Below are 56877 nucleotides of genomic sequence, written 5' to 3'. Positions count from 1 at the left end.
CCGGTGCGGCCTGCGCGGCCGCAGTGGTCGACGACTTCTTCCCGGCAGCTGGCGCAACGCTGACAGCAGACGTTTTTCTGGCGGATGCAGTCAGCCTGGCTTCGGTAACTTTTCCGGTGCGCTCTTTAGCGCGTGAGCCAGTTGTCTGATTTCCGCCTGTCGTCTTTGCCATCGCATCGCCTTTCGCCTTTGCTAGGAAAACCCTTGAAAAAACAAACCGCTAGAAACTTTTGATTATAGCACCCGAGGTTTTCGCCTCTCCGCTACAGGCCGAGTTGACGCTTCATGTCGGCCCGCTTCCGGTTGAGCTCCGAAAACTCGGCAAACTCTTCCGGCGTATGTCGTGACTGTCGCGAAAGCTGATCGAGACGATCGCAATAAGCGTCGTATCGCATCTTCAAAATCGCGGCCTTCAACTCCTCGCCGACGATTCGTTCCTGCTCGCGCCGTTCCTCGATGACGGCCGCGTCCTGCGGGTCTTTCAGCAGCAAATCCCGGACGTTTTCATCATAGTCTAGAATTTTGCGAAAGATTTCCTCGAAAGTTGGGGCGTTCGCACCATTTCGCAAGAGATCTGACAACAACTGGAACGCCGCCGAATCGCCGAGGGCGCGCGCGTGCGTCGTCACTTCCGCGAACAGTTCGCCGTGCCGGGTCACGGTGAGCAGCGCCTCTTCGGCCTCTTCGTCGAGCATCGCGACCGTGCGCGGATACATCACGAGATTGCGCAGCGTCTTTTCCTCGATGCCGGTCACGCTGCGGCGATCCTTGCGGGCCGGCGCCTCGCGCGCCGCGGCCGCGATCCGCGCATCGACTTCGCAAAGCGCCGCGACTTCGCTGAACGGCACATCGAGCCGGTCCGCAAACATATGCATGATCTGCGCGCGCAGCGCATTCGCCGGCAATGCCTGCAGCAGCGGCTTTGCGTCGAACAGCGCGCGGGCTTTGCCCTCGGGCTGATCGAGCTCCTTGCCGGTCAGCACCTCGTTGAGCATGAACTGCGACAAGGGCATCGCCCGTTCGACCTGCTCGGCGAAAGCCTCGCTGCCGAACTCGCGCACGTAGCTGTCGGGATCGTGCTCGCTCGGCAGGAACAGGAAACGGATCGTCCGGTTGTCGGCGGCATGCGGCAGGCACGCATCGAGCGCGCGGCGTGCTGCACGCCGGCCGGCCGCGTCGCCGTCGAAACTGAAAATGACCGTATCGGTCTGGCGCATCAGTTTCTGCACATGAATCGGTGTGCAAGCGGTGCCGAGCGTCGCGACCGCGTTCTGGAAGCCCAATTGGGCCAGCGCGACCACGTCCATATAACCTTCGACGACCAGCACGTAGTGCTGCTCTCGAATCGCCAGACGCGCCTCGAACAGCCCGTACAGCTCGCTGCCCTTGTTAAATAGCGGCGTTTCCGGCGAATTCAAATACTTTGGCTCGCCGCCGTCGAGCACGCGGCCGCCGAAGCCAATCACCTGCCCTTTGACATTGCGGATCGGGAACATGATCCGCTCGCGGAAGCGGTCGTAGCGGCGGTTCTGACCCTGCGCGTCGGACTTTTCGCTGACGATCACGAGACCCGCTTCGACTAGCGCGTCGTCGCGGTAGTTCGGGAACGCCGCCTCGAGGTTTTGCCAGCCTTCGGGCGCGTAGCCGAGACCGAAGCGCGCGGCGATTTCGCCGGTCAGACCGCGCTTTTTCAAATATTGGATCGCGCCCGGCGCACCGCGCAGCTGCTTACGGTAGTAGTCGCAGGCGGTCTGCATGAGATCGGACAGCGCCGTGGTGACCGCCTTCGACGGCGCCGGCGCGTAGCCGCCGCCAGCTCCGCCACCACCGCCATATCCGGGCGAAGGCTCGTTCGGCACAGTTAGACCCACCGATTGCGCGAGCTCGTTCACCGCTTCGGGAAACGACGCGCCCACGTGTTCCATCAGGAACCCGATGGCCGTGCCATGCGCACCGCAGCCGAAGCAGTGATAAAACTGCTTAGTCGGACTAACCGTAAACGAGGGGCTCTTCTCGTTGTGAAACGGGCACAGCCCCATGAAGTTCGCGCCGCCCTTTTTCAGCTGCACATACCGGCCGACCACGTCGACGATATCGACGCGGTTGAGCAGGTCCTGCAGGAATGACGGTGGGATCACAGTAATTAACGCTGCCTGGAAAGCTTCAAAATCCAAGCCCGGAGTCCGGGCCCGACACCGCGACCGGGCCCCGCGCCCCGTCTTTACGAGGCGCGCGACCCGGACAAATCGACAGGGTTACTTCGCGAGCGCGGCCTTGACCTGCGCGGAGACGGCGGTCATGTCGGCGCGGCCGGCCAGCTTCGGCTTCAGCACGCCCATCACTTTGCCCATGTCCTGCGGGCCGGCAGCACCGGTTTGCGCGACCGCCGCCTGCACTTCGGCAACGATTTCCGCTTCGGACATCTGCTCAGGCATATAGGCGGAAAGAATGGCCAGCTCGGCCTTTTCCTTGTCCGCGAGATCCGTGCGTCCGGCGGCCTCGAACTGGCTGATCGAATCCTTGCGCTGCTTGATCATCTTGTCGACCACGGCGGTTATGCCGGCATCGTCGAGCGTGACCCGCTCATCGACTTCACGCTGCTTGACCGCGGCGAGGAGCAGGCGGATCGTGCCGAGACGCTCGGTCTCGCGCGCCCGCATGGCAGCTTTCATATCGTCGTTGATCCGGTCCTTGAGACTCATCACTCACCTGAATTGCGTTGAAAAGTTGAAAAACCGGCCGGTCGATGACGGCGATACCGCCGCATCAGCACGAAAACCCGCTTGGGACTTCTTCCTCAAGCGGGTTGGCGCAATATGCGTAGTGGATGCGACCCTGCCGGCTGGCCCGATGGGCCGGGTTTGCCGTGATGGCACTGTGGTGCCGCCATCGGCTGGGATGCTGCCGCGCCGCGTACAGCGGGGCAACGCCAGAATCAGTAGAGCTTTTTTGGCAGCATCTGGCCACGCAGACGCTTGAAATGACGCTTCACCGCCGCCGCTTTCTTGCGCTTGCGTTCGGCTGTGGGTTTCTCGTAAAACTCGCGAGCGCGAAGTTCCGTCAGTAAGCCGTTTTTCTCCATGGTGCGCTTGAAACGGCGCATGGCGACTTCGAACGGCTCATTGTCTTTTACGCGGATGGTCGTCATTTTTCAATAACGGAACTTTGTAAAGGTTCAGGAGTATAGCAGAGCTTTCTCACAAAGCCATTGCGCCGTCAAGCCCTCCGGGCATATTCGGCGGCCGCCTCCCCCGCCGCCACACCCGACGCCCACGCCCACTGGAAGTTGTAGCCGCCGAGCCAGCCGGTCACGTCGACCGCCTCGCCGATGAAGTAGAGACCCGGCACCCGAGCGCTCATCATCGTCGTCGATGACAAACCGCGCGTATCGACGCCGCCGCGCGTCACTTCGGCCTTGCGATAACCCTCGGTGCCGTTCGGCGTGAGCGTCCAGCGCGACAGCGCCTCGCCGATGCGGCGCAGCGACTTGTCCGGCAGATCGGCGACTCGAGCCTCGGCCGCCACCTGATGAGTGTCGAGCCACACGTGTGCGAGCCGTTGCGGCACCCATTCCGATAGCAGATTGGCGATCTGCCGCTTCGTGCCGTTTTTCGCGTCGATGAGCGCGGCCGCGGCGTCGCGCTCCGGCAGCAGATTGATGTGAATCGGCTCGCCGGGCTGCCAGAAGCTCGATATCTGCAGCACCCCCGGGCCCGACAGGCCGCGGTGCGTGAGCAGCAGATCTTCGGTGAACTCGGCGCCGGTCTTCTTGTTGCCAGTCGACAACTGGACTTCGAGGGACACGCCCGACAGCGCCGCAAACGGCTCCCAGTCGGCCGGCGCGAAGGTCAGCGGCACCAGCGCGGGGCGGGTGTCGATCAGCTTATGGCCGAACTGCTTGGCGATGCGGTACGCGAAATCGGTCGCGCCGATCTTCGGGATCGACAGTCCGCCCGTCGCGATCACGAGCGCACGGGCGGCGATCGTGTCCGCCGTCGTGCCGAGGAGGAATCGCCCTTCGGCGTCCTGGCGAACTTCTTCGACCGACAGCGGCGTGCGCCATGCAACGCCCCCAACGTCGCACTCGCTTTTAAGCACGTCGATGACCGCGTCGCTCGACTGATCGCAAAACAGCTGGCCCTTGTGCTTCTCGTGCCATGTCACGCGATGTTGCTTGAGCAGCGCCATGAAGTCGCGCGGGGTATAGCGTGCAAGCGCCGAGCGGCAAAAATGCGGATTCGCCGACAGATAATTGGCCGGCCCCGCATACAGATTCGTGAAGTTGCAGCGGCCACCGCCGGATATGCGGATTTTTTCCGCGAGACGCTGCGAGTGGTCGATCAGCGCCACACGCCGACCAAGTTGACCGGCAACTGCAGCGCACATCATGCCGGCCGCGCCCGCGCCGATCACCGCGATATCGAAGGATTCCATGGGGCCGCATTGTACCTGCCGGGCCCACGCGCCCGTGCCCGTGCGCTGCCGGCCCCCAGCGGCTGCTGGTCCGCGCTGGTATACTTTCAGGCTTACCTTTTACTTTCGGACGCGCATTGCGCGCGCCCGTCTCAAGCGATTCATCATGCTCGTTCTCGGCATCGAAAGCTCCTGCGACGAAACCGGTCTCGCGCTCTACGACACGGAGCGCGGCCTGCTCGCGCACGCGCTGCATTCGCAGATTGCGATGCATTGCGAGTACGGCGGCGTCGTGCCGGAGCTTGCATCGCGCGACCACATCCGCCGTGCGCTGCCGCTGCTCGAAGAGGTGATGGAGCGCGCCAGCGTCGCGCGCGGTGACATCGACGCGATCGCCTACACACAAGGCCCTGGGCTCGCGGGCGCGCTGCTGGTCGGCGCGAGCGTCGCCAATTCGCTGGCGATGGCGTGGAACAAGCCGACCGTCGGCATTCACCATCTCGAAGGGCATTTGCTGTCGCCGCTGCTCGTCGACGAACCGCCGCCGTTTCCGTTCGTCGCGCTGCTGGTGTCGGGCGGCCATACGCAACTGATGCGCGTGACGGATGTCGGCGTCTACGAGACGCTCGGCGAGACGCTCGACGACGCCGCCGGCGAAGCCTTCGACAAAACCGCCAAGCTGCTGGGCCTCGGCTATCCGGGCGGCCCGGAAGTCTCGCGCATGGCCGAGTTCGGCACCCCCGGCGCAGTCGTGCTGCCGCGCCCGATGCTGCATTCCGGCGACCTCGATTTCAGCTTCAGCGGCCTGAAGACCGCCGTACTCACGCACGCAAACCGGCTGGGCGGCGCGAACATTTGCGAACAGGCCAAGGCCGATCTCGCGCGCGGTTTCGTCGATGCCGCCGTCGAAGTGCTGGCCGCGAAATCGCTCGCGGCGCTCAAGCGCACGAAGCTGAACCGGCTGGTGGTGGCGGGCGGCGTCGGCGCGAACCGGCAGTTGCGCGAAGCGCTGTCGGCCGCCGCGCAGAAGCGCAATTTTTACGTGCACTATCCCGACCTGTCGCTGTGCACGGACAATGGGGCGATGATCGCGCTGGCCGGCGCGCTGCGTCTGCAACGCTGGCCCGAACAGGCCGTCAACGACTATGCGTTCACCGTGAAGCCGCGGTGGGATCTGACGTCGCTCGCGCACTAAACCGGCACCCCAAGACGATAAAAAGCCGCTTTAAAGGCGGCTTTTTTATGGGTTCAATGCTTTTGCAACGAAACGGCGTAGACCGATGCAGAACGTATCAGGCGAGGCGCTTGTCCTGCTCGATCACCGCATAAGCGCTGTGATTGTGAATCGACTCGAAGTTTTCGGCTTCGAGCACATACGCGACGATGCGCTCGTCGGCATTCAGACGCTGGGCAACGTCGCGCACGAGGTCTTCGACGAACTTCGGATTTTCGTACGCGCGCTCGGTAACGAACTTCTCGTCCGGACGCTTGAGCAGACCCCACAGTTCGCACGACGCTTCTTCCTCGGCGATGCGGATCAACTCTTCGACAGCGACGTCGCCGATCAGCTCGGCATCGATCGTCACGTGCGAGCGCTGGTTGTGCGCGCCGTACTGCGAGATTTTCTTCGAGCACGGGCACAGGCTCGTGACCGGCACCAGCACCTTCAGAAACAGCCGCGTCGCGCCATGGCGGGTCTCGCCGGTCAGCGTAACTTCGTAGTCGAGCAGGCTCTGCACGCCCGACACCGGCGCGGTCTTGTTCACGAAGTACGGGAATGACACTTCGATGCGGCCCGCCTCGGCCTCGAGCTTGTCGAGCATGGCCGCGAGCATCGTGCGGAACGTGGCCGGTTCGAGCGGCGCCTTGTTCTCTTCGAGCAACGCGACGAAGCGCGACATGTGCGTGCCCTTCTGCTCGGCCGGCAGATGCACGTCGAGATTCCACGTGCCGACCGTCGGCTGCACTTCATCGGCTTGCGTGCGAACCGTCAACGGATGACGCACGCCCTTCACGCCGACTCGCTGGATCGGAATCTGGCGCGTGTCGGGGGTGCTTTGCACGTCGGGCATCACGAAGGCGGGATTCATCTGATTCATTCTTTTGTCCTTTCTGGAAAGCGCCGGGCTGCGTCAAGGTCTCGCTGCATCGGCGACGATCGCGCAGCGAGCTCGAAGCGCCCAGCGGCCGTGCAGATCAGCGCGCGCAACGGCGAACGCCGGCTGCCGCCGGCGTTGGGTGACGGGCCGCAGGACCCGTCGGTTCAAACTGGAGATTGCCGAAGCCGCCGTCGCATGACGGCGGCATGAGTCGTACCCACGGCGGCACGACAGGCGACAGCGCTTTAAGCGACGCGCTTCACCGACGACTGACCGCCGACCGCGCCGCTTGCGAGGAAGCGTTCGCGGATCGACCGGGCAATACCCGCGGCGTCGAGACCACACGCGGCGAGCAGCTTGGCCGGATCCCCATGATCGATGAACCGATCGGGGAGGCCCAATTGTAGTACGGGGCGCATAACCCCACTTGCGAGCAGGGCTTCGACGCAGGCCGAACCCGCGCCACCCATGATGCAGCCTTCCTCGACGGTGACGATCGCGTCGTGCGTCTCGGCGAGCTTGCGCACGAGTTCGGTGTCGAGCGGCTTCACGAAGCGCATGTTCGCCACGGTGGCGTCGAATTGCTCGGCCGCCGCGAGCGACGGCGCGACCATCGTGCCGAACGCAAGAATTGCGATGCGCTTGCCGGACGGCGCCGACGTCTCGCGACGCACTTCGCCCTTGCCGAGCGGCAACGCGGCCATCTGCTTGACGGTCGCGACACCGGTACCCGCGCCGCGCGGGTAGCGCACAGCGGTGGGATGCGACTGCTGCAACGCGGTGTAGAGCATTTGACGGCACTCGTTTTCGTCCGACGGCGCCATCACGGTCATGTTCGGGATACAACGCATGAACGCGAGGTCGTACGCGCCCGCATGCGTCGCGCCGTCCGCACCGACGAGACCCGCGCGATCGATGGCGAAAACCACCGGCAGGTTTTGCAGCGCGATGTCGTGAATCAATTGGTCATACGCGCGTTGCAGGAAGGTCGAATAGATTGCGACGACCGGCTTCATGCCGTCCGCGGCGAGGCCGCCCGCGAACGTCACCGCGTGCTGCTCGGCGATACCGACGTCGAAGTAACGATCCGGGAAGCGCTTTTCGAACTCGACCATGCCCGAGCCTTCACGCATCGCCGGTGTAATGCCGACCACGCGCGAGTCGAGCTCGGCCGCATCGCACAGCCATTCGCCGAACACCTGCGTGTAGGTCTTCTTCGACGGCGTCGCGGCCGGCTTGATGCCCTCGGCCGGATTGAACTTGCCCGGGCCGTGGTAAAGCACCGGATCGGCCTCGGCCAGCTTGTAGCCCTGGCCTTTCTTCGTGACCACGTGCAGGAATTGCGGCCCGCGCAGTTCCTTGATGTTTTGCAGCGTCGGAATCAGCGAATCGAGATCGTGACCGTCGATCGGCCCGATGTAGTTGAAGCCGAACTCCTCGAACAGCGTGGCCGGCACGATCATGCCCTTCGCGTGCTCCTCGAGCTTGCGCGCGAGATCGAGCACCGGCGGCGCGACGCGCAGCACGCGCTCGACGCCCGCGCGCGCGGCCGCATAGAAGCGCCCCGACATCAGACGCGCAAGATGGCGATTGAGCGCGCCGACCGGCGGCGAGATCGACATGTCGTTGTCGTTGAGGATCACGAGCAGCGGCACGTCGTCTTCGACGCCCGCGTTGTTCATGGCCTCGAAGGCCATGCCGGCCGTCATCGCGCCGTCGCCGATCACGGCGATACCCATGCGGTTGTCGCCCTGCAGCTTGCTCGCGATCGCCATGCCGAGCGCTGCCGAAATCGACGTGCTCGAGTGCGCCGTGCCGAAAGTGTCGTATTCCGATTCGTCGCGTTTCGGGAAGCCCGAGATGCCGCCCAACTGACGCAGCGTGTGCATCTGGTCGCGACGACCGGTCAGGATCTTGTGCGGATAGGTCTGATGGCCTACGTCCCAGACGATCCGGTCGTGCGGCGTATCGAACACGTAATGCAGCGCGATGGTCAACTCGACCGTGCCGAGGTTGGACGAGAGATGGCCGCCCGTCTGCGATACGCTGTCGAGCACAAAGGCGCGCAACTCGTCGGCAAGCGGCTGCAATTGACGGCGATCGAGGCGGCGCAGGGCTGCCGGGTCGTCGATGGTTTTCAGCAAGTCGTACATCGTCGTTCCATTGTAGGAAAACTTACGCGCCCGCACTTCATACATGCACCCCGGGGGATGGAGGGTGCGCGGCGGCGGGCTTTCGCGTTCAGCTGACCCGGTTCACCACCAGGTCGGCCAGTTCGGCAAGACGCTGTGCGCGAGCGCCGAACGGTGCAAGCGCGGCGTGAGCGTCGCTGCGCAGTTGCGCCGCGAGCGCGCGCGACGCGTCGAGCCCGATAATCGACACGTAGGTCGGCTTGCCGTCCTTCGCGTCCTTGCCGGCGGTCTTGCCGAGCGTTGCGGAGTCGGTCGTGACGTCGAGAATGTCGTCGACGACCTGAAACGCGAGACCGACCGCGGCGGCGTAGGCGTCGAGCGAAGCCAGAGCCTGCGCGTCCGGCGTCTCGCCGGCCAGTGCGCCCATGCGCACGGCCGCGCGCAGCAGCGCGCCGGTCTTCATGCGATGCATGGTCTCGAGCTGCAGGCGGGTCAGCATGTGACCGACGCTCGCCAGATCGATGGCCTGACCGCCGCACATGCCGATCGAGCCGCTGGCGAGCGCGAGTTCGCGCACCAGCGAGGCCTGCTGCGGCTGGCCCAATACGTCGGACGTGAGCACGACGAATGCCTGCGATTGCAAAGCGTCGCCGACCAAAAGCGCGGTCGCTTCGTCATACTTGACGTGGACCGTCGGCTTGCCGCGGCGCAGTTCGTCGTCGTCCATGCAGGGCATGTCGTCGTGCACGAGCGAGTAGACGTGGATCATTTCCAGCGCCGCCGCCGCCGCATCGAGGCATTCGGCGCGCGCGCCGGTCAGCTCGCCGGCCGCGTGGCACAGGAGCGGCCGCACCCGCTTGCCGCCACCGAGCACCGCATAGCGCATCGCCTCGTGCAGCTTGGCGGGTTCGGTCGTCTCGGCCGGCAGATAGTTTTCCAGAGCCGTTTCGACGCGTTCGAGCACCGAGCGCGTCCATTGTTCGAATGTCATAGGTCGTCCCCGCTCTCAGTCGCGGCTGTGCCTGCGGTATTCATGGGCAGAGGCTTGAGGGTCTCGCCATCGAGGACTCGCACCTGCTGCTCGACCTTTTCGAGCTGCTGTTGACAGAATGCGACAAGTGCCGCCCCGCGACGGTACGCGGCCAGCGATTCCTCGAGGCTCAGGCTGCCGCCTTCCATGCGCGCGACGAGCTCTTCCAGCTCCGTCTGCGCTGCCTCGTAATTCTCCGGCAGCGTCGCGCTATCGCCGCTTTCGGCTGACGCGGCGGCGGAATCGTTCGATGCGGTCTTCGCCATGAATAGTCGCAAAATTAAAACAAGTCGGACATTCTACGGCAAAAGCGACATTTTCGATCCGCTCGAAGGCCTGCGCCCCGCCTTGCCACGTTGCTTCGAGCCTGTCCGATGCTCACCTTTGCCCCGCTTCGACCCTGAAGTCTCGCAGAAAAAAAGCTCGAGGTCTGCGGCGAAAATGCCGAACTTTCTTGACATTTTTAACCCAAATCAGGGACTTAAGTGTCCCTGTCACAGGGAAACGGGTATAATCGCGGGCTCCCTAAATCGAATCTTCGATGGTTGGGTTGTTCACTGCTTTCACGTCTTCATCGGGAGTGGGAATGTCCAATCTGAGCAATGCATTGCAGTTGCGGTCTGTTCACAGCCAGCTGCCAGTCACGGCTTACTTTGACGAAGCGCTTCTTACGCGCGAAATCGACACCCTTTTCAAGAAAGGTCCTCGCTACATCGGCCACGATCTCATGGTGCCCGAAGCGGGGGATTATTTTGCCTTGCCCAGCGAACGCGAGGGGCGGGTACTCGTCCGGAACCAGCAGTCGCAAGTCCAGTTGCTGTCGAACGTGTGCCGCCACCGGCAAGCCATCATGCTCAACGGCCGCGGGCAGACGCAGAACATCGTCTGTCCGCTGCATCGCTGGACGTACGACCTGAAGGGCGAGCTGCTCGGCGCGCCCCATTTCGCCGACAACCCGTGCCTGAATCTCGGCGCCACGCCGCTGCAGAACTGGCAGGGTCTGTTGTTCGAGGCACAAGGTCGCAACGTCGCGAAAGATCTCGCACGCCTCGGCACCAAGCGCCACTTCGACTTCTCGGGCTTCATGTTCGATCACGTGGAAGTCCACGAGTGCAACTACAACTGGAAGACCTTCATCGAGGTCTATCTGGAGGACTATCACGTCGCGCCGTTCCATCCGGGCCTCGGCAGCTTCGTCAATTGCGATGATCTGACGTGGGAGTTCGGCGACTGGTACAGCGTGCAGACGGTCGGCGTGCACAAGGCGCTTGAGCAACCGGGAAGCCCGACGTATCGCAAGTGGCACGATGAAGTGCTGCGCTTTCGCGACGGCAATCCGCCCGAGTTCGGCGCGATCTGGATGGTGTACTACCCGGGCATCATGATCGAGTGGTATCCGCACGTGCTGGTGGTGTCATGGCTGATTCCGCGCGGTCCGCAGAAGACCACCAACGTGGTGGAGTTCTATTACCCCGAGGAAATCGCGCTGTTCGAGCGCGATTTCGTCGAAGCCGAGCGCGCCGCCTATATGGAGACGGCCCGTGAAGACGACGAGATCGCCGAGCGCATGGACGCTGGCCGTCTCGCGCTGATGGAGCGAGGCGAATCGCAGGTCGGTCCGTATCAGAGCCCGATGGAAGACGGCATGCAGCACTTCCACGAGTTTCTGCGGCGCGAACTCGGCACGATCTGATCCGCGCCGCGTGGCGCATTCATCGACTCAAGGAAAGACGGGCTTCGACCCGTCTTTTTTTGTTTAGACTAACAACATAGACCGGCGATTGCGCCAGCCGCGTGAACGACGCGGCCCGCAGCCGCCATCGCCCGTATCGAGGAGACGCTCATGCCCCACACTCATTACACCACCCTGATCTCCGCGACCAATCTTGCCGAGCTGCTCACGGCCGCGCCGGGCAGCGTGTTCGTGATCGACTGCCGGTTCGACCTCGCCGATACCGACGCCGGGGAGAAAGCCTGGCTGGCCGGCCATCTGCCGGGCGCGCACTATCTGCATCTCGATCGCGATCTATCCGGGCCGAAGAACGGCTCGAACGGCCGGCATCCGCTGCCCGATCGCGCGCGGCTCGTCGAAACGCTCGAGTCGCGAGGGCTGAAGCAAGGTCAACAGGTCGTCGCATACGACGCGCAAGGCGGCATGTACGCGGCGCGCGTCTGGTGGCTGTTGCGCTGGCTCGGCCACGACGCGGTCGCGCTGCTCGACGGCGGCCTGCAGGCATGGGAAGCGGCCGGCCAGCCGCTGACGCAGGCCGTGCCCCCCCAGAACACCGGCGACTTCAAGGCGGCCGCGCCGCTCGCGGTGACCATCGATAGCCAGGCGGTCGAGCGCAACCTCGTCTCGAAGGAGCGGGTCGTCGTCGATGCGCGCGCGCCCGATCGCTATCGCGGCGAAAACGAGACGCTCGACCGCGTCGGCGGCCATATCCCGGGCGCGCTGAACCGCTTCTTCAAGGACAACCTGACCGCCGACGGCCGCTTCAAGCCGGCACACACTCTGCGCGAGGAATTCCATGCGCTGCTCGGCGACACGTCGCCGGAGCACGTGGTGCTGCAATGCGGCTCGGGCGTAACCGCCTGCGTGAATTCGCTCGCGATGGAGGTTGCCGGCCTGCATGGCTCGGCGTTGTACCCGGGCTCATGGAGCGAGTGGAGTTCCGATCCGAAACGGCCGGTGGCGACCGGGGCGAACCCCTGAGCACTTGCCGCGGCGAGTCGTAATCCGACAAAAAGGCCGTTGCCGCTTCAAGGCGGCAACGGCCATTTTCATCGGATTTATCGCTAGCCAAACAGACACATGAGGATTTCAAGCAACCCCATGTTGCTTGAACCACACGAGCGTGCGACGCCAGCCATCCTCGGCATCGGCCTTCTTGTAGCTTGGACGGTAATCTGCGAAAAACGCGTGACCCGCGTCGTCATAAACGACGAACTGCGAGCCACGTCCCGCCTGCGGCCCTTGCGCGATCGCCTGCTTCATCTGTTCGAGCGTGTCCTGCGGAATGCTTTGATCCTGGCGCCCATACAAGCCGAGTACGGGCGCATGCAGGTCGGCGACGAGATCGAGCGGATTGGCAGGCGTCATCGCATTCTTCGCGCCGGTCACGCGACCATACCAGGCAACGCCCGCCTTCACGCGCGGATTGTGCTCGGCATACAGCCACGAGATGCGCCCGCCCCAGCAAAAGCCGTTGACGCCGAGCCGGTTCAGGTCGCCGCCGTTCTCGCCGGCCCACGCGGCGGCCGCGTCGAGGTCGGCCAGCACCTGCTCGTCGGGCACTTTGCTGACCAACTGCTCGTTGAGTTGCTGCATGCTCGGGTAAGCGGTCGGGTCGCCCTCGCGCTCGTACAGGTTCGGCGCGATCGCCAGATAGCCCTGCTTCGCGAAGCGCCGGCACACGTCGGCGATATGCTCGTGGACGCCGAAGATTTCATGCACGACGAGGATCACCGGCAGATGCGTCTTGCCCTTCGGCTGCGCGCGATAGGCCGGTATCAGCGTACTGCCCGAATGGAACGCCACTTCCCCTGCTTCGAGGCCGTCGCTGTCGGTATGGATGGTCTGCGCCGAGACGGGCAGCACCGCTGCCGCGAAACCAGTGCCGAGCGCCGCCTTCATGAAGGTGCGCCGATCGAAGGGAACGTGCGGAATCAGACAATCAACTTCAGGCTTCAGCATGGGGCGCTCCTCGAAGAATTGTTAGAGGCAACAGGATACGCCTTGCGCGCATCCCGTTGCAGATTCAACTGAGGAGATTGTCCGCATGCGCCGATGCAGTCAGTGCAGCTTGACGCGCGGCAGCGTGGTACGGCGCAACCAATGCGCAAAGGTGTCCAGTACCATGCGCGGATAGCCGTGCAGCGCCGCGATATGCAGCCGGTACAGCGACATGTACATGAAGCGCGCGAACAGCCCTTCGATCAGCATATTGCCGCCGATCACCCCGCCCATCAGATTGCCGACCGCGCTGAAGTGTCCGAGCGAGACCAGCGAGCCGAAGTCGCGATAAGTGAACTCCGGTAGCGGCCTGTTCTCGAGGCGCGCCGCCAGTCCCTTCATCAGAAAGCTCGCCTGCTGATGCGCGGCCTGCGCGCGCGGGGGCACGTTGCGCTCGTTGCCCGGCCACTCGCAGGCCGCGCAGTCGCCGAGCGCGAAGATGTTGTCGTCGATCTCGGTTTGCAGCGTACGGCGCACGATCAGCTGACCGAGCCGGTTGACCGGCAAGCCGTCGAGTTGAGTGAGCACCGCCGGCGCCTTGATGCCCGCCGCCCACACGGTCAGATCGGCTCGCACCGTGTGACCGCTGGCGGTGCGGATGTAGCCCGGCGCAACCTCGGCCACGGTCTCGCCGATCATCAGCTTCACGCCGAGCTTGGTCAGCAATTCGGCGGTGGCCGTGGAAACGCGTTCCTGCAACGCGGGCAGGATGCGTGGGCCCGCCTCGATCAGCACGATGCCGACGTCATGCCGCGGATCGAGCTTGTGCAAGCCGTACGCGGACAACACCTGGGCGGTATTGCGCAATTCCGCCGATAACTCGACCCCCGTCGCGCCGCCGCCGACGATCGCCACCTGAATGCGCGGCTCGCTGGACGTCCAAGTGCCGGGTCCCGGTCGCGACTCGACGGGCTCGTGCGCCTGATGTTCGGCGCGCATGCACGCCGCGATCAGGCGCTTGCGGAAACGCTCCGCCTCGCTAACCGTATCCAGTGCAATCGAGAATTCGGCCGCTCCCTTGACGCCGAAGAAGGCCGTGGTACTGCCGATCGCGATGACCAGCGTGTCGTACTCGAGCACGCGTGCGGGCAGCAGTTCAGCGCCGTCGTCGTCGAGCACGATGCCGAGCGTAATGCGCCGGTTCGCGCGGTCGAGTGCGGTCAGATCGCCTTGCTGGAACTCGAAGCCATGCCAGCGCGCCTGCGCCGCGTAAGGGAGCTCCTGTGTGAACGGGTCCATGCTGCCCGCCGCCACCTCGTGCAGCAGCGGCTTCCAGATATGCGTCGGAAAGCGATCGACCAGCGTGACCTGGGCCTGCGCGCTGCGCCCTTTCTTGCCGGCCCCATAGCGATCGCCAAGACGCGTCGCCAGTTCCAGCCCTCCCGCACCTCCGCCAACGACGATAAATCGATGCATTGCACTTCTCCGTGTTGCCGATGAATTATCTGTCGCGACGCGGCGCATGAATGCGCCGTCCTGAATCGATTGTCCTCGACCCGGCTGGGAAGTCACAAGTGGCCAATACTCATGTGTGACATGCGCACGACGTTATCGTGCGGGTGTCACGGACATGTCAATGCGCCTCCTCCCAGTTCAGCCCCGCGCCGACTTCGGCGACCAGCGGCACCTTCAGCGCGGCGACGCCGCACATCAGTTCTGGCAGACGCTTGCGGACGTCGGACAACTCGGCGTCGGGCACTTCGAGAATCAGTTCGTCGTGCACCTGCATGATCATGCGCGTGCCGATCTTCGAGTCTTCGATCCAGTTCTGCACGGCGATCATCGACATCTTGATCAGGTCGGCAGCGGTGCCCTGCATCGGCGCGTTGATCGCGGCCCGCTCCGCGGCCTGGCGGCGCGGACCGTTGCCGCCGTTGATCTCGGGCAGCCACAGACGGCGGCCGAACACCGTTTCGACGTAGCCCTTCGCCTTCGCGCTCAAGCGCGTCTCGTCCATATAGCGAGCGACACCGGGATAGCGCGCGAAATAGCGGTCGATATACATCTTCGCCGCATCGCGCGTGATGCCGAGATTCGACGCGAGGCCGAACGCGCTCATGCCGTAGATGAGACCAAAATTGATGACCTTCGCGACGCGCCGCTGATCGCTCGACACTTCGAGCGGCGTCACGTTGAAGATTTCCGATGCCGTGGCGCGGTGAATGTCTTCGCCCTGCGAGAAAGCGCGCATCAGCGATTCGTCGCCGGAGATGTGCGCCATGATGCGCAATTCGATCTGCGAGTAATCGGCGGATACGAGCTTGTGACCCGGCGGCGCGATGAACGCCTCGCGGATGCGCCGGCCTTCGCCGGTACGCACCGGAATGTTCTGGAGGTTCGGATCGTTCGACGCGAGCCGCCCCGTCACCGCGACGGCCTGCGCGTAGTTCGTATGCACACGGCCGGTTTGCGGATTGACCATGCGCGGCAGCTTGTCGGTATAGGTCGACTTCAGCTTCGACAAGCCGCGATGTTCGAGCAGGATCTTCGGCAGCGGGTAGTCTTCGGCGAGCTTCTGGAGCACTTCTTCGTCGGTGGACGGCGCGCCGCTCGGCGTCTTCTTGATGACCGGCAGTTCGAGCTTCTCGAAGAAAATCTGCCCGATCTGCTTCGGCGAGCCGAGGTTGAATTCACCGCCGGCCAGTTCGTATGCCTTGCCTTCGAGCTCGATCAGACGCGTGGCGATCTCGCTGCTCTGCTGACGCAGCTTCTCCGCGTCGATCAGCACGCCGGTGCGCTCCATCTTGCGCAGCACGCGCGAAGTCGGTACTTCGATCTCGCGATACACGTGGTCGAGCGACTTCTCCGCGGCGATTTGCGGATACAAGGCCTGATGCAAACGCAGCGTGATGTCTGCGTCTTCGGCCGCATATTCGGCGGCTTTGTCGAGCGCGACTTCGTCGAAGCCGATCTGCTGCGCGCCCTTGCCCGCGACATCTTCATACTTGATCGTCTTCACGCCGAGATGACGCAGCGCGAGGCTGTCCATGTCGTGCGTGCGATGCGATTCGAGCACGTACGATTCGAGCAGCGTGTCATGCTCGACGCCGCGCATTTCGATGCCGTAATTCGCGAGCACCTGTTCGTCGTACTTCAGATGCTGGCCGACCTTCTTGTGGTCCGCGCTTTCGAGCCACGGCTTGAGCTTCGCGAGCACTTCGTCGAGCGGCAGCTGCACCGGCGCGTCGGGGCCGCGATGCGCGAGCGGCACATACGCCGCGCGGCCTGCTTCCACCGACAGCGACAAGCCGACGATCCGCGCGATCATCGGGTCGAGCGACGTGGTTTCGGAATCGAACGAAGTCATTTCGGCCGCATTGATCTTGTCCAGCCACGCGTCGAGCTGCTCCCATGTTTGCACGGTCTCGTAGTGGCGCTCGTGATCGACGGACAACGCGGGCGGCACGTCGGTTTCCGGACCTTCGACCGCGTCGGCAATCTCGACTTCGCGCAGCCACGTCTTGAAGCCGTGGCGCGTGAACAAATCTCGCAACTCTTCGCGCGACTCGGGTAGGCTCGGCAAGCTTTCTTCGATCGACACGATGTGCCCGGTCAGATCGCAATGACGCTCGACTGTGACGAGCTTGCGCGCCATCGGCAAGAAGTCCAACGCGCGGCGCAGATTATCGCCGACCGCGCCCTTGATCTCGCTCGCATGCTCGACGATGCCATCCAGCGACTCATACTGCGTCAGCCATTTGACCGCGGTTTTCGGACCGCATTTCTCGACGCCCGGCACGTTGTCGACGGTATCGCCGATCAGCGACAGATAGTCGATGATGCGCTCCGGCGGCACACCGAACTTCGCGACCACGCCGTCGCGGTCGAGCGTTTCGTTGGTCATCGTATTGACAAGCGTAACGCGGTTCGACACGAGCTGCGCGAGGTCTTTATCACCGGTCGACACGACCACGTTCATGCCGAGCTTTTCCGCCTCGGTGCACAGCGTGCCGATCACGTCGTCCGCTTCGACACGATCGATCATCAGCAGCGGCCAGCCGAGCGCACGCACCGCGACGTGAATCGGCTCGATCTGACGGGCAAGATCTTCCGGCATCGATGGACGGTTCGCCTTGTACTCCGGATACCAGTCGTCGCGAAACGTTTTGCCCTTGGCGTCGAACACGCACGCGCTATACTCTGCTGTGACTTCCTTGCGCATGCGCCGCAGCATGTTGATCATCCCGTAGAGCGCACCCGTCGGGCCACCCTCGGGGCCGCGCAGATCAGGCATCGCATGGTAGGCCCGGTACAGATAACTCGAACCGTCGACCAACAGCAGGGTCTTACCTTCAAGGCTTCGTTCTTCAGGCATTATGACTAAGAGAAAAGTGATTCCGAGTCTGCGATCGCTCGCAGATCAAGAGCGCGCAACGGCCAAAAAAGCCCGCGCATCGTGGCAAATGTTCACGATTATGGCAGAGTTTATCGAGGCGACCGAGTACCTGTCGGAGATTCGCCCGGCGGTCAGCATCTACGGTTCGGCGCGCCTGAAACCGAACTCGCCGTACTACAAACTCGCCACGCAGATCGCACGCAAATTGTCGGATGCCGGCTTCGCGGTGATCTCCGGCGGCGGCCCCGGCATTATGGAAGCGGCCAACAAGGGCGCGCATGCGGGCAAGGCTCCCTCGGTCGGTCTGAACATCGAGTTGCCGCATGAGCAGTCGGGCAACCAGTGGCAGGACATCTCTTTGCGCTTCCGCCATTTCTTCACGCGCAAGGTCACGTTCGTGAAGAATTCGGATGCGGTGATCGTGATGCCCGGCGGCTTCGGCACGCTCGACGAACTCGCCGAAGTGCTCACGCTGATCCAGACCAAGAAGTCGCGCCACGTGCCGATCATTCTGGTAGGCGCCGAGTTCTGGGAGGGTCTGCTCGCGTGGTTCAAGAGCTCGCTGATCCCGATGGGTTTGATCAATCCGACCGATATCGATCTGATGCAGGTGATCGACAATCCGGACCAGGTGCTCGAAGCGGTGCTCAAGTTCTACGAAGACCGCGAGGAAGGCGAAGCGCATCCAGTCAAGTCGGACGAAGACCGGATGTTCTACCTGTGATCGCATGACGCTGCGCGCCTCGCATTACGCGTAGCACGATGCACTGCGCACACATCAGGGCGCGCACATGGCGGGCGCGTTGCCGCCGGGCCTTCGGTGGTGGTGAGCACCTCGACACCTAACGAAACCGATTGATAAGGAAGACTACCCTCCTCTCGGCTGTTATCAGCACCTCGGCCCGAGTCACTGAAACGCGACTTCCGCGAAACTCCGCAGCTTGCGGCTATGCAACCGATGCAGCCCGTTCATGCGCAGCAGTTCCATCGCCTTCACGCCGATCTGCAGATGCTGATCGACCTGCGCGCGATAGAACTGATCGGCCATGCCCGGTAACTTCAACTCGCCGTGCAGCGGCTTGTCCGACACGCACAGCAGCGTGCCGTAAGGCACGCGGAAGCGAAAGCCGTTCGCCGCGATCGTCGCGCTTTCCATATCGAGCGCGATCGCGCGGCTCTGCGACAGCCGCTGGACCGGCTCGCGATGATCGCGCAGCTCCCAGTTGCGATTGTCGACGCTCGCCACGGTGCCCGTGCGCATCACGCGCTTCAGTTCGACGCCATCGAGCTGCGTGACCTGCGCGACCGCGCGCTCGAGCGCGACCTGCACTTCGGCGAGCGCCGGGATCGGCACCCACAGCGGCAGATCGGCATCGAGCACATGATCTTCGCGCACATAGCCGTGCGCGAGCACGTAGTCGCCGAGACGCTGGGTGTTGCGCAGCCCCGCGCAGTGGCCGAGCATGATCCACGCATGCGGGCGCAGCACCGCGATGTGATCGGTGATGGTCTTCGCATTCGACGGCCCGACCCCGATGTTGACCATCGTGATGCCACTGCCGTCCGCGCGTTTCAGGTGATACGCGGGCATCTGCGGCAAACGCGGCGGCGGCGTGCCCTCCTGCGCCTGCTCGCCGAGATTCTCGTTGTAGGTGACGACGTCGCCGGGCTCGACGAACGACGTGTATTCGCTGCGATAGGCGCGCAACTCCGCGTCGTCGGTACGGGCCATCATGGCGCGGCCGAGCTTTACGAATTCGTCGATATAGAACTGATAGTTCGTGTACAGCACGTAGTTCTGCACATGCGTCGGCGAGGTCGCCGTGTAGTGCTTCAGCCGATGCAGCGAAAAATCGACGCGCGCCGCCGTGAACAATGCGAGCGGATGCGGCTCGCCCGGCAGCGGCTCGTACGTGCCGTTGACGATGCGGTCGTCGAGCAGCGCGAGGTCCGGCGTATCGAAGATGTCGCGCATCAGGAACAGGCGCTCGCGGTCCAGATCGCCTTCGAGGTGGATGCCCTCCGCGAATGCGAAATGAATCGGAATCGGCTGGTCCGACACGCCGACCTCGATCTGCACGTGATGGTTCTTCGCCAGCAGCCGCAGCTGCTCGCGATAGTAGTTGCCGAACAGGTCGGGCCGCGTGACGGTCGTCTCGAACACGCCCGGCCCCGCGACGAACCCGTACGAGCGGCGCGAATCGATGTGCGTGTTGACCTCGGTACGCACGCGCACGAACGGATAGCAGGCGCGCACGCGATGGTCGAACTGCTCGTTGCGGCGATAGCGAGCGAACGCATCGCGCAGGAATGACGTGTTCGCCTCGTAGATCGCGGCGAGGCGGGTGACGGCTTCGGCCGCGTCGTCGAAGCCCTCGGTCGGGAAGCTGCTGGCGGGAGTCTGCACCGTGCGCTGATTGATATCATTGTTCATCATCATCGTTCACCCTTTTTGATGAGACGACATTACCACGGAACCCGCTGTTGCCAAATGTCGGCGGCGACGCTTGCGACAGCGCTGGCGAGAACGCGCGCGTGTTGTGCGAAAGCGGCGCAAAATAAGGCTTAGCGCCCGTACGCCAGGCCGGATTTGCTAGAATCCGGGCACCCAATTGGAGAATCACCATGAAGCCGCTCCTTCCCATCGCTGTTGCGCTGGCTCTCGCCTTCGGCAACGCCGCGATGGCTGCCCAGCCCGTCGACGAACCGCCGCCCGCCGGCGTGCCCCAGTCCGCCAACGAACGGGCCGGTCTGCCGGATCTCGCCAAGATCAATCGTCCAGCCGCAGAGGTCAGCTCGAAGGTCGACATCAACAACGTTCCGCGCACGCCGAGTTTTCACGAAGTCAGCCCGAACGGCACCGAAATCACTGAATTCCGCGACAAGGGCAAGCCGGTCGAAATCAACGTGCAATCGAATTTCGGTACCCGCTACCAGATGAGCGCGTCGCCCGACACGTCGCCCACCGTCCACGACAGCGGCAAGCCCAGCACGCGCCTGCCGTCGGTGAATCTCCACTATTGATCGTTATGAAAGCGGCACGCCGGCAACGGCGGCCGCGGCGCGGTCGTGCCCCGGTTCCACCCGATCGCGGCCGCTGCGCGATGAACTTGCGCTGAATGCGGCGACGCGTACACTTCGCCGGTCCGCACTCGTCGCCCGCTGCACCCCATTCGCTTGTCTCACCTCGCACTGGCCGCACCGCGCCAGCCCCAACAACCTGATCCGACGTTTCCGCATGGCCGTCTTCACCGCTGTCAACGAATCCCAACTCGCAGAATGGATGAGTCACTACGATCTCGGCGATGTCGTCGAGTTTCGCGGCATTTCGTCCGGCATTGAAAACAGCAACTTCTTTCTGACGACGACGCGCGGCGAATACGTGCTGACCATTTTCGAGAAGCTGACAGCTGAACAACTGCCGTTCTATCTGGACCTGATGCGTCATCTTGCCGCGCATCGCGTGCCGGTACCGGATCCGATGCCGCGCCTCGACGGCGCGCTGTTCGGTATGCTGCTCGGCAAACCCGCGACCATCGTGACGAAGCTCGAAGGCGCGCCCGAACTCGCGCCCGGCGTCGAGCACTGCGCCGAGGTTGGCCACATGCTCGCGCGCATGCACCTGGCGGGCCGCGACTATCCGCGTTATCAGCCGAACCTGCGCAGCCTCCCGTGGTGGCGGGAAACCGTGCCGACGATCCTGCCGTATCTGGAAGGCGAGCAGCGCGATCTGCTGGCGTCCGAGCTTGCGCATCAGGAGGCGTTCTTCGCCTCCGCCGATTATGCGGCAATGCCCTCGGGTCCGTGCCACGCCGACCTGTTCCGCGACAACGCGATGTTCGCGCACGCGGCGCCCGAGACCGGCCACGAAGTGCGTCTCGGCGGTTTCTTCGATTTCTATTTCGCCGGCTGCGACAAGTGGCTATTCGACGTCGCGGTCACGGTCAACGACTGGTGCGTCGACCTCGCGACCGGCAAGCTCGACTCCGAACGCACCGAGGCGCTATTGCGCGCGTATCAGACGGTGCGGCCGTTCACCGTCGAGGAAAACCATCACTGGGGCGACATGCTGCGTGCGGGTGCATACCGTTTCTGGGTCTCGCGCCTGTATGATTTTCATTTGCCGCGCGCGGCGGAATTGCTGAAGCCGCACGACCCCGGTCATTTCGAACGCATTCTGCGCGAGCGCCTGCTGGGCGTCGCGAATCCAGGCATCCATACCCCATGCAACTGATCGAAGTCCCCGCGAAAACCGGCTACGTGTGGTTCCGCCAGGGCATCTGGCTGTTCCGCAAGAATCCGCTCGCCTTCCTGACGCTGTTCTTCACCTATTTGCTGGTGATGACGCTCGTGTCGCAGATTCCGTTGGTCGGCGGCGTGTTGCCGCTGTTGTTCATTCCGGGTGTCGCGGTCGGCTTCATGGCCGCTTGCCGCAACACGATCGCGGGCAAACCGGTGTTTCCGACCATTCTCGTCGACGGCTTTCATTCGTATGGCTCGGTGGTTGCGCGGCGGCTGCTCGTGCTCGGCGCGCTGTATGTGATCGCGATGGCGCTCGTGCTGGCCGGCTCGGCGCTCGCCGACGGCGGCATGCTGCTGAAGGTGATGCTCGGCAACGCGTCGATGGATGAAAACGCAATCGCCAACAGCAATATCCCGCTCGCGGTGGTCACCGCGCTCGCGTTCTATGTGCCGGTCGCGATGCTGTTCTGGTTCTCGCCGATCCTCGCCGCCTGGCACGACGTGCCGCCCGTCAAGGCGATGTTCTTCAGCGTCGTCAGTTGCTGGCGCAATCGCGGCGCTTTCATCGTGTTCGCGGCGCTGTGGTTCGCAGTCGCAACGGTCGTGTCGATCGGGCTGTCCGCGCTGATGCAGGCGCTCGGCGCGGCGGACTTCGCGTTCGCGATCCTGATGCCCGCGACGATGATCGTCACGACCATGCTGTACTGCTCGTTCTACGCGACCTATCGCGGCTGCTTCGGCGTGCAGACGCCGCAAACGCCGGATCTGCCGACCACGCCGGCGGCCTGATCCTTCGCTCCCGCGCGGATGCCGTTCTGGCGCCCGCGCGTTGCGTGTTCCGCACGCATCTTCCCGACCTCTCTGTCGAAACACCGGCTCGACGCCCGGCATCCCGAATCGATTTGCGGCACAATAATTTGCGTGCAATCGATTTGCACGCTCCTTTTTTGCCGAGGTGGACCATGAACCAGCGCCCCGCGCTCCCCTTCACGCTCGACGAGCAACTGTGCTTCGCGCTCTACTCGACCTCGCTCGCGATGACGAAAGCGTACAAGCCGCTGCTCGAAAGGCTCGGACTCACGTATCCACAGTATCTGGCAATGCTCGTGCTGTGGGAAACCGACGACGTCACCGTCAAGGACATGGCCACGCGTCTGAATCTCGATCCGGCGACGGTCACGCCGCTGCTCAAGCGCCTCGAAGTGCAGGGACTCGTCGAGCGCGCGCGCGGCACTGACGATGAGCGCCTCGTCTACATTCGCTTGACGGGCGCGGGCAAGGCGCTCAAGCGTCAGGCGCGCGACGTGCCCGGCGAGATCCTCTGCGCGACGCAGCAGTCGCCGGACTTCCTGCTGCGTCTGCGCGACGACCTCACACGCCTGCGCACGACGCTCAACGACTTCATGGACCAGTAGGGCGATAACTGAAACGGACTAGTTCCGGCTTCGCCGCAAAATTCATTTGTACACAAATGATTTGTGTACTATCTTACTCACATGCCGCTTCGCTAGCACTTCGCCAGACCGGCGAACCGGCAGCCAGCGGCAAACATGCCAACCCCGACACCCAAGACCAGGAGCTGCACCATGAACATCCTCTACAAGGCAAGCGCAACGAGCACCGGTGGCCGCGACGGCCGCGCCATATCGTCGGACAATGCATTGGACGTGAAGCTGGCCGCGCCGCGTGAGCTCGGTGGCAATGGCGCGGTGGGCACGAATCCCGAACAGCTGTTTGCGGCCGGCTACTCGGCCTGTTTCCTGAGCGCCATGAAGTTCGTCGCCGGCCAGCGCAAGCAGGCCCTGCCGGCCGACACACAGGTTTCCGCCGACGTCGGCATCGGCCCGAACGACAAGGGCGGCTTCGCGCTCGACATCGATCTGCGTATCTCGCTGCCGGGGCTCGCTGCGCAAGCAGCGAAGGAACTGGTGGACGCAGCACACCAGGTCTGCCCGTACTCGAACGCCACGCGTAACAACGTCGCGGTTCGTCTGCATGTCGCTTGAGGTCAGGTCGGCCGTCGCGCCGATCAGCAATGCCCAGGCAGAACCGCTGACGGCGCATTACCCGGCGCCGTCGCGACCAGCGCCCGCACTCTGGACAATAGGGTCGGGCGCTGATCATTTTGGCGCGTGCGGCACGCTATGTGCGATGCCGGTCGTCAACTACCTTCATCCCGACTGCCCCTCCGATGACACGCGCCCGCCGCCTGCACGACAGTTTCGACGCCGGCCTCGTCTGGTTCCGCCGCGATCTGCGCAGCACCGATCATGCCGCGCTGTACTACGCGCTCAAGCATTGCGAGCGCGTCTGGTGCGTGTTCGTGTTCGACACTACGATCCTGCAGCCGATCGTCGATGCCTGGCAGACGCGCCACCCAGGCGAGCCGGTGCCGGATCGCCGCATCGACTTCATTCTCGCGTCACTGGCTGAACTCGACGGCGCGTTGCGCGCGCTCGGCGGCGGCCTCGTCGTGCTATACGGCGATGCGGCCGGGCTGGTGCCGAAACTCGCGGCGGAGTTGCGCGTCGATGCGGTGTTCGCGAATCACGACTATGAGCCGGTTGCGATCGAACGCGACGCGACAGTCGGCGAGCGTCTTAAGGATGCGGGCCGGCAGTGGCTAACGTTCAAGGACCAGACGATTTTCGAGCGCGACGAACTGCTGAACGGCCAGGGCAAGCCGTTCATGGTCTTCACGCCGTACAGGAACGCGTGGCTCAAGCAATTGAGCGCGTTCGACGTGAAGCCCTACCCGGTGGAGACCTACGCGAAGCATCTGGCGGCGCTGCCGCGCAAGCTCGACCGACGGTTGCCCACACTCGATCAGCTAGGCTTCGCGCCGAGCAACCTGACGGACTTGCAGTTGCCCGCCGGAATGAACGGCGCGCAACAGTTGCTCGATGATTTCCTGACGCGCATCGATAGCTACGCGGAGCGGCGCGATTTCCCCGCCACGAAGGCGCCGAGCTATCTGTCGGTGCATTTGCGCTTCGGCACGGTATCGATCCGCACGCTCGCACGGCTCGCGTACGAGATGTCGCTGCAACCCGACGGCAAAGGCGCGGCAACGTGGTTGTCGGAACTGATCTGGCGGGACTTCTACTTCATGGTCCTCGCGCACCATCCGCGCATCGCGAAAGGCGCGCCGTTCAAACCGGAATACGAGCATTTGCGCTGGGAAAAAGGCCCCTCGGCCGACGCAGCGTTCGCCGCCTGGTGCGACGGCCGCACCGGCTATCCGCTCGTCGATGCCGCGATGCTGCAGTTGAACCGGACCGGCTATATGCACAACCGCCTGCGCATGGTCACGGCGAGCTTCCTCGCGAAGGATCTCGGCATTGACTGGCGGCTCGGTGAACGCTACTTCGCCGATCTGCTGAACGACTTCGATTTCTCGGCCAACAACGGCGGCTGGCAGTGGGCCGCCTCGACCGGCTGCGACGCGCAGCCTTACTTCCGCATTTTCAATCCAGTCACGCAATCCGAAAAATTCGACCCCGACGGACGCTTTATCAAACGATATCTACCCCAGCTCGCCAGGTTGCCGGCAAAATGGATTCACGCGCCGTGGCTGGCGGGCGCGGAGCGGCTCGCGGAGTTCGGCGTGGTGCTAGGCGGGAATTATCCGGAGCCGATCGTCGATCACGCACAGGCCCGCGAGCGCACACTGGCCAGATACGGAAAGTGAGTGCCCGCTAACATCATTGAATAAAAAGGTCTGGAGGGATGGAGATGCGCCGTCTGCCGTCGCTGCTCGTGTTTCTGATTCTGACGCTGGCCGCCGGCTGGGCCGCGAGTCTGTCGCTGCCGGACGCGTGGTACACGAGCCTGCAAAAGCCCGCGTTCAATCTGCCGAACTGGGTTTTCCCGCCGGTGTGGATCGTGCTCTACGTGCTGATGGCGTTTTCCGCGTGGCGCGTGTGGAAGCGCGACGGCCCTAGTGCGGCGATCGTACTGTGGGTTGTGCAGCTTCTATTCAACGCTGCGTGGATGTGGCTGTTTTTCGGCCTGCATCGGCCGGAAATGGCGCTGATCGACATCTTGATCTTGCTGCTGCTGATCGTGATGCTGACGTATGTGTTCTGGCGGCGCGATCGCCTCGCGGGCGTTCTGCTCGCGCCGTACGTCGTGTGGGTCGCGTATGCAGCGCTATTGAACTACGCGTTGTGGCAGCTGAATCCGACTGCTTAGCCGTAGTGCTGGCTCATCCACGACGGCGCGCGCACGTTCGATTCCTGATCGAGCTTGCGCATGCGGAATTCGAGGTCGTAGAGATCGGTCGCTTCAGCCAGATAAGCGTCAGCGCGCTCTTTTGCGAGCTGGTCAGGCGACTTGGTCAAAAACAGGAACAGGCGGCTGAGCAGATACATGGTTCACCTCGGCAATGATAGCTAGGCGTTTAAGCCTAAGGGATTACCCGTATTATAGGGAAAACCCTGAGTTCATGCCACTATTCATTTTCGAGGTGTTGCTCGGGCGTCACCGGCCGGCCGACGATGCCGCCAATCCTTCCGCGATGCGGCCCGCGTCCGGGCGACGCTGATGCCGGAAAAACTCCCACAGCATGGCGCTCGCGTCCGGACCCTTGGACGAGTGAAACGGCAGCGCATCGTCGCCGCCGGCCCATGCGTGGCCGAGCCCCTGCACGCGACATACCCGCACCACACGCCGGCCGCCGCGCAGATAATCGCGCACCACGACGCCATTTTTGCGATCTTCGCGCGTCTCGCCGGCTTTGCGCGCGCCGTTTACGTCGATGAGCCGGTTCAGGCGCACGAACTGTGCCGCCAACTGGTCCGCGTTGACCGGCGCGACCACATGGTCGGCATCGCCGTGGATGATCAATGCCGGCATGCCCGGGTACTGCGCGACGTTCGTCGTTTCATCGACGAGTTCGACCGGCTCGCGACGCGCGCCACGCCGCATCACGTCCATCGCGGTAACGCCGGAGCGGGCCTCGCCGAAAGCGGGGCCGGAGTGCAGCGCGACAGCGGCGAAATGCTGCGGATACTTGACGGCCAACAGCGCCGTCAGCCCCGCGCCTGCCGAAATTCCCGCCACGTACACACGCTCGCGGTCAAAGCCGTGCTGCTCGACCAGCGCATCCACTAGCGATACGACCGCACGCGCTTCCGCGCCACCCGCGTTGTCGCCGGCGTCGTACCAATGCCAGCAGCGGTGCGAGTGCGCGTGCTTAGATTGCTCGGGGTAGACGACCGCGAAGCCGTAGCGGTCGGCGAGCAGGTTCATGCGCGTGCCTTCGGCGAACTCGTCGATCGACTGCGTGCAGCCGTGCAGCATCACGACGAGCGGCATCGCCTCGTGCGCGTGCCCGGACGGTATATAGAGCCCGTACTGCAGATGATTGACCAGCCGGCCCGGTGCGGCCGGCGCGGAATGGAACGAGCGCGTCCACGCCCCGCTCGCCCATGCGGCCGCGCGTGGACGCACGCGCGACTCGCGCGGCGCTTCGCGTTTCGCGGGCGCGCGCAGCGCGGCAGTCGGCTTTAGTGGATGAGCCTTGCTCGACGGTTTGGCGGTAGCGGCGCGAGCCGGTCGCGCCTGTGCTCGCTTGGCGGTTTTTTGCGCGTGTTCGGTTTGGATCGCGAGCAGGCGCTTGAAACCTCGCAGCCAGATTTTCGACAGGCTTTTTGCCATCGGCGATAACCTCGCAAAAGAGACAAATGCGGACCGCAGATACTGCGGAAAGAATGGAGTTGTGCAATGCACAATAACATCATTCCTCCTGCGTTGCTGAACACCGGGGCCGCTCTTCGCGCCGATTTCAGCCACCGCGAACCCTGCCGGCGGCCCGTCGTCAAACTACGTCGTTAGCTGTTCGGCAGCCCACACTTCGGCGTGCAAAAGCGCTCCGCGCCGCGAGACCGTTCACGCGACACCCGACTATACTGGCGGTTGATCTCCCGACGTGTCGATCCGGGCCGCATCGGCGTTTCATGCCGGCTGCGCGCCGATTTCCACCAACCCGATTTCACGCGACCCGGTCGCGCTTCGCCCATGCCCGATTTACCGATCCACCTGTGGTATTCGATCACCAGCCTCGGCGGCGCCGGCTTGACGCTGCCGCTCGCGTTCGCCATAGCGCTGTGGTTGGCAGTCGGCTACTCGTGGCGGCTCGCGGCCTGCTGGCTCGCGCTGCTGGGTACGGCGATCGGCGTCGTGACCGTGACCAAGCTCGCCTTCCTCGGCTGGGGCGTCGGCGTGCGCGAGTTCGATTTCACCGGCGTCAGCGGTCACTCCATGCTGTCCACGGCCGTCTATCCGGTCGCGCTATTTTTGATGCTATTGCCCGCGCGCCGCGCCATCCGGCTGCTCGGCGTGCTTGCGGGGCTTGCCGCTGGGCTGGCGGTGGGTTTGTCGCGCGTCGTGCTGAGCGCGCATTCGCCGTCCGAAGCGGTGACTGGCTGCCTCGTCGGCGCGGTTGCCGCGCTCGTGTTCGTGCGGATCGCGTGGAATGCGGAAGCGGACCGGCTATCGGCGCTGCCGGTCGCCGTCAGCATGATGGTGCTCGCATTCTTGATGCACGGCGTGCACGTGCCCACGCAGCGCTGGGTCACGCATATTGCGTTGAAGGTGTCCGGCCACGACCGGCCGTTCATCCGCGCAACATGGCGGTCCACCCGCATCATTCGACCGTCGGCCGCGCCGCTGTCGCAAACGCGCAATACGCTCGAGCCCATGCGCAGGTCGGACATCTGAACGCTGCGCCGGCCCTTCCGGCGCGTTTTCGAGCTTCCTTTTACAGTTTCGCAACACTTCGCTTGCGCTCGCGCCATGCGTGAAGCGCAACGCCGAATCGGGCGTTTCGCCCACCGCTATAACCGCGCATATATTACGATAGAGTTTTTAGGCCACTGCTTCCCGTTCTAGTCCGACTTCAGGTCCTCCATGACCCTCTCTCGCCATCTGAAGCAATACGCGCTGTGCGTCGCAGCCGCCGCCTCCGTCGTGGTCAGCGTGAATGCGCACGCCGATGAACTGGTGGTTTCGGCCGCCGCCAGCCTGACCAATGCGTTCAAGGCGGTCGGCGACGCGTTCGAGCAGCAGCATCCAGGCACCAAGGTTCTCCTGAACTTCGGCGCGTCCGACGTGCTGATGCAACAGATCGTCAAAGGCGCGCCCGTCGACGTTTTCGCGTCCGCCGATCAGAAGGCAATGGACAAGGCCGCCGCCGAAAAGGTGATCGTGCCGGCGACGCGGCGCGACTTCGCCGCCAACTCGCTGGTGCTGATCGTACCGGCCGACAGTCATCTCGCGCCCGCCAACCTCAACGCGCTGACGACCGCGAACGTCAAGCGCGTCGCATTCGGCGATCCGGCCTCGGTGCCGGTCGGCCGCTACACGCAGGGCGCGCTGCAGGCCGCGGGCGTGTGGGACGCGGTCAACGCGAAGGCGGTGCTTGCTTCGAACGTGCGTCAGAGCCTCGATTACGTCGCGCGCGGCGAAGTCGACGCCGGTTTCGTGTTCGGCACCGACGCCGCGATCATGCCCGACAAGGTCAAAGTCGCGATGAGCCTGCCGACGCAAACGCCGATCACCTATCCGATTGCGCAGGTCGAAGGCAGCCATCACGCGGCCGATGCTCAGGCATTTATCGACTTCGTGCTGTCGCCCGCCGGCCAGGCGGTGCTCGCGAAGTACGGCTTCAAGCCGGTGCATTGAGTCACGCGGAGAGCACGCGCTCATGGAAAAGGCTTGGGTTCCGCTGCTGCTGTCGCTGAAGGTTGCGGGCTGGGCCACCGCGCTCAATCTCGTGCTCGGCGTCGCGGTGGCGCTCGGTCTGTCGCGCTGGCGCTCCGGCGCGCGCGACGTGATCGATTCGCTGCTGATGCTGCCGCTGGTGCTGCCGCCCACCGTGCTCGGCTACTACCTGCTCGTGCTGCTCGGCCGACGTGGCGTGATCGGCGCGTGGCTCGACCGCTTAGACATCCAGCTCGTCTTCACGTGGCAGGGCGCGGTGATCGCGTCGACGGTGGTCGCGTTTCCGCTCGTGCTGAAGTCGGCGCGCGCCGCCTTTGAAGGCGTTGATCCGCAGTTGGAGCACGCGGCGCGCACGCTCGGGATCAGCGAGGGCGCGGTGTTTTTCCGCGTGACGCTGCCGCTCGCGGCGCGCGGCATCCTCGCCGGCGGCCTGCTCGCGTTCGCGCGCGCGCTCGGCGAATTCGGCGCGACGCTGATGGTCGCGGGCAATCTGCCGGGCCGCACGCAGACACTGTCGGTCGCGGTCTATTCGGCGGTGCAGGCCGGCGACGACAGCACCGCCAACTTCCTCGTGCTCGTGACCTCGGTCGCGTGCGTGACGATCCTGCTGCTCGCGGGACGCCTCGTGCCGCAGCACACGCTTCTGAGAGCCCGCTGACATGCCGCTCAACGTCGCCATCCGCAAGACTTTCGAGACCGCCGAACGGCGCTTCACGCTCGACATCGCGTTCAGCGCGAACACCCAGCGGCTCGTGCTGTTCGGACCTTCGGGAGCGGGTAAGAGCCTGACCTTGCAGGCGATCGCCGGCTTGCTGCGTCCCGATGAAGGGACCATCACACTGCACGGCACCACCTTGTTCGATAGCGCGGTCGGCATCGATCAGAAGCCGCAGGCGCGCAAGATCGCGTATCTGTTTCAGGACTACGCGCTGTTTCCGCATCTGAACGTGCGGCAGAACATCGGCTTCGGGCTGCAGCGGGGCTGGCTCAATCCGCGTGCGCGCGGCGCGCACACGGAGGTCGATTACTGGCTCGACGCGCTCGAATTGAGGGGCGTGGCGGGCAATCATCCGGCGCAACTGTCGGGCGGTCAGAAGCAGCGGGTCGCGCTCGCGCGCGCGCTGGTTTCGCAGCCGCGCCTGCTGCTGCTCGACGAGCCGTTTTCCGCGCTGGATAGCCAGTTGCGCCAGCGCATGCGGCGCGAGCTATCGGACTTGCAAACGCGGCTCGATATTCCGATGGTGCTGATCACGCACGATCCCGACGACGTTGCCGCATTCGGCGATCAGGTCGTGCAGATCAGCGACGGCCGGGGCCGCGAAGATCATCCTTTTACCGGGTATGCGCGCAGCGAGGCGTCACCTCGTTGAGCGGGTGGCTTGGCGTCCTTTGCAGCTTGGCTTGCGCCTCCACTACGCTCCGGCAACCCTCAATCCTTCACGCCGAGTATCACGCTCGACGCCTTGAACACCGCGACCGCGCTCGCGCCTTCCTGCAAACCGAGCGTGTCGACGCTGCCATTGGTGACGATCGCGGTGATCACCGCGCCGCCTTCGAGCCCGAGCGACACTTCCGCGTTGACCGCACCGCGCTTCACGCTCTGCACGGTGCCGCGCAACTGATTGCGCGCCGATAACTTCAACGGCGCATCGCCATCGCCGTCACCCGCTACGAGCAGCACGACCCACGACGCCTTGATCAGCGCAAACGCCGCCACGCCGAGCGCGAGCCCGAGCGCTTCGGTGCTCTCGTGCGTGAGCACGGCGACGATCGTGTGGCCGCCGGGCAGCGCGAGCGACACTTCGTCGTTGACGGTGCCGCGCTCGATTGCCGACACCGTGCCGTAGAACTGATTGCGCGCGCTCGTCTTCACGCCGATGCGGCCGATCAGGTCCCAGTCCGTCGCGAAGCCCTCGCCGATCGCCGCGCCGGCGCGTTCGAGAAAGCGTCGATGCTCGCGCTCGACCGCGCGAAACGTGTCGATCAGTTTCACCGCGCGCGGCGTCAGCGTCGTGCCGCCGCCGCCCTTACCGCCGGTCAGACGCACGACGAGCGGCTCGCCGGCGAGGTTGTTCATCGTATCGACGGCATCCCACGCACCTTTGTAGCTGATGCCGACCGCCTTCGCCGCGCTCGTGATCGAGCCGGTCTCGCCGATCGCCGCCAGCAGCGCGATCCGGGCCGCGCCGCCGAGCGTCTGGGTGCCGGCTTGAAACCAGACGGAGCCGCCGAGTTCGAGGGCGTCGCGCGGAGGATCGGGGCGGTCGGTGGTCATGGCGGACAGCGGTCGAAAGTTCGTGGTAGGGCGGAAAATCATTATAGCGACGCGCTCTTGCGCCGCTGGGCGCTGCGCTTGCCGATCACCACGGCACGACTCTGCCGAGGTAGTCGAGGTAATGTAAACCGGCGCGGCCTTGGTAAGCGTCGATCGTGCCGACCAGGTTCGGGATGCTTTCGTCGATGCTCAGACGCGCGTCCGGCCCGCCCAGATCGGTTCGCACCCAGCCGGGCGCCATCAGCAGCAAGGTTTTGGTGTCGCTTCGATGACGCGCGGCAAAACTGCGCATGAACATATTCAGCGCGGCCTTGCTGCCGCGATAGACCTCGTAGTTGCCGTTCTCGTTGTTGGCGACGCTGCCCTGCCCCGACGACATCACGCCGATCGTGCCGCTCGGCCGGACGAGATCCTGCAGCCCCTCGACGACCCGCATCGGACTCAACGCATTGGTCACCATCACGCGCACGAATTCGTCGGTCGATACATCCGCGATCGTTTCGCTATCGTCGTTCTTGACGCCGGCATTGACGAACAGGATGTCGATCGGGCGACCTTCGAGGCGGCCGCGCAGCGCGGCGACTTGTTCGGGAATCGTGATGTCGACCGTCTCGACTTCGAGTGCTGCATGTGACGCCTTCGCAAGCTGAAGGAGCCTGGTCGTAGAGTTTTGCCTGCCCGTGGCGATGACTCGCCAGCCGCGCTTCAGATACTCCTCGACCATTGCGAAGCCGAGGCCGCGCGAGGCGCCGATCAGAAGCACGGTTTTTTGTTCGGTTGCGGGTTGCATGGAGCGTTTCCTGTCGATGGACTCGGGTTGAAACCGGTCAAGGAAATATAGTCACGCGCAAAATCGTCGACAATGAACAAGCGCCCAAATCAGGAGACCGCGCGATGTCACCTTCTCATGAATACTGGTTCCCGGCCAAACGCTATGGCTGGGGCTGGGGCTTTCCCGTGCGCTGGCAAGGATGGGTGACGCTGCTCGCGTATTTCGTGTTGCTCGGAGTGGTCGTTTTCCGGGTTCAACCCGTGGTGCATCCGCTCACGTTCGCGTTGCTGGTCGCGCTATTAACCGCGGCCCTCACGGTCGTGTGCTGGCTGAAGGGCGAGCCGCCGCGCTGGCGGTGGGGTAAGGACTAGCCGGCCCGCTCCGTCACCGGATCCACGGAAATATTGGTTCGACGCGCGCAAGCCATTGCCACGCCAAACGCCGCCAGAGAAACCAGTGACACCAACAGCACAGCCCACTCCACTGGAAAATAGCTCTGCCCGATTGTCCAGATCATCGCGGCTGAAATCGGCGCGACGCCCTTTGCAATATTGGACGGCGTAGAAAGCAGCCCGTTGATCGCGCCAAATCCTTCGACCCACATTACGTCCTGCACAATCGTTCCACGCAGGATGGTCATCATGCCGTTCGCTCCGCCGTAGATCAGCGCGAAAACGATCAGCAGCACGGGCGATGCCCCGGCAATCAGCAGGATCACCACCGACACCGGAAAAGCGGTCGTGATGACCAAGCCGACGATCTTCGGAGAGACGTTGCGTCCAAATGCGAACCACAGAACACGCGCGAGAACCTGAGCCGGGCCGATGAGCGCCATCGTCAACAGGATGGTGGACTGTTGGACATGACGCTCGGCCATCAGCGGAACAAGGTGAAAAGTCAACGCCGCGAACGTGACGTAGTAGGCGGTAAAGCACACCGCGAGCGCCCAGAACACCGGTGAGCGTAGCGCGCGCCGGGTGGACGCGGCATTCACCGCCTTGACCGCGCCCTTGTCGACGGCAGCAGCATGGCGCGCTTCGTTTCCGCGGATCGCCAGTGCGTGAATGGGTAGGCATACGCAAAGATTGATCGCCGCTAGCGCGAGCAGAGCGTGACGCCACCCCAGCAGATTGATGAGCAACTGCGTGAGCGGAATGAATGCGGTGCTCGCGAATCCAGCGACAAGGGTTATCAGCGTGATCTTCGTGCGGAAGCTGCCCGGATAATTTCGCGTGATCACTGCGAAAACCGGGTCGTACAGCGTGGCCGCCATCGAGATGCCGAGGCCCACCCATGCGACGAATAGCATCGCCAGGCTGTTTGCCTGCGACCACATCACGAGCATTGCGGATGCGAGCAGCGATCCCACCACCATGACGGCCCGGCCGTGTCCGTGGTCGATCCAGGTGCCGACCGGATACGCAGCCAGCCCGGACACGAGCAACCCGACAGACAGCGCCGCGTTGGTCGATGCCCGGCTCCAACCGAGCGCATGTTCCATCGGTACGACAAAGAGCGAGAACGCGTAGTAGATCGCTCCCCACGAAACGAGTTGCGCGGTGGCTAGTGCCCACGTCGCGATCGAACCTCGATCCTGCTGCTGCGCGAACGCTGTCACTTCTTATGCCCCCGTTGTGCCCCGGTTTGCCCTGAATCAACGCTGCCTGTTAAGGCGCCGCGCAACATGCCTTCTCCGCGACCCGCGCCGATGTAGGCGCACAGCAAGAACTCTTGCTGCCGTCATACCCGCTCGCGTTACGGTCGGTACTGCATACACCCGTTTCAGGCAGTTCGAGTTCGACGCGACGCGCGGCCTCGATGTCGCCCGCGAGCCATGCTGCAATGGAGCGCACCTGTTCGTAGCCCGTCGCCATCAGGAAAGTCGGAGCGCGGCCATAGCTGGCCATTCCGGCGATGTAGAGTCCCGTATCGGGCTGCGCCAGTATCTCGGCGCCATGCGGCCGCACCGTGCCGCATGAATGGAGATTCGGATCGATCAGCGGGGCGAGGGCGCGAGGGCATTCCAGCGCCGCGTCGAGATCGAGACGCACTTCGCGCAGGATCTGCAACTCCGGCCGAAGCCCCGTCGCTACGATCAGTTCGTCGACTTCGACGGCACGCCCGTCAGCGTCCCGAACCTCGAGGGCACCACCGTTCAGCCTGATTTCGTCGACGGCAAACGGCGTCAGCAGTTCGATGCGACCCGCGTCGACCAGTTGCTTGAGCCGCTGACCCAGAGCGCCGCGCTCCGGCAACTGGTCAGCGTCTCCGCCGCCGTAGACCTCACCTGGCTGCGCGCGTCGCATTGCCCAGACGATGGTCGCGCCAGGTTCCTGCGTTGCCAGCCTGGCGAGGTCGATCAGCGTGCCGATTGCCGAGTGCCCAGAGCCGATGACCAGCACCTTTTTGCTCGCATAACGCTTACGGTCTGCGCCGAGAACGTCGGGCATGCCGTAGCGAATCTGTTCGTGAGCCGCCTTTTCGCCGATAGCCGACAATCCGGACGCGCCAGCCGGAGCCGGATTCCCCCACGTGCCCGTCGCAACGATGACGGCGCCCGCAACGAAGCGCCCTTCTTCGCCATTGCGTTCCTCGAAGCGGATTTCGAACGGCTGCTGCTCGCGCTGCGCGCTCTTGACTTTGCCCGTGCGAATGCGGGCGATACCGGTGACGCGCGTGCCAAGACGCAGGCAACCAGCAATCTCAGGCGTGCGCGCGAGCGGCAGCAGATACTGCTCGGCCAGTTCCCGCCCCGTCGGATAGGCGTCAGCGTCAGGTGCCGACCATCCTTGCCGTTCGAGCAACGCACGCGAAGCGCGGTCGATGTTGTACTGCCACGACGAAAACATATGAACATGGCCCCAGGCCAGCGGCGCAGCGCCTGCCGTTTCTTCCGCTTCGAAGATGACCGGATTCAACCCTTGCCGGATCAGATGAGCGGCTGCAGCGAGACCAACGGGGCCTCCACCGATGATCGCGACGGGCAGAGACGAGTCGAACTGTTGTTTGGACACCTGGGGCGCAGGGGCGCTCTTCGGGCGGCAGCATGAAGACACGGCTAACTCCTGAGTAGGTAGTTTCTATGTAATCGAGAGCACAGGGATTGCGTATGGCGGAGTCAGTGGCCAGTCTGATTCACACGCTTCGACAGTTCCTCGGCGCTTTCCTTGCGCTCGCTGTATCTGTCGACCAGATACGGGCCGATGTCGCGGGTCAGCAATGTGAACTTGACCAGTTCCTCCATTACATCCACGACCCGGTCGAAATAGGCGGAAGGCTTCATGCGCCCCGCCTCGTCAAACTCCAGGAACGCCTTCGCGACAGACGACTGGTTGGGAATGGTCATCATGCGCATCCAGCGCCCGAGGACACGCATCTGGTTCACCGCGTTGAAGGACTGCGATCCTCCGCTCACCTGCATTACGGCAAGCGTTTTTCCCTGCGTCGGACGGACAGCCCCGACCGAAAGCGGAATCCAGTCGATCTGCGACTTCATGATCCCGGTCATTGCACCGTGGCGCTCAGGTGAACACCAGACCATGCCCTCCGACCATTGCACCAGCTCTCTTAGTTCGGCCACCTTCGGGTGGGTATCGGGTGCATCGTCCGGCAGCGGCAGACCGCTCGGGTTAAACGTGCGTACCTCGGCGCCCATCGCCGTGAGCAAACGCGCGGCTTCTTCCGTCAGCAAGCGGCTGAACGAACGCTCGCGAAGCGAGCCATAGAGCAGCAGGAAACGCGGTGGATGAGTCGATGCGGTCGCGGGCCGCAACTGGTCGATGTCGGGCACGCGAAACAGCGCCGCGTCGAGTTGGGGTAGATCAACTATGCGGTCAGACACGTTTGTCCTTGGTTCATGTACTTTCTCCGGTGCCGCTCAGGCACATTCGTACCAGGTCCTGGAACGGTTCACGACGCGCACTACGACCAGCATCACCGGCACTTCGACAAGCACGCCGACCACGGTTGCGAGCGCAGCACCCGATTCGAAGCCGAACAGACCAATCGCGGTGGCGACAGCCAGCTCGAAGAAGTTGGATGCTCCGATCAGCGCGGACGGGCAGGCAATGTTGTGCTTTTCCCCAACCGCACGATTCAGCCAGTACGCAAGGGCCGAGTTGAAAAACACCTGGATCAGGATCGGAACAGCCAGCAGCACGATGACCAGCGGCTGCCTGATGATCGCCTCCCCCTGGAACGCGAACAGCAGCACAAGCGTCACCAGCAGCGCCGTGATGGACCAGGGGCCCAGTTTCGCCATGAACGCGTCGAATGTCTGCGGCCCCTTTGCGAGCAGCGCCTTTCGCAAGATCTGCGCGAGGATCACCGGAATGACGATGTAGAGCACGACGGACGTGAGCAGCGTCGCCCACGGCACCGTAATGGCCGACATGCCAAGCAGCAGCCCGACCAGTGGCGCAAAGGCGATGATCATGATGCTGTCGTTCAACGCGACCTGCGACAGCGTAAACAACGGATCGCCACCAGTCAGCCTGCTCCAGACGAACACCATCGCCGTGCACGGCGCCGCGGCCAGCAAGATCAGCCCAGCGACATAGCTATTGAGCTGGTCGGCGGGCAACATGGGCGCGAACAGATTCTTGACGAACAGCCAGCCCAGAAATGCCATCGAGAACGGTTTGACGAGCCAGTTCACGAAAAGCGTGACGCCGATCCCCTTAACGTGCTGGCGGACCTCATGCAGTGAACCGAAATCGACCTTGATGAGCATCGGGATGATCATCACCCAGATCAGCAGTCCGACCGGGAGGTTGACGTGGGCGTATTCCATCCGCCCGATGTGCTGAAAGACGCCGGGAAAGATCTGGCCCAGCACGATCCCGACGACGATGCACAGTGCGACCCAGACGGTCAGATATCGCTCGAAGAAACTGATGGCCGGCCTCGACGCTTTTGTCGGCGACGCAATGTTTGGGGTATTCATTCGGCTGTTCGAAGGAAATCAGCTTTGCTGGATGCGGTTCAGCGCTTGCTGAAGGTCGGTATTGCTCAGCGTATCCAGGGGTAATGCCAGCAGTTGCAGCATGCGATAGCCAATCGCCTCGCGCGTCAGCTCGAACGCCCGCCGTTTGCCTTCGTCGCCTCCCGGTACATTGGACGGGTCGGCGTATCCCCAATGCACCTTGACGGGACTACCGGGCCAGTACGGACACTCCTCCGCCGCAGCGCTGTCGCACACCGTGATCACCACGCGCATTTGCGGAGCGCCTTGCGCCACGAACTCATCCCAGCTTTTACTGCGATACCCCGCTGTATCGATACCCGCGTTCGTGAGCGCTTCCAGAGCGAACGGGTTAAGGCGGCCGCTCGGCGCGCTGCCTGCGCTATAGGCGCGCACATCCTTGCCAAGCTTTTTGGCCCAATGATTGAGCATGCCTTCGCCCAGCACGCTGCGCGCCGAGTTGTGGGTGCAGAGGATCAGAACATTCGTGGTCATGACGGAGTTCCGGTCATTGTTTGCTGCTGCAGACGTTGGGAACATCGCCCGCGGCGCAGGATGCGCCGGCACAGCAGTTCTCCGTAAGAAAACCGATCAGGTCAGTCATCGCGTCGAAATTTGCCGTGTAAATGACGAAGCGTCCGTCCTGACGAGACTTCACCAGGTCGGCGTGAGACAGGTCCTTCAGGTGGAACGACAGGCTCGACGGCGCAAGACCCAACTGTTGGCCGATTTCGCCGGCGGGCATGCCTTCGCCGCCCGCGACAACCAGAAGACGGAAGATCGCGAGTCGCGAGTCATGGGCAAGCGCGCCGAGCGCACGGACAGCAAGGTTCGGGTTCATGGGCGGAGCATACGTCAATGGCTTCTACATTTCAAGATTTGTGGAAATATCGGTCGTGATGCTCGACGGATCGGGAGAACAAGGGTGGGTGGCGACTTCGCTGTGAATAGCGCCCAGTCAGCGCTAGAGCGGCGGGCGTCCCATGTGAGCCATCTGCGCCCGCCCAATGCGTGGCTACAACGGGGAGGCGTACTGCGCAATGCCATTCCCAAACGACCAGTTCTCCTTCTCGACCTCGACGAGATTGATGAACACATCCTCGGGCCGCACGCCGGGCGACTTGCCGAGTTCATCGACGATGCGCCGGTACAGCGCCTTCTTCTGCTCGACCGAGCGTGTGTTGCTGACGGTCAGTTGGATCACGACGAGATCGTCGCCGCGCTCGATATTCTGGTATTGCCGGTCGTAGATCATGTTGTCGGCGGTGTGCTCGGTGACCAGCATGAACATGTCGTCCTTCGGCACGTTGAACGTGTCCACCAGCGAGCGCTGAATACTGGCGCTCAGCGCTTGGCGGTAGTCGGCCGGCTTGCCGGCGCGCAGTGAGATTCGGGTGAGCGGCATGACGGGCTCCTTGTTGCGGTGTTGGGTTGAACACAGCTTAGGCGCGCTAGCTCATAATAAACAGATATCCATGCCTATTTCATCCATTTCCATCCGAAATGAAAGTCCTCGATCTCGATGCGGTGCGGGCCTTCGTGCTGGTTGCCGATCTGCGCAGCTTCACGCGTGCCGCCGACGCGCTCGACACCACGCAATCGGCCGTCAGCCTGAAGCTGAAGCGACTGGAGGCGCACCTTGGCAAGCAGTTGCTGGAGCGCACTCCGCGCGTCGTGCGTCTGTCCGCCGACGGTCACGCCTTTCTCGGCGCCGCGCGCGAGTTGCTGAACGCGCACGAGCGCGCGCTCGGCGCGCTGTCGGTGGAGCGGCGCCGGCTCGTGCTCGGGCTCAGCGAGCACGTCGCGGGGCCTGATCTGCCGCACCTGCTGGGCCGGCTCAACGCGCACGATCCGGGTCTGGTGGTCGAGTTGCACATGGGCACGTCGGCGGCGCTGCTCGCGCAGTTCGACGAACGCCGGCTCGATGCTGCGATCGTCCGCTACGGCGCCGACGAACCACCGCGCGACGACGCGCAGACGCTGTTCAGCGAACCGCTCGGCTGGCTCGCGACGCCGACGTGGCTGCCGCGACTCGATGAGCCGCTGGCGCTCGCGCTATTGAGCCCGCCGTGTAATGTGCGCGACGTCGCGCTGCGCACGCTCACAGCGGCGGGGGTCGCATGGCAGGAGGTGTTTGTGGGTGGTGGTGTCGCGGCGGTGGGCGCGGCCGTGGCCGCCGGGCTCGCCGTCTCGCCGCTCGCGCGCCGGGTTGCGCCGCGCGGTCTGCTCGACGTCGGCGCGCGGCTCGGCCTGCCGGCACTGCCGGAATCGCGTGTGACGCTGCATTCGCGCGTGCGCGAGGCCCGCTCGGCGGAAACGCTGCGGCTGCTCGCAAACGGCCTCGCCGCGGCGTGACACGGCGACCGATGCCGGACCACGCCGCACCGCTCGAAGCGGCCTCAGTGGATGATCGGCGGCAGCGAACCGCTGCTGGCAGTCGCCGGATTGGGCGCGGAGCCCATCGGCGCGATGTCGCTAACGTTTGCGGACGTATCCGGCGAAGTCTGCACCGCGGGCCGGACCGGATTCGCACGGGAAACCGCCGGCTTGGCCGCGACTTTGTCCACATGCGGACGCCCGGTGTGAGCTGCCGCGAAATCGGCATGCACGACCTTGCCCGGAGCCGGTTTCGCGTGCGCCAGTTGTACCTGCGGCTGCGCGTGCTTCGCGGCCCGCGCGGTCACGGTGGCGTGCGACCGGTTCTGGCTCGAGGCCGCGACTTTCACGCCGCTTCCATGCGCCGCGAGCTTGCCGCCGTGGCCCGCGCCGGCCGATGCGACATGAGGCACCGCGTGCCGGATACTGGTAGCCTGCTGCGCATGCGCACTGGCCTTGGACTTGACGCCGCTCCGCGTGGCCGCCTTCACCTTCACCTTCGCCGCTCCGGGCTGGTTCCGCGCGTGCGCCTGCCTGGTAACGTGTCCGCTCGCCTCCGGCGGATTCCATACTTCCGCATAACCGGCGGCCAACGCCGCCTCCGACACACACCACACGGCCAGCGCCGCTGCCACTGCTCGAACCCGCATCTGCTGCTCTCCTGATCGACGACTGCCAAAACGAGCCGGGATTATATTCTCTTGCAAAAATCCATTTATGGACTAATATCATTAAAAAGTACACATAGGGACTTACCCGAAATGGCTCACGCTGCCCGAATTTCCTCGCCCGAGGCATCGCCGCGACGATCGCTTTCCGAACCCACGCTGACGCAGATGTCCGCGGCGGGCCTGCGTGCGTTCTTCAACATCGCGCGCGACTGGGACCTGAGCGCCGACGAGCAGATCGTGCTGCTCGGCAAGCCGGGCCGCTCGACGTTCTTCAAGTGGCGGGCGACGCCCGAGACCGCGCGCCTCAGCCACGACACGCTGGAGCGACTATCGCTGCTGCTTGGCATCTACAAGGCGCTGCAGATTCTGCTGCCGCAGCCGAGCGCCGCCGACACCTGGGTCAAACGCCCCAACAGCGCGCCGCCGTTCGGCGGCAAACGCGCGCTGGACCGCATGCTGGCGGGCAACATCAGCGATCTCGTGGCCGTGCGCCAGTATCTCGACGCAATGCGAGGCGGCTGGGCGTGACAAAACCGCAATGGCAGGACCGCTGGACCAGCGCCGCGCTCGACTGGACGCCCGCGTATCGCGTGATTCCGACGCGCTTTCCGGCCATCAACCTGTTCGACCGCGTCGCGTCGCCGGAAGATTTCGAAGCGCTGTACGCGCTCGAAGCGATGACCAACGACCGACTGCGCACCGAAATCGGCGAACTCGATCTGGTGCCGCGCGAGGAGCGCCGCTTCGGGCCGGGCTACGGGCCGATCATGGCCGCGCTTACGCATCTGAATCCGCTTGGCAGCCGCTTTTCCGACGGCACGTATGGCGTGTTCTACTGTGCGCGTTCACGCGAGACGGCGATCGCCGAAACGCGCTATCACACCGGTCAGTTCCTCAAAGCGACCGCCGAGCCGCCGATGCGTCAGCAGATGCGTCTTTACACGGTAGTCGCGCAAGGCGGCGTGGTCGACTTGCGTCGCGACCCCGAGCTCGATGAAGCCGTGTTGTCGCCCGACGACTACGTTGCCGGCCAGGCGCTCGGGCGCGCGGTGCGCGAGGCGGGCGCGCCGGGCATCGTCTATCCGTCGGTGCGCGACAGCGCCGGCGAATGCCTCGCGGCGTTCCGCACGACGCTGCTGCGCGACTGCCATCACGCGGCATACCTCGAATACAACTGGAACGGCACGAGCGTGGATATGGTGTTCGAGTTGAACCAGGTCGGGTGACAGAGGAGCGGCGCAGCCGCGGGGCGACTTCAGCCGCTCAAGGCAAGGCCAGTTCCGCCGCGCCTTCCGCGCGAGCGGCCTCGACCGAGATCGACCAGCGACGCAGCGCCTGCGGCTGCACGATCGTCAGCGTGCCGTCCGGCCCGAACGCGCCGGTATCGATGAACACCTGCGAGCCGATCTGCGTGATGTCGCGTACCGGCGTATGGCCGCAATAGGTCAGCGACAGCCCGCGCTGCCGCAGCGGATCGCCGTGACCGAGCGCGAGCTCGCGACCCCACAGCAATTGCTGGCGCGTTTCGGCCGAATAGTTGCCCGCGTCGAGATCGGCATCCGAGCCGAAAAATTCGGCGTGCAGAACGTTGAAGCGCGTCTTGCCGCTGCCGATCACGCGCACGAGCGGCAGCGTGCGCAGATGCTCGGCGTAGTAACGCAGACGTTCGTCGGGCACGTCGGCCGCCCACGCGCCGCCGATGCCGTACCACCACTGCCGCCGCAAGCGGCCGTCGGCGACCGCGCACAGCGCGTCTTCGTGATTGCCGAGCACCGCATAGAACCACGGCTTCGCGAGCAGCGCGAGCGCCTGCTCCGAGTGCTCGCCCCGATCGACCAGGTCGCCGACCGAAAACAACCGGTCGCACGTCGGATCGAACGCGATCTGACGCAGCAGGTAGCGCAACGCATCGACGCAACCGTGCAGATCGCCGACCACGAAATCGCGGCCGGCCTCGTTGGCGTCGTGATGTTGAACGAAGGTGGCGGGAGTGGCATTCATCTCATCATGATAATGCCGCCGACGCGCCCGCGTATGCGGGGTGCCTATCGTATCCGCACGCGTCATCGAGCAAGAAAGACATCGAACGACGCAAAAACGACGCTGAAACGACACATTCGCGGTATGCGTTACCGGAATTGCATATTTTCGCGAGTCACTCCTGCCGCGGCGCCCGAGTCGCCTCGCCTGCTATTGCAGCGTGCGCAGCTTCGCCACCTGGCTGGTCGTGATCGTCGCCTGCGGATTGCCGAACTGTTTCGTCACGTAGTTGGTGATCGCCGCGATCTGCTCGTCGTCGAGATGGCCGCCGAACCCGGGCATCAGCACGTCCGCGTGCGTGGTGGTGCGGTTCACGCCGTGCAGAATCACCAACGCGAGATTGTTCGCGTCGTTCGCGCCGACCGTCGAGTTGTGGATCAGCGACGGATACGCGCCCGGCGCGCTCGCGCCCACGCCCTGCCCGGTCCAGTTATGGCAGGTCGCGCAATTGGCGACGAACAGCTGCGCGCCGTTCACGCCGGTGATCGCGGTGCCGCGCAGCGCAGCGACATCGTTGGCGGGATTGCCCCATTGATGACGAGGACGCGCGTCACCGCCGCTCACGGCCGGCACCGAGCGCAAGAATGCGACGATCGAGCGCAGATCCACCGGCGTCAGATACTGCGTGCTGTTCGCGACCACTTCGCCCATCGGTCCGGCCGCGTTCGCGCGGCCCGGCGCCGCGCCGGTCGACAGATACGACGTGAGTTCGTCGTCGCGCCAGCTGCCGACGCCGCTCAGCTTGTCCGGCGTGATATTGAACGCATGCCAGCCGGCCTGCACCGCACCGGAGAAACGCGCGCTGGACTGCAGCCCCTGCATGAAATTGCGCGGCGTATGGCATTCCTCGCAATGCGCGAGCCCTTCGACCAGATACGCGCCTCGGTTCCATTCAGCGCTCTGCTTCGGGTCCGGCACGAAGCGCCCTTCGGTGAAGTTGAACATGTTCCAGAACACCATCAGCCAGCGCTGATTGAACGGGAACTTGAGGCTGTTCGCGGGCGGCGTGTAGTGAATCGGCGTGAGCGTGTTCAGATAAGCGCGGATCGCGAGCACGTCCTCATTGGTCACGCGCGTGTAGGCCGTGTACGGAAACGCCGGATAGAGCCGCTCGCCGCCCTTGCCGATGCCTTCGTGCATCGCGCGCATGAAATCGGCGTCGCTCCATCGGCCGATGCCGGTGTCGGGATCGGGCGTGATGTTGGGCGTCACGATCGTGCCGAACGGTGTGCCGATCGGCAGGCCGCCCGCGAATGGGCGCGACTTGTCGGCCGTATGACAGGCCGCGCAATCGGCGGCACGGGTCAGGTATTGGCCGCGCTTCACGAGTTCGCCATTCGCGGCGCTGCCGTGGAGCGTGGCCGAGCCGCCGTCCGACGCCTGCGCCGCGTCGTCGGCGCGAGCCTGGGTGATCGGCATTTCGTCGCTCGAAACTGCGTCCGGGCCGTGCGACTCGTGCCACGCAATCGACAGCGCGAACAGCGAAAACGCGGCCGCGAGCGCCGCGCCGCCGAAGCGGCGGCGGGTGCCCTGCATCCGCGCAGAATCCGGCTGCACGCGAGAGGTGTTCTTCAGCATTGTGGCTCTCCGGTCAGCGCTCAAATTTCGCGCTTCAGCTTGTCGGCCAGCTTCAGCGACAAAGCCGCGATCGTCAGCGTGCAGTTCACCGACGCGGCGGTAGGCATCACGCCGCTGCTGGCGATGAACAGGTTCGAATGATCGTGCGTGCGGCAGTCCGGGTCGACGACCGAACTCGCCGCATCGCTGCCCATGATCGTCGTGCCCATGATGTGATTGTTCGGCGCGAAGCTGTCGTCGAACGAGACTTCGGTACCGCCGAATAGCGCCGCGATCTTCGCATACTGTTCGTGCGTATCGGCGGCGCTCTTCTTCACGTAGTCGTTGATCGAGTAGTAGATCTCGGGCTGCGCAATGCCGAGCGCGTCCTTGTGATCCGCCGACGGCACGATGCGGTTCTGCGGCTCCGGCAGATGTTCGTGAAAGCTGTTGATGCTCAGCGTGCGTGCCGCGCGGTCGCGAATCTGCCGGTCGAGCTCGGCGCCGGTCAGGCCTTTTTTCAGCAGATCGGCGGTAACGCCCATGGTCGGCACGCCGTTCGACAGATGCAGCTTCTTCGACGCGTAGTCGGAGCGGAACGCGCCGTCGCGGAAGTTGACGATCGAGGTCATCTCCATCGGGCCGCGGCCGGGCCACAGCGGTTCGTTGGCGAGAAACGTGACGCCGGTGCCCGGATGATCCATCAGGTTGCGGCCGACCTGATCGGAGCTGTTGCCGACGCCGTGCGGGAATTTTTCCGAGGTCGACATCAGCATCAGCTTCGGCGTTTCGATGCCGTTCGCCGCGAGCACGAACAGCTTGCCGGTGACGCGTGTGCTATTGCCGTTCGGGTCCTTGTAGTGGACCGCGGTGATGAGCCCTTTGTCGTCCGCTTCGATGCGATACACGACCGCTTCGGGAATCAGCTTCGCACCGGCCTGCTCGGCCTTCTCCGCATGGATCACGCCGTTGTACATCGCGGCGATCGGGCAGATCGGCATGCAGTTGTTGTTGCCGCAGCAGGTCGGCCGCGCATCGTACGGCCGGCTGTTGCGCGCAACCGGTTCGGGCACGACCTTGAAGCCCTGCGCGTTGAGCACGTCGCTGAAACGCTGATCCATGTACGACAGCGGCAACTGCTGCATCGGATAGGGCTTCGAGCGCGGCGAACCGAGATCGATCGAACTATCCGGACCGGACACGCCGAGCTGCACTTCGGCGGCCACGTACCACGGCTCGAGCGCTTCGTACGGGTACGGCCAGTCGCGCCCGACGCCATACAGCTTGTGCAACTGGAAGTCCGACGGCAGCAGCCGCCACGCGGCGGCCGCCCAGTGCCACGTCGTGCCGCCGACGAGCCGCACGTATTGTGAGTTGTACGGATAATCGCCCTTCTGGATCAGGTAGTTGTTCGCGGGCGCGTATTCGGGATGCGGCGCGTAAGGCGTCGACGGATACGGCGTCGCGAAGTCGGACTTGGCCGGCGAATTGCGGAAGTTCTCGACGATCTGCCAGCGCGCAATGCGCGGCCCGGCTTCGAGCAGGATCACCGACGCGCCCGCCAGTGCCAGCTGATGCGCAACCAGACTGCCGGCGACGCCCGAGCCGACCACGACGATATCGGCGGATTGTGTGTTTGCCATCGTTTCTCTCTCCGGTGCCCTGCCTGTTGCGGGCTTGGTTCGTGCGCTGCTGGCGTGGCCCGCTGGCGAGCTCGCGCGGCTCACCCGTGCAGCGGCTTCTGCGTCCAGTAGAACGGCACGTCGCGGCAATAGGAGGGAATCGTGAGCACGTCTTGCACAGGCGCGAACATCAGCGCCTTTTCATAGGCGATCACCTGGACGTGCGGCATGTCGCCGACGAGTCCGAGATACCACGCGCGCATGATCGCGCCGACCGCTTTTGCGAGCGCGGGCTGGTCGGTCTGCAGCGCCTGCGTGATGGTATCGGACGGCACGCCACCGTGGCCTTGCAGCCAGGTGTTCAGCGCGGCGACGTTCTGCGCGAACTGGTTATCGGCACGCGACAGCGCCTCGTAGACACGCTGGCCGAGCACGGTGTCGAAACTGCTACGGGCGGTGAGGTGTTGCGAAAGCGCGAGGAAGGCATCGAGTCCGCCGCCGGCTGGCGGCGTAGCGGCGAACACGGGCGCGATCCACGACAGCGAACGGCTCGCGCCAGCGAACGCGAGCGCCGCGGCCGCCGCGCACGAACCGAGCACCCAGGCCCTGCGCGAAGCGGAAAACGACGGGGACAAACCGGTGAAACGCGTGGCACTGCGATAGGACTTCGCTCCTTGCCGATGCGTCATGTGGGGACGCGCATCGTTATCCTCAGGAACATCTGTCATGGGGGCTCCAGATGATGAGTCGTTCTCGACGAGCTGCACGGGAAAGGCATGATGCCGTTCGCGTGCCGCTTCGTTTGCTCTTCCCCAAACCTGGTCTGACGCCGCTTCAGCGGTCTCGAATCCGTGCGCGCGATTCACGCGCGCCGCATGTGTGGCGCCGTATGCATGAGCGCAACGATTGCGGCCGTTTTCTGCCAATCGCCTTTCAACTGAAAGCGGCGCGCAAGGCCGCTGCGAAAGACTATAGCCTGTGACCCACCATTCGACAATCGGTCCTCGTTGCACGCGTAGAATCAGCGACACCGACTGCCCTACACTTCGTCGTACATCTCGACTCATGTCCATCAACTACTATCCGCAAGTTCTTCGCAATCGGCCCCGCACGGTGATCGGCCTCGTGATCGGGATCGTCGTCGCGTTCCTCGTGCCCGATCATACGAGTCCGATGGCGCGCGCACTGATCGGCTGGGACGCGGCCATCTGGAGCTACCTGCTGATGATCTGGGTGCACATGGCTCTCGCCGACGAGCACCGCGTGCGCGAACGCGCGATACGCGACGACGAAAACGCGGGCGTCGTGCTGGTCGTGATCTGCGTCGCGACGATCGCAAGCATCGCCGCGATCGTGCTAGAACTCGCGTCGGCCAAGGGCGCAGGCGGCGCAACGACCTTCTGGCACTACCTGCTGACCGGTCTGACGCTGATCGGCGCATGGTTTCTGATTCCGACCATCTTCACGCTGCACTACGCGCGCCTCTACTACGGCACCGACGCGAAAGAGACCGCGCTGAAGTTTCCCGATCATCATTTATTGCCGAACTACTGGGACTTCCTGTACTACTCGTTCACGATCGCGGTCGCGTCGCAGACCTCCGACGTGGTGCTGCGTTCGCGCGAAATTCGTCGCGCGACACTCGCGCAATCGGTCCTGTCGTTCTACTTCAACGTCGCGGTGCTCGGCTTGTGCGTGAACATCGCGGCGGGGCTGCTGGGTTCGTGACTCGGCCATTGCGCGGCGCCCGGATGAATTTCATGCGAATGCCACGTGCGTGCCACATGGCTGCCACGTGAGCGTCACCGTGGCTGCGCGCGGCCGTCCGTGTAAATCCGACCCACGTCGTCCCGTTTTACATGCCGCGCCACCCGCGGCGTGCGTAACAATGCCCGCTTAATCGCACGCGCTCCGTGCGGGCGCGCACCTTCGGCACCCGCCATCTCAACGTAACCTCCCCCTTTTCCCGCTAGCGGGCCGCCGCGTTGGCACATGGTTTGCTCCCTTTCCGCGACGAGTGACGACCAGTCCCACCGGACCGGCGTCTGGCGCGAAAGCACCCGCGACTGGCCAGCGGGGTGACGATCTTTGCACTACATTGACCAGTACGTGCCCCCGCTGACGCATCGCGCGGTATCCGGCTCGGGAAGCCCAATGAGCGCTGTGATCGCATGCCAACTGCATCCACACCGCAGCAGGACAACTCTGGAAACGACCGATGGAACCTCCAAACGGGTACGCGCCGCGGATTTACTTTTTTCACTCTCTTCTCGTCGGGCCCCTCGATGCCTGGCCCGCGCAGTTCGCTCACGCGGCCGGGCTCGGCTTCGATCACGCGTTGATCGCCGGGCTGTTCGAGCCTGGCCAGGCGGGCCACGCTCAGGTGGTTGGCAATCACGCGCGGCTGCATCCGGTGTTCGAGGCACAGCATTCGGTGCCCGACGCCGTGCGCATGCTCGCCGATGCCGCGCGCCGCAATAATCTGACGCTGCTGATCGATCTGGTGATCGACCGCGTGGCCGCCGACGGCGTGCTGTACAGTGAACATTCGGACTGGTTTCACGCGCGCGAGTCCGAGCTCGCGCGGCTCGATCCGCGCCACGTGCATCGCGAAGACAACGTCGCCTACGCGAATTTCGACGACCCTGCGACGAGTGCCTCGCTGTGCGTCTGGTGGACCCAGCAACTGCTCGCGCTCGCCGAGGCGGGGGTCGGCGGCTTCAGTTTCGATTCGCCGCATCGCGTGCCGGCTGCCGTATGGCGGCATCTCGGCGATGAAGTGCGTGCGAAGCATCCGCACGTGCGCTTTCTCGCGGCCACGCCGGGCCTGTCGCGCGGCGATCTGCCCGGGCTCGAGGCAGCCGGCTTCGACAGCGCGTTTTCGTCGGTGCGCTGGTGGGACTTCCGTTCGAGCTGGATGGCCGAGGAGCATGCGGCGCTCGCGCGCGTCGGCGCGCCGATCGCCTTTCCCGAGGCGCCGTACGGCACGCGCCTCGCCGCCGAGTTGAGCGACGTGCACGATGCGGCGATCGTCGAGCGGGCGTATCGACGCGCGCTGTTCACGTCGGTTGCAGTGGGCAGCGGCTGGATGATGCCGATGGGCTTCGAATACGGCATCGCCGAACCGATGTCGCAAACGCGCGGAGACGCCGCGCAGTTCGCGCGCGCCGTGCAGTCACGCCGCTTCGATCTGAGCGCCGCCGTCACCCAGGCGAACGACTTCGCGCGCAATACGCCGACGCTGCACGCCAACGGTGAATTGCGCCAATTGAGCGGACCCGGGGCATCGGCCGCGGTTCTGCTGCGCGCCGACGCGGCCGATCTGCGCGACGCCAGCGAAGCACTCCTGATCGCCGTGAATCCCGAACTCGGCGCGCCAGTGCGGGTCGATCCCGCGCGCTTCCTCGCGGGCGTGCCGGGCAGCTTTACGCGCTTCGTGCCGCTCGATGCACGCGGCCGAAACGAACCCGCGGCCCTCGCGCCGTTCGCGCTTGCGCCCGGCGCGGTGCGGCTGATGCGCGCGTTCGCGGAACAGCCGATCTACCTCGCGCCGCCCATCGACAAGTCGAACAGCAAGCGCAGCGGCCACAAGACCGTGCTCGACGCGATCGAGGCGCCGCGCGTCGCGATCGAGAGCGTGTCGCCGTCGGTCGAAAACGGCCGCTTCGCGGCCAAGCGCAGCGTCGGCGAGCGCGCGGAGATTCGCGCGGCGATCTTCGCCGAAGGTCACGACAAGATCGCGGCCGCCGTGCTGTGGCGCGCGGCCGACGAAACCGCGTGGCACGAAGAGCTGATGGCACCCGCGCCGCCGGCCGGTCTCGACTTGTGGAGCGCGCGCATTCCGCTCGAACGGATCGGCCGCTACGAATTCACCGTGATTGCGTGGCGCGACGACTTTGCCTCGCTCGTCGAGCACATCCAGAAGAAGCTGAAGGCGAACCAGACCGTCGAGATCGAACTCGACGAAGCCGCGCATCTGTTCGCGCTCGTGCTCGCCGAAGTCGAGACGGCCGAAGGCGCCGACAAGGAATCGCTCGAACACATCGTGCGCGACTTCCAGAAGGCCGACGCCGAACAGAAGCTCGCGCTGATTCTCGCGCCCGCCACCGCGGCAGCGATGACCGCCGCGCGCCACCGGCCGTTTCTCAGCCGCGATCAGGTGACCTACAAGATCGACGCGGAACGCACCGCCGCCTATTTCGCGAGCTGGTACGAAATCTTCCCGCGCTCGATGAGCGACGACGAATCGCGCCACGGCACGTTCGCGGACGTCACCGCGAAACTGCCGCGCATCCGCGACATGGGCTTCGACGTGCTGTACTTCCCGCCGATTCATCCGATCGGCCTCGCGAACCGCAAGGGCCGCAACAACACGCTGACCGCGCAGCCGGGCGACGTGGGCAGTCCGTATGCGATCGGCGCGGCCGAAGGCGGCCACACCGCCGTGCATCCGCAGCTCGGCACACTCGACGATTTCAAGGCGATGCTCGCCGCCGCGCATGCGCACGGCCTCGAAATCGCGCTCGACTTCGCGATCCAGTGCTCGCCCGATCACCCGTGGCTGAAGGAGCATCCGACGTGGTTCGCGTGGCGCCCCGACGGCACGCTGCGCTACGCCGAGAATCCGCCGAAGAAGTATCAGGACATCGTCAACCCGGACTTCTACGCGCGCGATGCGAAGCCCGACCTGTGGCTCGCGTTGCGCGACGTGATCCTGTTCTGGGTCGACGCGGGTGTGCGCATTTTCCGCGTCGACAATCCGCACACCAAACCGCTGCCGTTCTGGGAATGGATGATCGCCGACGTGCGCGCGCGCCACCCTGATGTCATTTTCCTCGCGGAAGCGTTCACGCGGCCGCGCATGATGAACCGGCTCGGCAAGATCGGCTTCTCGCAGTCGTACACGTACTTCACGTGGCGCGAGTCGAAGCGCGACTTCACCGAGTACATGGTTGAGCTCACGCAGACCGGCGCGCGCGATTTCTACCGGCCGAACTTCTTCGTCAATACGCCGGACATCAACCCGCGCCATCTGCAATCGCAGGGACGCACGGGCTTTCTGATCCGCGCGGCGCTGGCCGCGACACTCGCCGGTCTGTGGGGCGTGTATAGCGGCTTCGAACTGTGCGAGGCCACCGCGCTGCCGAACAGCGAAGAGTACCTGGACTCCGAAAAGTATCAGTTGCGCGCGTGGGACTGGCACCGGCCCGGCAATATCGTCGGCGAGATCACCGCACTGAATCGCATCCGGCGCGCGAATCCGGCGCTGCAAACGCATCTCGGTCTCACGTTCCTCTCCGCGCACAACGATCACATCCTGTTCTTCGAGAAAGCGACCGAGTCGCGCGACAACGTGATCGTCGTCGCGATCAATCTCGATCCGTTCAACGAGCAGGGCGCGGACATCGAGTTGTCGTGGGACACGTTCCAGCGCTGGCATCTGCACGACCACGCCGCGCTCGAAGTGATCGACCAGATGACCGGCGCACGCTTCGAATGGCACGGACGCTGGCAGCACGTGCGGCTCGGCTCGGGCCAACCGTTCTCGATCTGGCGCATCGCGCCGCTAGGCGGCCTGCCCGCGGATCGCCCGGAGGACAGCGACCACGAACACGACAGCACTCTTCACGCAGACGCTGTCACCCCAACCTGGATGGAAGGTGGAACATGAAGCGCGACGATCCAGCCCAATCCACGCACGAGGCGCAAACGGCCGCGGCCGTCGGCACCGCGGCGAAGGTACGCACGCGCCGGCGCGGCAAACCCGCGGCGCTCAGCGACGATCCGCTGTGGTACAAGGACGCGATCATCTACCAGGTGCACATCAAGTCGTTTTTCGACGCGAACAACGACGGCGTCGGCGATTTCCCCGGCCTGATCGCCAAGCTCGACTACATCGCCGAGCTCGGCGTCAACGCGATCTGGCTGCTGCCGTTCTATCCGTCGCCACGCCGTGACGACGGCTACGATATCGCCGACTACCGCAACGTGCATCCCGACTACGGTCAGCTCGCGGACGTGCGGCGCTTCATCCAGGAAGCGCACGCGCGCGGCATCCGCGTGATCACCGAGCTCGTCATCAATCACACGTCGGATCAGCATCCGTGGTTCCAGCGCGCACGGCGCGCGAAGGCCGGCTCGAACTATCGCAACTACTACGTGTGGTCCGATACCGATCAGAAGTACGCGGAGACGCGCATCATCTTCATCGACTCGGAACCGTCGAACTGGACGCACGATCCGGTTGCGGGCGCGTACTATTGGCACCGCTTCTACTCGCACCAGCCCGATCTGAACTTCGACAATCCGGCGGTGATGAGAGAGGTGCTGCAGGTGATGCGCTTCTGGCTCGACATGGGCATCGATGGGCTAAGGCTCGATGCGGTGCCGTACCTGGTCGAGCGTGAAGGCACCAACAACGAGAACCTGCCGGAAACGCACGAGATCCTGAAGCGGATTCGCGCGACCATCGACGCCGAGTATCCGAACCGGATGCTGCTCGCCGAGGCGAACCAGTGGCCCGAGGACGTGAAGGAGTACTTCGGCAACGAAGACGAATGCCATATGGCGTTCCACTTCCCGCTGATGCCGCGCATCTATATGTCGATCGCGAGCGAGGACCGCTTCCCGATCACCGACATCATGAAGCAGACGCCGGACCTCCCCGATTCGAACCAGTGGGCGATCTTCCTGCGCAATCACGACGAGCTGACGCTCGAAATGGTCACCGATTCCGAGCGCGACTATCTTTGGAACACCTATGCGAGCGATCGCCGCGCACGTTTGAATCTCGGCATTCGCCGCCGTCTCGCGCCGCTGATGGAGCGCGACCGCCGCCGCATCGAGCTGATCAACTCGCTGCTGCTGTCGATGCCCGGTACCCCCGTCATCTACTACGGCGACGAACTCGGCATGGGCGACAACATCCACCTCGGCGACCGCGACGGCGTGCGCACGCCGATGCAGTGGTCGTCGGATCGCAACGGCGGTTTCTCGCGCGCCGACCCCGAGCAACTGGTGCTGCCGCCCGTGATGGGTACGCTGTACGGCTTCGACGCTGTCAACGTCGAAGCGCAGAGCCGCGACCCGCACTCGCTATTGAACTGGACGCGCCGCATGCTGGCGACGCGGCGCGCGAAGCAGACCTTCGGGCGCGGCACGATCCGCTTTCTGAAGCCGGAAAACCGCAAGATTCTCGCGTATCTGCGCGAGATGCCCGGCGAAGCGCCGATCCTGTGCGTCGCGAATCTGTCGCGCGCGCCGCAGGCGGTCGAGCTCGACCTGTCCGAATTCAACGGCTTCGTGCCGATCGAGATGACCGCCGATTCGGTGTTCCCCGCGATCGGTCAGCTGACCTATCTGCTGACGTTCCCGCCGTACGGCTTCCTGTGGTTCATGCTGTGCGAAGGCGGTGGGCGTCCGACGTGGGCGCAGGCGCATTCCGAGCCGCTGCCCGAGTTCGTCACGATCGTGATCCGCGAGGGGCAGACCGGGCCGACACCCGAAAACGTGCGGCTGCTCGAATCCGAAGTGCTGCCGTCGTGGCTGAGCCGGCGCCGCTGGTTCGCGTCGAAGGATCAGAAGATGCATGCGGTGCGGCTCGCCGCTCTGACCACGATTCCGAACGGCGGCTTCGCATTCACTGAAATCGAAGCGGACGTCGGCGATCACACCGAGCGCTACGTGGTGCCGATCGCGATCACGTGGGGCGGCGAAACCACCACGCCGCTGTTCCTGCAACTCGCGTTGGCGCGCGTGCGGCGCGGCCGCAACGTCGGCCATCTGACCGACGCGTTCTCGCTGCCGATCTTCGCGCACAACGTGCTGCGCAAGATGCGCGAACACGCGGTCGTGCCGACCGTGCAGAAGAGCGAAATCAAGTTCCTGCCGACCGAGCGCTTCGCCGAACTCGACAATCTCGGCGAGCGGCCCGAGATTCGCTGGCTTGCGGCCGAGCAGAGCAACAGCTCGCTCATCATCGCCGATGCCGCGGTGCTGAAGCTGGTGCGGCGGCTCGTCAGCGGCATCCATCCGGAAGCGGAAATCAGCCGCTATCTGACGCAGCTCGGTTATGCGAACACCGCGCCGCTGTATGGCGAAGTGGTGCGCGTCGATCCCGAGGGCGTGCCGCATACACTCGCGATCCTGCAGGGCTTTATCGACAATCAGGGCGATGCGTGGAACTGGTCGCTCGATTATCTGCGCCGCTCGGTCGACGAACTCGCGATCGCGGTCGACACCGAAACGCAGACCGCCCCCGACCGCACGAACGAGTCGATCTTGCTGGACGGCTACGGCGAACTCGCGGGCATCATCGGCCGACGGCTCGGCGAGCTGCACGTCGCGCTCGCGACGCCGAGCGACGACCCCGCGTTCGCGCCGGAACATGCCAACGCCGAACAGGTGAAAGCATGGGTCGACGCGACGCAGAGGATGCTCGCGAGCGCGCTCGATCTGCTCGCGCCGCGCATCGCGGAGATGAGCGACGCGGACACGAAGGGGCTCGCGCAAAGTCTGATCGATCGGCGCGCCGCGCTGGTCAAGGCGGTCGACAATCTCGTGCCGGGCGACGCGGGCGCGTTGCGCATCCGCATCCACGGCGACTTCCATCTCGGTCAGGTATTGGTCGCGCACGGCGACGCGTATCTGATCGACTTCGAGGGCGAGCCCGCGCGTTCGCTCGAGGAGCGTCGCCAGAAATCGAGCCCGTTGCGTGACGTAGCCGGTCTGATGCGCTCGCTGTCGTATGCGAGCGCGGCCGCGCAATCGACCACCGAAAGCGCGCCGCAACAGACCGCCGATCGCAAGCGTGCTCTGTTCGAGCGCTTCCGCTCCCACGCGACCACGGCGTTCCTCGCTGAATACCGCGCGGCCGCCGCTCAGTCGTCGGAACCGCTCGTCGCGCCCGAATCCGAAGAGGCGCTGCTCGATCTGTTCCTGATCGAGAAGGCCGCGTACGAGATTCGCTACGAGGCGGCCAACCGGCCGACGTGGCTCGGCTTACCGGTGCGCGGCCTCGCGGCGCTCACGAGCCGTCTGCTCGGCGACACCGGCGCACCGCCGCATTACGATCCATCAACCCGGGTGTCCGGCTCCGCCACGCCGCCCAACCCGGCCGAGGGCGACTATGAGTGAGCATGATCCGGCCGCAGGCCTTCAACCCGTCGATATCGACGCGCTCGTCGAAGCGCGCCACCCCGATCCGTTTTCGCAGCTGGGGCTGCATCAGACAGACGCGGGTCCGATCGTGCGCGCGCTGCTGCCGAATGCCGCGCACGTCACCGTGATTTCGCGCGCCGATGGCGCGACGCTCGGCGAGCTCGAGCAGCTCCGGCCTGGCCTGTTCGCGGGCCGCATCACGTCGGCGATGCCGTATCGCTTGCGCATCGACTGGCATGGCGTCGTGCAGGAAGTGGAGGATACCTATTCGTTCGGTCCGGTGCTCGGCGACGAGCCGCTCCAACGTCTCGCACACGGCGATCCGTACGCGGTGCTCGAATGTCTGGGCGCGCGGCCAGTCGACATCGACGGCGTGCCGGGCGTGCGTTTTGCCGTGTGGGCGCCGAATGCGCGGCGCGTGTCGGTGGTCGGCGACTTCAACGCGTGGGACGGCCGCCGTCATCCGATGCGGCTGCGTCATCAGGCGGGTGTGTGGGAACTGTTCGTGCCGCGCGTCGGCGCCGGCACGCGCTACAAGTACGAGCTGCTGTCGCGCGACGGCCATCCGTTGCCTTTGAAAGCCGATCCGTGCGCGATGCAGACGGAAAAGCCGCCGGGCACCGCGTCGATCGTCGCGCACGTCGACGAGATCGAGCAGTTTCCGTGGACCGATCACGACTGGATCCAGTCGCGCGCCGGCAAGCAGACCGCGCGCACGCCGATCGCGATCTATGAAGTGCACGCGGAGTCGTGGCTGCGCATCGCCGAGGAAGGCCAGCGCGGTCTCGTCTGGGAAGAGCTCGCCGAGCGGCTGATTCCCTACGCGAAGAGCATGGGCTTCACGCACATCGAATTTCTGCCGATCGCCGAGCATCCGTTCGGCGGCTCGTGGGGCTACCAGCCGCTCGGACAGTTTGCGCCGTCCGCGCGCTTCGGCAAGCCCGAGCAGTTCGCGCGTTTCGTCGATCGCGCGCACGAAGCGGGGCTCGGCGTGATTCTCGACTGGGTGCCCGCGCATTTCCCGAACGACGCCCATGGCCTGATCGATTTCGACGGCACGCCGCTCTACGAACATGCCGACCCGCGCGAGGGCTATCACCAGGACTGGAACACGATGATCTACAACCTCGGCCGCAACGAGGTCAGCGCGTTCCTGATCGCGTCGGGGCTCGCGTGGCTGCAGCGCTATCACGTCGACGGCCTGCGCGTGGATGCGGTCGCGTCGATGCTGTATCGCGACTACTCGCGCGCGGCCGGCGAGTGGGTGCCGAACATCTATGGCGGCCGCGAGAATCTCGAATCGATCGCGTTCCTGAAGCGCTTGAATCATGAAGTCCGCTATGTGCCGGGCGCACCCGGCGCGATCACGGTCGCCGAGGAATCGACCGCATGGCCGGGCGTGACCGCACGCGTCGCGGATGGCGGTCTCGGCTTCGACTTCAAGTGGAACATGGGCTGGATGCACGACACGCTGCACTACATGCACGAAGACCCGGTGTATCGCCAGTATCACCACCACAACATGACGTTCGGCATGGTGTACGCGTATTCCGAACGCTTCGTGCTGCCGCTGTCGCATGACGAGGTGGTGCACGGCAAGGGTTCGCTGCTCGGCAAGATGCCCGGCGACCGTTGGCAGCGTTTCGCGAATCTGCGCGCGTACTTCGGTTTCATGTGGACGCACCCGGGCAAGAAGCTGATGTTCATGGGCGGCGAATTCGGCCAGATGGCG

General features: G+C 64.4%; 53 protein-coding genes (2 of these 53 cut by a window edge). 23 read left to right on the top strand and 30 right to left on the bottom strand.

Going from position 1 to position 56877, the window contains the following annotated elements; genetic code table 11:
- From rpoD to AB3X94_RS05740, 5 genes are all read right to left on the bottom strand, one after another.
- Positions 1–172, bottom strand: partial view of an RNA polymerase sigma factor RpoD gene (rpoD, locus tag AB3X94_RS05760; RefSeq protein ID WP_176107234.1) — the beginning only. It extends 2219 nt beyond the left edge of the window; the window shows 172 of its 2391 coding nt (coding positions 1–172); the start codon lies at positions 170–172; its stop codon lies beyond the left edge, outside the window.
- A gap of 91 nt (positions 173–263) precedes the next feature.
- Entirely contained in the window at positions 264–2138 is a 1875-nt protein-coding gene (dnaG, locus tag AB3X94_RS05755) for a DNA primase (protein WP_368610996.1), read from the bottom strand.
- Between the two features lie 117 nt (positions 2139–2255).
- Complete coding sequence (locus AB3X94_RS05750) at positions 2256–2702, bottom strand: GatB/YqeY domain-containing protein (RefSeq protein ID WP_176107232.1); 447 nt, start codon at positions 2700–2702, stop codon at positions 2256–2258.
- 233 nt (positions 2703–2935) lie between these two features.
- Positions 2936–3148, bottom strand: coding sequence for a 30S ribosomal protein S21 (gene rpsU, locus AB3X94_RS05745; RefSeq protein WP_008919901.1), 213 nt, complete (start codon positions 3146–3148; stop codon positions 2936–2938).
- A 68-nt stretch (positions 3149–3216) separates the two neighbouring features.
- Positions 3217–4434, bottom strand: coding sequence for an NAD(P)/FAD-dependent oxidoreductase (locus tag AB3X94_RS05740; RefSeq protein ID WP_368610995.1), 1218 nt, complete (start codon positions 4432–4434; stop codon positions 3217–3219).
- 145 nt (positions 4435–4579) lie between these two features.
- Here AB3X94_RS05740 and tsaD point away from each other — a divergent pair, with 145 nt between their 5' ends.
- Positions 4580–5608: a tRNA (adenosine(37)-N6)-threonylcarbamoyltransferase complex transferase subunit TsaD gene (gene tsaD, locus AB3X94_RS05735; protein ID WP_368610994.1), complete on the top strand. Its 1029-nt coding sequence runs from the start codon at positions 4580–4582 to the stop codon at positions 5606–5608.
- A 97-nt stretch (positions 5609–5705) separates the two neighbouring features.
- Here the strand turns inward: tsaD and folE2 are convergent, their stop codons facing one another.
- The 4 genes from folE2 to AB3X94_RS05715 form a co-directional block, all read right to left on the bottom strand.
- Positions 5706–6512 (bottom strand): GTP cyclohydrolase FolE2, encoded by an 807-nt coding sequence (gene folE2, locus AB3X94_RS05730; RefSeq protein WP_176107229.1) that lies wholly within the window; start codon positions 6510–6512, stop codon positions 5706–5708.
- Between the two features lie 245 nt (positions 6513–6757).
- Positions 6758–8665 (bottom strand): 1-deoxy-D-xylulose-5-phosphate synthase, encoded by a 1908-nt coding sequence (gene dxs, locus AB3X94_RS05725; RefSeq protein ID WP_368589523.1) that lies wholly within the window; start codon positions 8663–8665, stop codon positions 6758–6760.
- Positions 8666–8753: 88 nt separating this feature from the next.
- The gene (locus AB3X94_RS05720) at positions 8754–9635 is read right to left on the bottom strand and encodes a polyprenyl synthetase family protein (protein ID WP_368610993.1); all 882 of its coding nucleotides are present in this window, start codon (positions 9633–9635) and stop codon (positions 8754–8756) included.
- On the bottom strand, positions 9632–9940 hold the full coding sequence (locus AB3X94_RS05715; RefSeq protein WP_368610992.1) for an exodeoxyribonuclease VII small subunit: 309 nt from the start codon (positions 9938–9940) through the stop codon (positions 9632–9634). Before AB3X94_RS05715 ends, AB3X94_RS05720 begins: the two co-directional genes overlap by 4 nt.
- A 320-nt stretch (positions 9941–10260) precedes the next feature.
- Between AB3X94_RS05715 and AB3X94_RS05710 the strand changes: the two genes are divergently transcribed.
- Complete coding sequence (locus AB3X94_RS05710) at positions 10261–11367, top strand: aromatic ring-hydroxylating dioxygenase subunit alpha (protein WP_368610991.1); 1107 nt, start codon at positions 10261–10263, stop codon at positions 11365–11367.
- 150 nt (positions 11368–11517) lie between these two features.
- Positions 11518–12387, top strand: coding sequence for a sulfurtransferase (locus tag AB3X94_RS05705; protein ID WP_176107225.1), 870 nt, complete (start codon positions 11518–11520; stop codon positions 12385–12387).
- A 108-nt stretch (positions 12388–12495) separates the two neighbouring features.
- On the opposite strand, the gene AB3X94_RS05700 is transcribed toward AB3X94_RS05705, so the two are convergent.
- From AB3X94_RS05700 to polA, 3 genes are all read right to left on the bottom strand, one after another.
- Complete coding sequence (locus AB3X94_RS05700) at positions 12496–13368, bottom strand: dienelactone hydrolase family protein (RefSeq protein ID WP_368610990.1); 873 nt, start codon at positions 13366–13368, stop codon at positions 12496–12498.
- A gap of 99 nt (positions 13369–13467) precedes the next feature.
- Positions 13468–14823 (bottom strand): NAD(P)/FAD-dependent oxidoreductase, encoded by a 1356-nt coding sequence (locus AB3X94_RS05695; RefSeq protein WP_368610989.1) that lies wholly within the window; start codon positions 14821–14823, stop codon positions 13468–13470.
- 157 nt (positions 14824–14980) lie between these two features.
- Positions 14981–17722, bottom strand: coding sequence for a DNA polymerase I (gene polA / locus AB3X94_RS05690; protein WP_368610988.1), 2742 nt, complete (start codon positions 17720–17722; stop codon positions 14981–14983).
- A 1-nt stretch (position 17723) separates the two neighbouring features.
- Between polA and AB3X94_RS05685 the strand changes: the two genes are divergently transcribed.
- Positions 17724–18467, top strand: a complete 744-nt coding sequence (locus tag AB3X94_RS05685) for a TIGR00730 family Rossman fold protein (protein WP_013092994.1) — start codon at positions 17724–17726, stop codon at positions 18465–18467.
- 183 nt (positions 18468–18650) lie between these two features.
- Here AB3X94_RS05685 and AB3X94_RS05680 read toward each other — a convergent pair whose 3' ends face one another.
- Positions 18651–20177: an AMP nucleosidase gene (locus AB3X94_RS05680; RefSeq protein ID WP_176110515.1), complete on the bottom strand. Its 1527-nt coding sequence runs from the start codon at positions 20175–20177 to the stop codon at positions 18651–18653.
- On the bottom strand, positions 20167–20370 hold the full coding sequence (locus AB3X94_RS05675; protein ID WP_176107221.1) for a hypothetical protein: 204 nt from the start codon (positions 20368–20370) through the stop codon (positions 20167–20169). The genes AB3X94_RS05680 and AB3X94_RS05675 overlap by 11 nt, the downstream gene beginning before the upstream one ends.
- Positions 20371–20425: 55 nt before the next feature.
- On the opposite strand from AB3X94_RS05675, the gene AB3X94_RS05670 reads away from it, so the two are divergent.
- The 7 genes from AB3X94_RS05670 (at position 20426) to AB3X94_RS05640 (ending at position 26179) form a co-directional block, all read left to right on the top strand.
- Positions 20426–20767 carry a hypothetical protein gene (locus AB3X94_RS05670; protein ID WP_246392159.1) on the top strand — a complete coding sequence of 114 codons (342 nt, stop codon included), beginning with the start codon at positions 20426–20428 and terminating at the stop codon, positions 20765–20767.
- Between the two features lie 214 nt (positions 20768–20981).
- Positions 20982–21977: a homoserine kinase gene (locus tag AB3X94_RS05665; protein WP_176107219.1), complete on the top strand. Its 996-nt coding sequence runs from the start codon at positions 20982–20984 to the stop codon at positions 21975–21977.
- The gene (locus AB3X94_RS05660) at positions 21968–22774 is read left to right on the top strand and encodes a BPSS1780 family membrane protein (RefSeq protein ID WP_176107218.1); all 807 of its coding nucleotides are present in this window, start codon (positions 21968–21970) and stop codon (positions 22772–22774) included. Before AB3X94_RS05665 ends, AB3X94_RS05660 begins: the two co-directional genes overlap by 10 nt.
- A 173-nt stretch (positions 22775–22947) precedes the next feature.
- Positions 22948–23400 carry a MarR family winged helix-turn-helix transcriptional regulator gene (locus AB3X94_RS05655; protein WP_368610987.1) on the top strand — a complete coding sequence of 151 codons (453 nt, stop codon included), beginning with the start codon at positions 22948–22950 and terminating at the stop codon, positions 23398–23400.
- 171 nt (positions 23401–23571) lie between these two features.
- Complete coding sequence (locus tag AB3X94_RS05650) at positions 23572–23991, top strand: organic hydroperoxide resistance protein (RefSeq protein WP_176107216.1); 420 nt, start codon at positions 23572–23574, stop codon at positions 23989–23991.
- A gap of 185 nt (positions 23992–24176) precedes the next feature.
- Positions 24177–25676, top strand: coding sequence for a deoxyribodipyrimidine photo-lyase (locus AB3X94_RS05645; RefSeq protein ID WP_176107215.1), 1500 nt, complete (start codon positions 24177–24179; stop codon positions 25674–25676).
- A 44-nt stretch (positions 25677–25720) separates the two neighbouring features.
- Complete coding sequence (locus tag AB3X94_RS05640; RefSeq protein WP_176107214.1) at positions 25721–26179, top strand: TspO/MBR family protein; 459 nt, start codon at positions 25721–25723, stop codon at positions 26177–26179.
- Here the strand turns inward: AB3X94_RS05640 and AB3X94_RS05635 are convergent.
- Positions 26176–26358 carry a DUF3563 family protein gene (locus AB3X94_RS05635; RefSeq protein WP_176107213.1) on the bottom strand — a complete coding sequence of 61 codons (183 nt, stop codon included), beginning with the start codon at positions 26356–26358 and terminating at the stop codon, positions 26176–26178. The genes AB3X94_RS05640 and AB3X94_RS05635 overlap by 4 nt on opposite strands.
- A gap of 109 nt (positions 26359–26467) precedes the next feature.
- Positions 26468–27646: a PHB depolymerase family esterase gene (locus AB3X94_RS05630; protein WP_368610986.1), complete on the bottom strand. Its 1179-nt coding sequence runs from the start codon at positions 27644–27646 to the stop codon at positions 26468–26470.
- 360 nt (positions 27647–28006) lie between these two features.
- Here AB3X94_RS05630 and AB3X94_RS05625 point away from each other — a divergent pair, with 360 nt between their 5' ends.
- The 4 genes from AB3X94_RS05625 (at position 28007) to AB3X94_RS05610 (ending at position 31080) form a co-directional block, all read left to right on the top strand.
- Positions 28007–28708: a phosphatase PAP2 family protein gene (locus AB3X94_RS05625; protein WP_176107211.1), complete on the top strand. Its 702-nt coding sequence runs from the start codon at positions 28007–28009 to the stop codon at positions 28706–28708.
- 189 nt (positions 28709–28897) lie between these two features.
- On the top strand, positions 28898–29671 hold the full coding sequence (gene modA / locus AB3X94_RS05620; protein ID WP_368610985.1) for a molybdate ABC transporter substrate-binding protein: 774 nt from the start codon (positions 28898–28900) through the stop codon (positions 29669–29671).
- A gap of 22 nt (positions 29672–29693) precedes the next feature.
- Complete coding sequence (gene modB, locus AB3X94_RS05615; RefSeq protein WP_368610984.1) at positions 29694–30368, top strand: molybdate ABC transporter permease subunit; 675 nt, start codon at positions 29694–29696, stop codon at positions 30366–30368.
- A gap of 1 nt (position 30369) precedes the next feature.
- Positions 30370–31080, top strand: coding sequence for a sulfate/molybdate ABC transporter ATP-binding protein (locus AB3X94_RS05610; protein WP_176107208.1), 711 nt, complete (start codon positions 30370–30372; stop codon positions 31078–31080).
- A gap of 59 nt (positions 31081–31139) precedes the next feature.
- Here AB3X94_RS05610 and AB3X94_RS05605 read toward each other — a convergent pair whose 3' ends face one another.
- Entirely contained in the window at positions 31140–31985 is an 846-nt protein-coding gene (locus tag AB3X94_RS05605; protein ID WP_368610983.1) for a TOBE domain-containing protein, read from the bottom strand.
- A gap of 85 nt (positions 31986–32070) precedes the next feature.
- Positions 32071–32775, bottom strand: a complete 705-nt coding sequence (locus AB3X94_RS05600; RefSeq protein WP_368610982.1) for an SDR family NAD(P)-dependent oxidoreductase — start codon at positions 32773–32775, stop codon at positions 32071–32073.
- A gap of 104 nt (positions 32776–32879) precedes the next feature.
- Between AB3X94_RS05600 and AB3X94_RS05595 the strand changes: the two genes are divergently transcribed.
- Positions 32880–33128, top strand: coding sequence for a hypothetical protein (locus tag AB3X94_RS05595; RefSeq protein ID WP_368610981.1), 249 nt, complete (start codon positions 32880–32882; stop codon positions 33126–33128).
- Here AB3X94_RS05595 and AB3X94_RS05590 read toward each other — a convergent pair.
- From AB3X94_RS05590 to AB3X94_RS05560, 7 genes are all read right to left on the bottom strand, one after another.
- On the bottom strand, positions 33125–34375 hold the full coding sequence (locus tag AB3X94_RS05590; RefSeq protein WP_368610980.1) for an MFS transporter: 1251 nt from the start codon (positions 34373–34375) through the stop codon (positions 33125–33127). The two genes, AB3X94_RS05595 and AB3X94_RS05590, sit on opposite strands and share 4 nt — an antisense overlap.
- A gap of 49 nt (positions 34376–34424) precedes the next feature.
- On the bottom strand, positions 34425–35771 hold the full coding sequence (locus AB3X94_RS05585; protein ID WP_368610979.1) for an FAD-dependent oxidoreductase: 1347 nt from the start codon (positions 35769–35771) through the stop codon (positions 34425–34427).
- A gap of 104 nt (positions 35772–35875) precedes the next feature.
- The gene (gene arsH / locus AB3X94_RS05580) at positions 35876–36598 is read right to left on the bottom strand and encodes an arsenical resistance protein ArsH (RefSeq protein WP_368610978.1); all 723 of its coding nucleotides are present in this window, start codon (positions 36596–36598) and stop codon (positions 35876–35878) included.
- Positions 36599–36634: 36 nt separating this feature from the next.
- The gene (gene arsB, locus AB3X94_RS05575) at positions 36635–37702 is read right to left on the bottom strand and encodes an ACR3 family arsenite efflux transporter (RefSeq protein WP_368610977.1); all 1068 of its coding nucleotides are present in this window, start codon (positions 37700–37702) and stop codon (positions 36635–36637) included.
- A gap of 18 nt (positions 37703–37720) precedes the next feature.
- Positions 37721–38215 (bottom strand): arsenate reductase ArsC, encoded by a 495-nt coding sequence (locus tag AB3X94_RS05570; RefSeq protein ID WP_368610976.1) that lies wholly within the window; start codon positions 38213–38215, stop codon positions 37721–37723.
- Positions 38216–38228: 13 nt separating this feature from the next.
- Complete coding sequence (locus tag AB3X94_RS05565; RefSeq protein WP_368610975.1) at positions 38229–38561, bottom strand: ArsR/SmtB family transcription factor; 333 nt, start codon at positions 38559–38561, stop codon at positions 38229–38231.
- Positions 38562–38735: 174 nt separating this feature from the next.
- Positions 38736–39125 carry a tautomerase family protein gene (locus tag AB3X94_RS05560; protein WP_368610974.1) on the bottom strand — a complete coding sequence of 130 codons (390 nt, stop codon included), beginning with the start codon at positions 39123–39125 and terminating at the stop codon, positions 38736–38738.
- A gap of 98 nt (positions 39126–39223) precedes the next feature.
- Between AB3X94_RS05560 and AB3X94_RS05555 the strand changes: the two genes are divergently transcribed.
- On the top strand, positions 39224–40075 hold the full coding sequence (locus tag AB3X94_RS05555; RefSeq protein WP_176367584.1) for a LysR substrate-binding domain-containing protein: 852 nt from the start codon (positions 39224–39226) through the stop codon (positions 40073–40075).
- 44 nt (positions 40076–40119) lie between these two features.
- Here AB3X94_RS05555 and AB3X94_RS05550 read toward each other — a convergent pair whose 3' ends face one another.
- Positions 40120–40746: a hypothetical protein gene (locus AB3X94_RS05550; protein ID WP_368610973.1), complete on the bottom strand. Its 627-nt coding sequence runs from the start codon at positions 40744–40746 to the stop codon at positions 40120–40122.
- A 186-nt stretch (positions 40747–40932) separates the two neighbouring features.
- On the opposite strand from AB3X94_RS05550, the gene AB3X94_RS05545 reads away from it, so the two are divergent.
- Positions 40933–41295 carry an MbcA/ParS/Xre antitoxin family protein gene (locus tag AB3X94_RS05545; protein WP_018424156.1) on the top strand — a complete coding sequence of 121 codons (363 nt, stop codon included), beginning with the start codon at positions 40933–40935 and terminating at the stop codon, positions 41293–41295.
- The gene (locus AB3X94_RS05540; protein ID WP_176107197.1) at positions 41292–41993 is read left to right on the top strand and encodes an RES family NAD+ phosphorylase; all 702 of its coding nucleotides are present in this window, start codon (positions 41292–41294) and stop codon (positions 41991–41993) included. Before AB3X94_RS05545 ends, AB3X94_RS05540 begins: the two co-directional genes overlap by 4 nt.
- Before the next feature lie 37 nt (positions 41994–42030).
- Here AB3X94_RS05540 and AB3X94_RS05535 read toward each other — a convergent pair whose 3' ends face one another.
- The 4 genes from AB3X94_RS05535 to AB3X94_RS05520 all read right to left on the bottom strand — a co-directional run bounded on the left by AB3X94_RS05535 (position 42031) and on the right by AB3X94_RS05520 (position 46714).
- A complete protein-coding gene (locus AB3X94_RS05535) occupies positions 42031–42768 on the bottom strand; it encodes a metallophosphoesterase (RefSeq protein WP_246391985.1) in 738 nt (245 codons plus the stop codon).
- A gap of 189 nt (positions 42769–42957) precedes the next feature.
- Positions 42958–44385 (bottom strand): cytochrome c, encoded by a 1428-nt coding sequence (locus AB3X94_RS05530; protein ID WP_368610972.1) that lies wholly within the window; start codon positions 44383–44385, stop codon positions 42958–42960.
- Between the two features lie 20 nt (positions 44386–44405).
- Positions 44406–46007: a GMC family oxidoreductase gene (locus AB3X94_RS05525; RefSeq protein WP_176107194.1), complete on the bottom strand. Its 1602-nt coding sequence runs from the start codon at positions 46005–46007 to the stop codon at positions 44406–44408.
- Positions 46008–46087: 80 nt separating this feature from the next.
- Positions 46088–46714, bottom strand: coding sequence for a sugar dehydrogenase complex small subunit (locus tag AB3X94_RS05520; protein WP_368610971.1), 627 nt, complete (start codon positions 46712–46714; stop codon positions 46088–46090).
- Positions 46715–47051: 337 nt separating this feature from the next.
- On the opposite strand from AB3X94_RS05520, the gene AB3X94_RS05515 reads away from it, so the two are divergent.
- The 4 genes from AB3X94_RS05515 to glgB form a co-directional block, all read left to right on the top strand.
- Positions 47052–47714 (top strand): DUF1345 domain-containing protein, encoded by a 663-nt coding sequence (locus AB3X94_RS05515; protein WP_368610970.1) that lies wholly within the window; start codon positions 47052–47054, stop codon positions 47712–47714.
- Between the two features lie 490 nt (positions 47715–48204).
- Positions 48205–51657, top strand: coding sequence for a maltotransferase domain-containing protein (locus AB3X94_RS05510; protein ID WP_368610969.1), 3453 nt, complete (start codon positions 48205–48207; stop codon positions 51655–51657).
- Positions 51654–55121, top strand: a complete 3468-nt coding sequence (gene treS / locus AB3X94_RS05505; protein WP_368610968.1) for a maltose alpha-D-glucosyltransferase — start codon at positions 51654–51656, stop codon at positions 55119–55121. Before AB3X94_RS05510 ends, treS begins: the two co-directional genes overlap by 4 nt.
- On the top strand, positions 55114–56877 hold the 5' portion of the coding sequence (glgB, locus tag AB3X94_RS05500; protein ID WP_368610967.1) for a 1,4-alpha-glucan branching protein GlgB. 447 nt of this gene lie beyond the right edge of the window; only the first 1764 of its 2211 coding nucleotides appear in the window; its start codon is at positions 55114–55116; its stop codon lies off the right edge, out of view. The genes treS and glgB overlap by 8 nt, the downstream gene beginning before the upstream one ends.

Origin of the sequence: Paraburkholderia sp. BR10923, assembly GCF_040948765.1 — a bacterium.
GTDB classification, from domain to species: domain Bacteria; phylum Pseudomonadota; class Gammaproteobacteria; order Burkholderiales; family Burkholderiaceae; genus Paraburkholderia; species Paraburkholderia youngii.
This window is presented reverse-complemented; position numbering and strand designations above follow the sequence as displayed.

What these genes read in the sequence shown, in the direction of transcription:
- AB3X94_RS05660 (WP_176107218.1), top strand. Translation starts at nt 21,968, where the DNA reads ATGCAACTGATCGAAGTCCCCGCGAAAACCGGCTACGTGTGGTTCCGC.
- AB3X94_RS05605 (WP_368610983.1), bottom strand. Translation starts at nt 31,985, where the DNA reads ATGACCACCGACCGCCCCGATCCTCCGCGCGACGCCCTCGAACTCGGC.
- AB3X94_RS05630 (WP_368610986.1), bottom strand. Translation starts at nt 27,646, where the DNA reads ATGGCAAAAAGCCTGTCGAAAATCTGGCTGCGAGGTTTCAAGCGCCTG.
- rpsU (WP_008919901.1), bottom strand. Translation starts at nt 3,148, where the DNA reads ATGACGACCATCCGCGTAAAAGACAATGAGCCGTTCGAAGTCGCCATG.
- AB3X94_RS05705 (WP_176107225.1), top strand. Translation starts at nt 11,518, where the DNA reads ATGCCCCACACTCATTACACCACCCTGATCTCCGCGACCAATCTTGCC.
- polA (WP_368610988.1), bottom strand. Translation starts at nt 17,722, where the DNA reads ATGCCTGAAGAACGAAGCCTTGAAGGTAAGACCCTGCTGTTGGTCGAC.
- tsaD (WP_368610994.1), top strand. Translation starts at nt 4,580, where the DNA reads ATGCTCGTTCTCGGCATCGAAAGCTCCTGCGACGAAACCGGTCTCGCG.
- AB3X94_RS05685 (WP_013092994.1), top strand. Translation starts at nt 17,724, where the DNA reads ATGACTAAGAGAAAAGTGATTCCGAGTCTGCGATCGCTCGCAGATCAA.
- AB3X94_RS05525 (WP_176107194.1), bottom strand. Translation starts at nt 46,007, where the DNA reads ATGGCAAACACACAATCCGCCGATATCGTCGTGGTCGGCTCGGGCGTC.
- AB3X94_RS05595 (WP_368610981.1), top strand. Translation starts at nt 32,880, where the DNA reads ATGTCACCTTCTCATGAATACTGGTTCCCGGCCAAACGCTATGGCTGG.
- AB3X94_RS05680 (WP_176110515.1), bottom strand. Translation starts at nt 20,177, where the DNA reads ATGAACAATGATATCAATCAGCGCACGGTGCAGACTCCCGCCAGCAGC.
- AB3X94_RS05625 (WP_176107211.1), top strand. Translation starts at nt 28,007, where the DNA reads ATGCCCGATTTACCGATCCACCTGTGGTATTCGATCACCAGCCTCGGC.
- modB (WP_368610984.1), top strand. Translation starts at nt 29,694, where the DNA reads ATGGAAAAGGCTTGGGTTCCGCTGCTGCTGTCGCTGAAGGTTGCGGGC.
- AB3X94_RS05535 (WP_246391985.1), bottom strand. Translation starts at nt 42,768, where the DNA reads ATGAATGCCACTCCCGCCACCTTCGTTCAACATCACGACGCCAACGAG.
- AB3X94_RS05510 (WP_368610969.1), top strand. Translation starts at nt 48,205, where the DNA reads ATGGAACCTCCAAACGGGTACGCGCCGCGGATTTACTTTTTTCACTCT.
- AB3X94_RS05700 (WP_368610990.1), bottom strand. Translation starts at nt 13,368, where the DNA reads ATGCTGAAGCCTGAAGTTGATTGTCTGATTCCGCACGTTCCCTTCGAT.
- AB3X94_RS05530 (WP_368610972.1), bottom strand. Translation starts at nt 44,385, where the DNA reads ATGCTGAAGAACACCTCTCGCGTGCAGCCGGATTCTGCGCGGATGCAG.
- AB3X94_RS05750 (WP_176107232.1), bottom strand. Translation starts at nt 2,702, where the DNA reads ATGAGTCTCAAGGACCGGATCAACGACGATATGAAAGCTGCCATGCGG.
- AB3X94_RS05655 (WP_368610987.1), top strand. Translation starts at nt 22,948, where the DNA reads ATGAACCAGCGCCCCGCGCTCCCCTTCACGCTCGACGAGCAACTGTGC.
- dxs (WP_368589523.1), bottom strand. Translation starts at nt 8,665, where the DNA reads ATGTACGACTTGCTGAAAACCATCGACGACCCGGCAGCCCTGCGCCGC.
- AB3X94_RS05640 (WP_176107214.1), top strand. Translation starts at nt 25,721, where the DNA reads ATGCGCCGTCTGCCGTCGCTGCTCGTGTTTCTGATTCTGACGCTGGCC.
- AB3X94_RS05670 (WP_246392159.1), top strand. Translation starts at nt 20,426, where the DNA reads ATGGCTGCCCAGCCCGTCGACGAACCGCCGCCCGCCGGCGTGCCCCAG.
- AB3X94_RS05545 (WP_018424156.1), top strand. Translation starts at nt 40,933, where the DNA reads ATGTCCGCGGCGGGCCTGCGTGCGTTCTTCAACATCGCGCGCGACTGG.
- AB3X94_RS05715 (WP_368610992.1), bottom strand. Translation starts at nt 9,940, where the DNA reads ATGGCGAAGACCGCATCGAACGATTCCGCCGCCGCGTCAGCCGAAAGC.
- AB3X94_RS05560 (WP_368610974.1), bottom strand. Translation starts at nt 39,125, where the DNA reads ATGCCGCTCACCCGAATCTCACTGCGCGCCGGCAAGCCGGCCGACTAC.
- modA (WP_368610985.1), top strand. Translation starts at nt 28,898, where the DNA reads ATGACCCTCTCTCGCCATCTGAAGCAATACGCGCTGTGCGTCGCAGCC.
- folE2 (WP_176107229.1), bottom strand. Translation starts at nt 6,512, where the DNA reads ATGAATCAGATGAATCCCGCCTTCGTGATGCCCGACGTGCAAAGCACC.
- AB3X94_RS05720 (WP_368610993.1), bottom strand. Translation starts at nt 9,635, where the DNA reads ATGACATTCGAACAATGGACGCGCTCGGTGCTCGAACGCGTCGAAACG.
- AB3X94_RS05610 (WP_176107208.1), top strand. Translation starts at nt 30,370, where the DNA reads ATGCCGCTCAACGTCGCCATCCGCAAGACTTTCGAGACCGCCGAACGG.
- AB3X94_RS05645 (WP_176107215.1), top strand. Translation starts at nt 24,177, where the DNA reads ATGACACGCGCCCGCCGCCTGCACGACAGTTTCGACGCCGGCCTCGTC.
- AB3X94_RS05600 (WP_368610982.1), bottom strand. Translation starts at nt 32,775, where the DNA reads ATGCAACCCGCAACCGAACAAAAAACCGTGCTTCTGATCGGCGCCTCG.
- AB3X94_RS05635 (WP_176107213.1), bottom strand. Translation starts at nt 26,358, where the DNA reads ATGTATCTGCTCAGCCGCCTGTTCCTGTTTTTGACCAAGTCGCCTGAC.
- AB3X94_RS05515 (WP_368610970.1), top strand. Translation starts at nt 47,052, where the DNA reads ATGTCCATCAACTACTATCCGCAAGTTCTTCGCAATCGGCCCCGCACG.
- AB3X94_RS05710 (WP_368610991.1), top strand. Translation starts at nt 10,261, where the DNA reads ATGTCCAATCTGAGCAATGCATTGCAGTTGCGGTCTGTTCACAGCCAG.
- AB3X94_RS05565 (WP_368610975.1), bottom strand. Translation starts at nt 38,561, where the DNA reads ATGAACCCGAACCTTGCTGTCCGTGCGCTCGGCGCGCTTGCCCATGAC.
- arsB (WP_368610977.1), bottom strand. Translation starts at nt 37,702, where the DNA reads ATGAATACCCCAAACATTGCGTCGCCGACAAAAGCGTCGAGGCCGGCC.
- AB3X94_RS05740 (WP_368610995.1), bottom strand. Translation starts at nt 4,434, where the DNA reads ATGGAATCCTTCGATATCGCGGTGATCGGCGCGGGCGCGGCCGGCATG.
- AB3X94_RS05695 (WP_368610989.1), bottom strand. Translation starts at nt 14,823, where the DNA reads ATGCATCGATTTATCGTCGTTGGCGGAGGTGCGGGAGGGCTGGAACTG.
- AB3X94_RS05665 (WP_176107219.1), top strand. Translation starts at nt 20,982, where the DNA reads ATGGCCGTCTTCACCGCTGTCAACGAATCCCAACTCGCAGAATGGATG.
- AB3X94_RS05675 (WP_176107221.1), bottom strand. Translation starts at nt 20,370, where the DNA reads ATGGTGATTCTCCAATTGGGTGCCCGGATTCTAGCAAATCCGGCCTGG.
- AB3X94_RS05650 (WP_176107216.1), top strand. Translation starts at nt 23,572, where the DNA reads ATGAACATCCTCTACAAGGCAAGCGCAACGAGCACCGGTGGCCGCGAC.
- AB3X94_RS05570 (WP_368610976.1), bottom strand. Translation starts at nt 38,215, where the DNA reads ATGACCACGAATGTTCTGATCCTCTGCACCCACAACTCGGCGCGCAGC.
- treS (WP_368610968.1), top strand. Translation starts at nt 51,654, where the DNA reads ATGAAGCGCGACGATCCAGCCCAATCCACGCACGAGGCGCAAACGGCC.
- AB3X94_RS05550 (WP_368610973.1), bottom strand. Translation starts at nt 40,746, where the DNA reads ATGCGGGTTCGAGCAGTGGCAGCGGCGCTGGCCGTGTGGTGTGTGTCG.
- AB3X94_RS05555 (WP_176367584.1), top strand. Translation starts at nt 39,224, where the DNA reads ATGAAAGTCCTCGATCTCGATGCGGTGCGGGCCTTCGTGCTGGTTGCC.
- AB3X94_RS05520 (WP_368610971.1), bottom strand. Translation starts at nt 46,714, where the DNA reads ATGACAGATGTTCCTGAGGATAACGATGCGCGTCCCCACATGACGCAT.